This window comes from Lysinibacillus sp. UBA5990 (genome assembly GCF_002429815.1).
Classification (GTDB): domain Bacteria; phylum Bacillota; class Bacilli; order Bacillales_A; family Planococcaceae; genus Lysinibacillus; species Lysinibacillus fusiformis.
On the sequence record NZ_DJAY01000014.1, the window covers coordinates 1 to 57,671 of the forward strand.

A 57,671-nucleotide genomic window follows, 5' to 3' on the forward strand; every position below is an offset into this window, starting at 1 on the left:
CAGGCTCAAACTCTCCATAAAAGAAATTTGATTAGCTCAAACTGTTTTGCTGGCATCTATTTTGATGTCCAAAATTTTTGTTTCGTTCACTAGCGAGGCTAGCTACTAAAAACTTTATTGATTACGTTTTGCTTGTTCAGTTTTCAAGGTTCATTTGCTAGTTACTTTCAAGTAACTTTTTATAATTTAACATATTGTTAACTTGTTGTCAACGTCTATGTTAATATTTTTTAAGTTGTTCGTTTGTTTCGTAACAACGTGTTTAAATATATCATCATAAAATAAAGTTTGCAAGTGTTTCATTAAAGTAAAACTATTCTTATTATTAAAAAGTGAGTTTCTTCTATATAATGGTCAAAACAACATTATATAATTTGTTAAAGTTATGCTTATTTTAAATAGCAAAAGAGACGAATAGAATAACAATAAAAGTATTTAATTATTTACTGCTCCTAAGCCAGGAATAAAAAATCACCCCCATTGTTAAAACTACTCCTTAACAATGGGGGTGATTTTCAAAGTGTTTTTATTTATCGTACCCAGATGAAATAAGCCAGGAAGACAAAGAATAAACCATACATCATAGGGTGAATTTCTTTTTTGCGTCCCGCTAACAACATTGTGATCGGATAGAACACGAAGCCAATTGCAATACCAGTAGCAATGGAATAACCAAGAGGCATCATTAATACGGTAAAGAATGCTGGTACTGCAATCTCAAATTTATCCCAATCAATTAAACGTAATGATGATACCATCAGTACTCCTACAATTACTAGAGCAGGTGCTGTTACTGCTGGCGTTACTACTGCTAATAATGGAGAGAAAAATAAAGCTACTAAGAAAAGTACTGCTGTTACTACTGCTGAGAACCCAGAGCGAGCTCCAGCTGCTACCCCTGAAGTTGATTCTACATAGGCAGTAGTCGTAGATGTACCAAATAAAGAACCAATTGTTGTTGCAAGTGCATCTGCCATTAATGCGCGACCTGCACGTGGTAATTTATTATCTTTTACTAACCCAGCCTGTGTTGCCACAGCCATTAATGTACCTGCTGTATCAAAGAAGTCTACAAACAAGAACGTTAATACAACTACTAAAAATTTCACGTTAAATAATGATTCAATATCTCCAAGTGGTTGTAGTGCCACCATGAATGTAGAATCCACACTTGGAATAGCAGAAACAATTGCCGTTGGAGGTTCAATAATACCTGTCACCATACCAATAATCGCAGTAATAACCATCCCTAAGAAAATACCGACACTGCGTAATTTAATAATCAGAATAACAGATAAAACAATTCCGAATACCGCTAACAATGTAGCACCAGTGAAAGTTCCTAGAGTTACTAAAGTAGCTGGACTATCTACAATAATTCCTGCACCTTGTAAACCTACGAAAGTAATAAACAATCCAATACCTGCCGAAACAGCATATTTAAGTTGTACTGGAATTGCGTTAATAACTGTTTCGCGAATACCTGTTAGAGATAAAATAATAAAGATAATCCCAGAGAAGAATACGCCAGTTAGACCAGTTTGCCATGGAATACCGTAAGCCCCCACTACAGTAAAGGCGAAGAATGCGTTTAATCCCATACCAGGAGCAAGTGAAATTGGGAATTTAGCGAAAATACCCATTATTAAAGAACCAACTGCTGCAGCTAATGCTGTTGCTACGAAAACAGCACCTTTATCCATCCCTGCATTTTCTAGAATACCTGGGTTAACAGCTAGAATATATGCCATCGCAAGGAAGGTTGTAATACCACCTATTATTTCACGGCGGTAATTAGTTCCTAATTCATCAAACATGAAATATTTTTTCATTATAAAAAAATCCTCCGTATGGTCGTCTTCAATATCGAAAACAAAAAAAACACGCGGACTAATCTACTAGTCGCATGTCTACGATATATTTCATCCACATTAATGTGTGAAATAAATTAGGGTTTATACATTCATATATAAACCTCAATCGTAGTCAAGTTATTTACGGTAACTTGGTAGAAACTCACGGGCCTTATTCCCGACATTATACGACGACTTATTTAATTTACATTCGTAATATATCATTTCACTTTTTAGATTTCAACCCTATTTCCGAACAATTTTATAAAATAAAATACGAAAGTTCGTGTAAATTTCTTATTTAATGTTCATATTTTAATAAACAGCTACTAAAAAGTCCAAGTACTGAACATTTCACTGAAAGCAATAATATAAAAAAACCCTTAGAACTCACTCAAGTTCTAAAGGATTTTAAGACAGATTTCCTTGCCGATAATTTTTAATTCATCACTTTACTTTGCAAGACCTGAATTCTTTTTTCTAACTTCTGTTTCCAATCTTCCGCCAATGCATCAACTGCTCGGATATGTTCCATCGCACCCGCATCTTTATTTTTAAAATATACTTCGTTGCAATACAACACAGAAACTTGGGCAGGATGCTTTTCTACTAATTCAATATTCGAGTTCGCACAGATTGTCCCCTCTTCTAGTACGCGCGCAAGGAAGCCAGTATAACCAGTTTCAATCATACGTTTGAGCAATGTGTTTGATTCAGTATATTTGTCGATCGTACTACATGGAACACGCCCTTGTGTAATCTGAATGACAGCATCTCCTATTTTATAAATATCACCAATACAAATATCCTCTTCTAGCATATTTGAAACCGTTAGATTTTCACCGAAAGCAGCAGTTGGCAATGGTTTACCAAGTTCTTGTTCCCATTGTATGTAATGTTCCGCAGGATATAAACAAACTGCACGATCAGGTCCACCATGATGTTTTTTATCAGCAACATCATCACCGTCGAAGCCATGAGCTGACAAATAAACTTCTTGCATTTTTTCCTTTTCAATACCTGTAATCATCGAACGCCCTTTACTATCAATCAATTCTTTTGGCATCCCAACTGCTAATGTATGAATTATTGGTTTATTTTTCTCCATTTAAATCCCCCCAAATCTGAATAGTATAAGTTCTTTTGCATTCATTTAGTTTACTACACACAATACTTTACCAGCAATTTTTCCATGTTGAGATACTTTATTTAGCCATAAATTCAGAAATAATTAAATCAAAAAAGCCCTAAAAACCTCTCAGAGTTTTTAGGGCTTTTGCTACTATTCCCACTCAATCGTTGCTGGTGGCTTAGATGTAATATCATACACTATACTTATAAATCCTTGATACAATTGAGTTTCTATTTGTTTCTCAAAACAGGATATTCCGTTCAATTCATGTAATTCTTGTCCTCAATTGTAGCAGGTGAACCCCTGTTTTACACCGTTATTATTTTGAATAATAGACAAGTCGTTTCGTGTGCTATGTTAATTCATGTGGCTAGTAGAGGACAGTCAAAATAACAAGAGACTCTTTTCTTCAGTTCGGAAATTCCCCTCTACTTCGATTTTTTGTCTTTATTATAAGCAACTAATCCTTTAGCAATAACGAAGTAAAATATCACAGTTTGAACCAATGAACATAACTTCGCTAAAAAAGACATAGGTTCCAATGTTCCTCCACCGAAAGTTAAGCCTCTGCTAAATGAGTAGTAAAGAAAATCAAAAGCAAGTTCATACCATTCTTCATTTTCAACATACATAAATGCATCATTATTGTAATGGTAAATAATAAAATAAGTAACCGAAAACATTTATACTATGTAACTAAGCATCCAAATTAGATAAGTGCGATTTTCTTCTATTAATTCCTTTCCAAACCTCCAAATCATAAAACTAGCAATAGAGCCATCAGCACAAAAGAATGAATGAAAGATATTTTATATAATCGGGATTTTTCAATACATCTTCACTAGGTTTTATAACTTTATGCACTACAAAAAAATATCCATCAATAATGAGTATTGTAAATATAATATTCCTATAATTCTCGTTTAGTTTATATTTTTCATTTAAGACAAGATAAAACATACAATCCCTATTCCAAGTAATAGAATTTCTTCAGCCCCCACTTATTTAAACCTCCTATCCATAGGTATTAGTAAAAATTGCCTGGGTAACAGCCAATCTTTCTTGTTAGTGTCACATGCATATACGCCAACATTTGGAAACGTGTTATACTTTTCTATACAGTCTACTATCAAATTATTGGGAATATTGTAAAGAAAAGGGGAATTAATATGTATAATGAAAAATTTCACAATGGAGGTAATGAAACTTACAGTTATAAAACCTACAATATTTTTGCTTATATTATCGGTTTTTTATTATCACCATTGTTAGGTGTGATTATGGGAATTGTTGGTGTAAAACAGCGTAAAAAAAATGCGTGGAGTATTATTATCATCTCTATTCTCAGTTGGATTCTGAATTTTTTCTTCCTTAGCAGGCTTGTATAAACATTAGGCGAAATTTCTTCATAGATTCAAAAATGATAACTAATTCTTATGTAAACAGGACTTGGGTTTATGATTATTTTCATATATTCAAGTCCTTTTGTGTTGCTCTCACAACAATCACAAGAACGCTTCATAGCACCAACCGTGAGATTAATCAACTTGACGAATCATCCACTTGAACAAACCTCAATGCTTTACAATGCTGTTCTGTAGAGATAGGCAATAGAAAAAGCACACCCATTAATGATGTGCCTTAATAACTAATCCTCGTCACTGGAATCAGATTCGCTATTATGCTCTAACAATGTATCTCTGTATCATTCTGTTTATCCTCTAACACTATTTTTACATACTTGATAGCATTTGATAAGAAAAAACCGAATATCTTGAAGTCCACTAAACTTTCTAAAGCGATTTGATACCATTCTGAACCTTTATCAAATCCAACTAACTTGGCCTTTTTATTATCTTTAAGTACGATTGAAAAAATCTGATTCAAATGTTTAGTAAACCCTGCTACAACATCAAATAACTCAAAAGAAGGTAATTTAACCGAATTTTTATATAATTCGTTACATTCCTCTAGATACTTATATCATTCAATGGAGTGTGTAGGCGACCAATTTCAAGTATACTATCTTGTTCAAGCCCTCTAAGGTACTTAGCCGTTTCCTGAGTGTCGAAGTGACCGAGCAATCCTCCAACTATACACGTCTATCCCATTTCTGAGTTGTTTTTGTTCAAAGTAGTGGCTACAGTCATGAGGTGAGCAACGAACCTCCTCACGCACTCCTACGTTGTCACAATGCTCTTTTAAAATCTTGTTGATGCGTGAGCGTTGTAACTATTGAGCACATTGGCCTAGAAAATAGAAATCCTCTACCTCATGGCTCTCCTTATGCTTGAAGCGCTGTTTCTTGGCTTCCTCAAACTTACGCATATACTTCCTCATAGTCTTGCTAATGTACACTAGACACCGTTTTGAACACTTACCGTGAATAAGAATATGGCGCATTGAAATGTCGACTTCCTTAATGTCACATAGTTCACTAACACGTATACCTGTATCAAAAAGTATAATTAGAATCAGTTTGTCCCGAATGTTAGAATACGTTTCTTCCTTCAAAATCATTGATGATGCGTTTCACTTGTTCGTCATTGAACGTAAAGACAACACGCTTTTCTTCATTCAAACTTTTGATTCTACGCATAGGATTACTCTTATCTTCAAGATATTCTTCATCAATCAAGTAATTAAAGAACACCTTCAAGGTAGCGATATTGTTGTTTAGTGTAATTGGCTTTTCATTACCTAGTTGTTGACGGTACTGAACGTATTTCTTAATGGCATTGGCTCAATTTCTTCCACTTCTTCAACCATGCACCTGTCAACGCTTCAAGCGTCAAACACACATCTGTACATACTTTGGTTTACGACCAATGATTTCTTGATTCATTTTGAAATCGTCAAGCAGTTCAATGATTCTAGTCATAAAAAAAGACCTCCCTTTAATCATGAATTTACATGAATAAAGGAAAGTCCTGTTTTGAAACGCAATTGTTACAGTTGAACAAGTAAATGCTCACTCAGACAACCATCAACCGTTGATACAACTAAGATTGCGAGGTGTTAGGGGTTTTGACCTATTCCCACTCAATCGTTGCTGGTGGCTTAGATGTAATATCATACACTACGCGGTTAACGTGTTTTACTTCGTTTACTAGGCGGACAGAGATTTTTTCTAGTACATCCCATGGGATGCGTGCCCAGTCAGAAGTCATACCGTCGATAGATGTTACCGCACGGATACCGATTGCGTAATCATACGTACGTGCATCGCCCATAACACCAACTGAACGGATATCAGGTAATACCGTGAAGTATTGCCAAATGTCACGATCAAGGCCAGCATTGGCGATCTCCTCACGTAAGATGAAATCAGATTCGCGAACGATTTCTAATTTTTCTTCTGTTACTTCACCAAGTACTCGGATACCTAATCCAGGACCTGGGAACGGTTGACGCCAAACAATTTTTTCATCCAGACCAAGTTCTAAGCCTAATGCTCGTACTTCATCTTTGAATAAAGTTTTTAATGGTTCGATTAATTTGAATTGCATATCTTCTGGAAGTCCACCAACATTATGGTGTGATTTGATTGTTTGTGCAGTTGAAGTACCTGATTCAATAATATCTGTATAAAGAGTACCTTGTGCTAAGAAATCCATACCTTCAAGCTTTGATGCTTCTTCATCAAATACGTAAATAAATTCATTACCGATAATTTTACGTTTTTTCTCTGGATCTGATACACCTGCAAGTTTGTCCATGAAACGTTTGCGAGCATCAATTTTAATAAGATTCATATCAAAATCTTCAGTAAATGTTTTCATCACTTGCTCAACTTCACCTTTACGGTTTAAGTTGTGGTCTACGAACATACAAGTTAATTGGTCACCGATTGCTTTGTGAATAAGAACCGCTACAACTGATGAGTCAACACCACCTGAAAGCGCACATAATACTTTTTTATCGCCTACAATTTCACGAATTTTTGCGATTTCAAGTTCGATGAAGTTGGCCATTGACCAATCACCTTTTGCTTCACAAACATCGAAAACGAATTGACGTAATAAATCATTACCATAAACAGAGTGACGTACCTCTGGGTGGAATTGAACAGCGTATAGTTTACGTTCTACATTTGCCATTGCTGCAATCGGACATGATGCACTCGTTGCGATAACTTCAAATCCAGCAGGAACTTCTGTTACATGGTCACCATGGCTCATCCATACGATTTGCTCAGTTGGTAACTCACCAAATAATTTATTGGAAGCAGTTACTTTGATTTCAGCTTTACCATATTCACGAGTTTCAGCGCCTTCTACTTTACCACCATTTGTATGAGCCATTAATTGCATACCATAGCAAATGCCTAGTATTGGTAGGCCTAATTCAAAAATGGCTGGATCCACATGGAAAGCATTTTCATCATAAACAGAGTTTGGACCACCTGAAAAAATAATACCAGCTGCGTTCATTTCTTTAATTTCTTCTGCAGTTACTGTATGTGGATGTAATTCACTGAATACACCAAACTCACGGATACGACGAGTAATTAATTGGTTAAATTGGCTACCGAAGTCAAGTACAACGATTTTTTCTTGCTCTTTTAATAAAGGGCTAGCTGTCAAAATTTCCACCTCTTCTACTATTTTTAAAGGATATTTCATTTGTTCAAAGAAAAACGCGAAGAAAGTAAAATCTTTCTACGCGTTCAAAAAGCTCATGATGATTTATAAAGGCGAATGCGTAGCAAAGTAAAGTGATTTACTATACTTCTCACCTAGCGAATACATCCGCCTTCATAGAGAAATCATTTATGGTGATTTCGTAGAAACATCCGAACCTTATTATCGAACTTATATGAAAGCAATCCTTGCATTTAATTTTTTTCATTTTACTCTTTGTCTAAGTTAAAATCAACCGATAGTGCGATTGATTAAATATTCCCAACTTTCTTTCAGCTTCATGAAATCCACTTCTTGTTTATCCTTCCCATAAACATGTTGCTCATAAACAGCCGTTAGCTTTTGCATTTTATCTGTCTCTAATGATGCATCCACACGTTCTGCAAACATGTGCAACGTTTCCCCATCTCTCATACGCAATCCAATACGTGATAATTGCTTAAGAAGAATCTGATAGGAGGAATCAAAGGTAGACCAATTGGCAGTCTTTTTACGATATACTCGAACATGCATTTTAGGAAGCCAAGTTTTGCGCTGCAAGTATAAAGCAATCCCACTGATAATCAATAAAACAAAAACGATTATCCAAATATAAGCAAACTTCTTCAACCAAGTCCATAACATATCCAGGCTAAACATTGATTTACTTTGTTCTTTATTAGATACTTGTTCCTGCTTTTGCGGTTGCTCAGTTTTTTGCTCTGGCTGTACTATTTCCTCCTGTTCGGATGTATCTAATGGTATATCATAATCAATGTTAACGTTGCCGCTAAAGCCTATTGTAGGTTCAAACTCCATCCACCCTGTTCCAGGTATATATGCCTCTACCCATGAGTGTGCGTTGTCATTGGTAATTCGATACTCTCTCAGACCATCTGACATGGGTCCTGCAGTTCCAGGCGCAAATCCTTTGACCCAGCGAGCTGGAATGCCTATTGAACGTAAAAGTACTACCATTGAAGTTGAGAAATTATCACAATAACCTACTTTTGTATCAAATAAAAACTGATCAACATAATCTTGATTTTCTGCAGGAATAGCCGCTTGTTTTTTATCATACCTAAAACCGTTTGTCCTAAAATAACCTTCCACTGCCTTAATTTGATCGTAAACCGTAGTTTTATCCTGTGTTATCGATAACGCCAAATCTCTTACTCGCTGTGGCAATTGCGCTGGCAGCTGCATAAAGCGATCAAATGATGAATCTAACGTTTCAAGTGTGGCGGGGAATGATAATTGCAGCTGTTCCATACTATAGACAGGCTCACTATACGATAAAGTATAGCCTGATAAAGATGTAGATGTATCATTCTGCTGCTCTATAGTCATCTTTTCTGTCTGCTCGTCCTGAATAAATAATGTGGAATCTTGAGCCGAAACAGATAACAAGCCATATGTTTGAATTAAAAACGGCATCGAGGTCGCAATGTCCAATTGAATTTGACGTTTGTTTTCAGGTGGGCCTACTTGTAAAGAGGTCATAATCTGCGCATTTGCCTCATATACATTTTTTCCGAAGTTCCCCTCTGACAAAATCCATCCCTTTGATGTATAAGTATCTTTTGTTTCAATACGCCAATAATGACGATCACGTGAAGACGCAGTAAAAATTAATGTATTATCCCCTTGGAAAGGTCCACCTAATTGACTATCATCTTGACTATAGCCGACTGATTTCATGCCTGTTCCATTTCCATCTTGTCCAGTAACACCTTGAATAAACGGCACAGGATCTGCCCATGTCGGCCCTGTCTTTGGTAAAAAGAAGGCGATAGTCCCGACAAGTAATATGGATACAAGCATTGGAATAACAATTTTCCATCTCCCAAACGTATTGCTCGTTGTACCCACTTGAAGCCATAAACGTTTGACAAATAGGACACCTGTCATCATTAATCCTAAAATAACCACTTTAACAATAGCTATTTTCCCATTGTATTCACTAAACGTGTCTAACGTAGCAATAAAGAATACTGTCATGGCAAAAAAGTAAAATATATTTTTCCTTACGGAGACCCAATGGTGGATTAAGTAAACAAGCATCCATATTAATACTAGAAATAGCACTGTTCTAAAGGCATCGGATACTAGACCAAAATCACCTGATAGAATAGCGGCCATATTCCCTTTCCATTCTGCTAATAAGAAGGATATGGACTTTCCAGAAAGCACTGGGCTTTCGCTATAAATAAAGACAATGCACCAAGTAATATAACCAAACTTTACAATCCCTGATAATAAAGGATGTACTCGGAATAAACTTAAGGCTAGGGACAAGCCAATAAAAACTAGGAAGAGATGAAACCCTCCTGTATTAGTTAATTGCATAATTGGTATTAGCCATTCACGCAAAATAAAGAAGACAATAATATAGGCGACCGCTAACTCTAAAAATTCCGCTACTGTTTGTTTCACGGCTTCTTCACCTCCGTGAATACATGATAAAAATCTGTTGGATCTACATAGACAATTTGAATATGTTTATAACGCAATGTAACCTCAGACTGCACAGGTGGCTGTTTTGCCACGACAAAACAAATACAACTTTTCACTATATTCGCAAGAGTATGTAGGAATTCTTCTGATATTTCATTAGTCACATAAAGCAATGTCGCTACTTGCTTAAAGGCTTGCTGGTCATAAAATCGAAATTTTACATTCTCAGTAGATTTTATAGCTGCCAAATGATACATAACCTGATCTAACTGCTTTTCACCTTGTATAACAGGGAATACCTTTGTCACTTCTCCAGCAGAAATAAAGGAAATATCACCAAGTTCCTGCACGATCATCTTGAGCATAGATGCTACTAGCTCAATCTTATCCTCAAATAACGTTGATTTCTTGGCATCAAGCACTAACATTAGCTCAGAAGATTGTCTATCCTCAAATTCCTTAGATTGTAAGGTTTGGGTTTTCGCGAATGACTTCCAATGAATCCATGAAAAACGATCCCCAGGAACATATTCTCGTAACCCAACGGCCATAGTAGTATCCTTTACTATGGAATAAGGAGACATCATTGGCCCAACATCATATTTTGTTTGAAGTGCCGAATATTTCATTTCTCTTAGCCTTGGGTACACTAAAATAGTTTGTTCTTTCTCGGCCACCACCATTTTTTTTGCCCAACCAAAAAAATCATAGAAAGCGACGGTAACACCCAAATAACGGTGTTCGCCACGAGGCATATTTACAAATTCATAATGCCAGTTAAATTTTTTTCTAAAGCCAACAAATTTTATAGCCGTTGAACTTTGTAGCTTCGCCTGAACTAACCCCTCACTATCTACAAGTTCCTCCATCAACATATAAGCAAAAGGAAAACGTGTTTTTCTTTCGATCGAAATCATGACCTTTGCTGATTGACCACGTTCTACATGTGCTGGCTCGATTTTGCGCTCTACTACTAAGATACTTTCTCTAACAACAAAGAAAAATAAGGCATACACTAAAAATGGACTTACCGTAAAAAACACAAACCAACTAACAAATCCACCTTGGAACATCGCATAACAAAACGTTACAATCATTAAGAAAACTACTAATAGGAAATGTTTACTTTTCTCTAAAAAAGCTTTCCATTGCTTCATTGTTCTGCAAACCTTTTTGTTGGTACTGGTGTTTTGGCAATGATACGTTCAATAATTTCACTTGCTGTTACATTATCATAGCGAGCATCTGGTTTTAAAACTAGGCGATGGCTAAAGACAAATGGGACAAGGTATTGGACATCATCAGGTGTTACATAGCTACGCCCTTTCATAAATGCGTAGGCTTGAGAAGCCTTCATTAAGGCTAGTGTCGCCCTGGGACTTACGCCTAAATAAACATAGCTGTTTTCTCTAGTTTGAGTAGCAAGCTCCACCATGTAATTTTTTACTGAATCTTCAACGTACACTCCTTGAACGAGCTCTTGTAACTCAATTAATTGAGCTACCGACAATACTGCATCGATCTTTTCAATCGCTTTGCCATTTTCCGCGCGACGTAAAATTTCCACTTCTTGTCCTCTACTAGGGTAGCCCATTTTTATTTTCAGCAAAAAACGATCAAGCTGTGCTTCAGGCAATGGATAAGTTCCTTCATGTTCTATCGGATTTTGCGTGGCCATTACAAAGAACGGCTGATTAATTGCAAGTGTTTTACCATCAATAGTAACAGAAGCTTCTTCCATTCCCTCCAGTAAAGCTGACTGTGTTTTTGGCGATGTACGATTTATTTCATCGGCTAAAATAACATCCCCCATGATGGGTCCTGGACGAAATTCAAACTCCAATGTCTTCGGATTATAAATAGAGATTCCCACTACATCGGAAGGTAATAAATCCGGCGTAAATTGGATTCGCTTAAACTGAGCATCAAAGGATTTTGCTAATGAACGAACCATCATTGTCTTCCCAACGCCAGGCACATCCTCTAACAATACGTGCCCCCTCGCTAATAAAGCAACCAGACTTAGCTCAGCCACCTCTCTCTTTCCAATCATCACTTTCTCTATATTTTCTAGCACATTTTGTATTTGAGAATTCATAAATTAAAAAACCTCCATTTCATCCAACAATTGTGTGAATTGCACGATAACTTATCATAAGCATATCGAAATATGTCTAGTAAAACAATTATCAGAAACTTCTTCCCTTCGATAACACATACTAAACAAGGCTTGCCTGAACGTAGTCAAACAAGCCTTGTTTAGTATATAACGTCACTATTCATTAGAATGTTACAATTTTAATCTTTTTAACCATATTTCTTCCAAAGATGTAGAATTTTCTTGTGTGAAAATTTCAGTGATTTCACCAGAAATAATAATTTCACCATCATGTAAAACTAATACATCATCTGCTATTTCTTCAGCAAAAGACAGCAAGTGAGTAGAGAATATGACCGTATTTCCTTTGTTCTTTTCCTCTAACATTACATTTTTTAATTGCGCTATCCAAAATGGATCAAGACCATTTGTCGGTTCATCCAAGATCAGCAAAGATCCACTTCCAAGTAAACATTGCGCAAGATTTAATCGCTGAAGCATCCCTTTAGAGAATTGTTTAGCTGGTTGATTACGAACATCCCACAAGGAAACACGCTTTAATATGCACTCTTGTTCATCTTGATCTACTTGCTTTAAAGAAGCTAGTAGATTAAAAATTTCAGCTGCCGTTAGCATGGTTGGAAAATTTACGTCGTCAGGCATATAACGAATGACATCTGGTTTGTGCCATATCATTTCTCCGGACTTTCCCTTCTCTTGACCCGTTAGTAAACGGATCAACGTACTCTTTCCAGCACCATTGCCCCCAACCAACGCTAAAATTTTACCAGAATGTAATGTAAAGGTAGCTTCTTTTAAACCTCTACCATTTTCATAGACATTGGCTATATTTTTGGCTTCTAAAAGAATCATCGCTGTGTGACCTCCTTTGAAAACTTAGTAGCTAGCAAAAGTGGTAGAAGGATCCAAAGAAGCGTCACCACCACATACAACACATGACCTACAGTTGACGAATAAAACCTAGTGATACCATAAAATGCTGGACCAAGCACACTAGCCTGATTGGTGAATATAAAATAACCAAAGCGTAGCCATTCTACGGGATTAATATGTATCGACATAATGGTAAGTTTTTGTAAAACATGACCCGCTACAACTGCACCTAGAGCCATTAACGCATAAGAAATGAGCAGTAAAAAAACGGACCATACAACAAGTGATAAGGCTAGTGCAAATAATCTTGTTTTAGCCATTGCCCCCAGTACAATACCTAATGAGACAAATATAAAGATACATAATAACGTAAGGATCACTAAAATAATCGGTAACTGGACGCCGCCTAATAGACCACCTATTGCTAAGACAACGCCAAATGCCACAAGCACTACTAATAAAAAGGCAAGTGATATAGCCACATATTTCCCTATAATATATTGCCATATTTTCATTGGATATGTTTTTAATAACGAAAACCAGCCAGATTCAATATCGCCGGCTATACTCATACTTCCAATGGTGATAATAAATAAAGGTAATAGAAACAATAACACATTTAAAAATGATGCCGTTTGACGTGTAAAGCCCTCCACATCAGGTAATGCCATTCGCTGAATGACAATAATGGCTACAAATACAAAAGTAAAAAGAAAAGCTACTAGTTGCATCCAATGGCTTCTTAAAATTTGCTTCAACTCTATTTTCACAAACATCATTCATGAATCCCCCATTTAAACGTCAGCAAATCTTGATAGGCTAATAATTGCCCCTCTCCTTCATTGATCATCCATTCCTGCGCCTCATCCTTCGTCGCAAATGCAAGTACTCCATAGTTCATCGGAGTCCAATAACCTTTATTGTATACATAGGTGGCTTTATAAACGTCAATCCATTCATTATTTGCATTATTTTTAATATAGGCTGCGCCTATTTCACCCTCACCATTTAGCGCCAGATAATCCATCAAACAGCCAATATCATCAAAAATCTTATAATCTCCATTTGTGAGCACAATTTGTCCAGCATATTCATGATGAACGATACTCATATTACAAATTTCACAAATATCTGTTTCACTGATAATATCACGTGGGTTATACGTCTTTTCGCCGCAACCGCCCAATATTGTACTGCATATAACTAGAATGGCTATCCACCTCGTCATACTTACACCCCTCTTTTCCACAGCCAAAATCCACTCATAGATACAACTAAACCAATAATAAATTGTAAGATGTTGATTGAAAACGACTTCTCTTTCGTATGGCTAATTAATCTTGGTTCGTTATCTACAAGCAAATTTTGTTCTGTTTTATTCACTTCCTGATCAAGTGACGTCAGAATCATAACACTCGGTGATGCCACAAAAAATTGATAAACTGGTTGTCTCACCATCCATTGACCAAAGCTCGACACAGCCACGTATGGAACATCTCCGAAACCATCTCCCGCAACATCTATCCCTCGGTAATCATCATAAAAATTGCGAACTAATCGTAAGCCTTGTTGGTCTGATCTTGCCGTTAATATATTTCCAGTAAACTGATTATCATTGATGATAGAGTGATTATCTACCTTTGTTCCTTCTAAGGCAGTCTGATTCATCTGAAACCCATTTTCTTGTATTTGTATGACTGAACATTTTTGCATTGCTACACCTACCCGATTATTTCGAATACTATTTTTTCTCACCTTCGCCTGTTGTGTGTCATACATTAAAAGGCCATAGCTATTGAAATCATTATGGTTACTAATTGTATTGCTCGCTATTTCTAAGTCCGTAGTCATCATTACCATAAGACCTGTCACATTATGTAAATATGAATTAAAAAGCACCTTCACATCACTTGAATACATAAAATGCGTTCCATAACGACTGTTTGTCACTTCGTTTTGTCGCACATTGATATGTCTCACTTCTTCTACATATATCCCATCTTGCACTAAATCAATTGCATTGTGTTCAATAGCAATGTCCTCACTTTTAAACACAGCAATCCCATTGCCTTTTTCAGCATAATGTAACTGATTACCAACAACCTTATTTTCTAATAGTTGAATATGCTTAGAACGTTGAATATGGATACCCACTTGTACATCCTTTATTTCAATAGCTTTCAGTTTTAAATTCTCCACTTCATTAACAACAATCCCTTTGTTTTTGGCAGAAATCATTATATCTTCAACAGAGACATTAGCCGTATCGTCTATTTTTAATGCAGGTTCAGTATTTTGGGAATAAAGTTCAACCCCTTTTTCTCCTTGGAGTTTAATCGATTTCTTTACGGTAAAATTTCCTTGGTAACGACCGGCAGGAATATGAACAATCTCTCCAGGTTTCGCTTGATCAATAGCAAATTGAAGATCAAACTCCGCATTTGCTGTTTGACATGTCCATAGAAAAAACAATACGAACCATCCTATTCGTTTCATTACTGTCCCCCCTTATTCAGCATGAAAAGACTAGAGGAAAGTTCCCCTAGTCTAAGCTTTTAATGACCATGCCCCTCTTGCCCATGATTCATATCACTTGAATGCATAGAACTAGAATCTCCATTCTCTCCCTCAGCCTTTTTTTTCATCATTTTCTTACGTCGTTCCAATGCGTCATCTTTAATTTTTTGTAGTTTCTCAATATAAGCATTCGAATTTTCTTGGATGTATGTATCTGCTTCCGCTTTGTTCACGAAGTAAATATATCCCCAGTTCATCGGAGATTTCAGCTCTGTTTTCACAATTGTTACATCTTCGACCTTCGCCCACTCCTTCGTCACAAAATCACGGACAAATTTTGCATTGTTCTCTTCATTAGCAACCTCTGCATTCAATAAACAGCCAATATCGTCATAAAAAGCAATAGTCCCATCTTCTTTTATCGCTTGCGCTGAAAATATGCCCATTTCATGATCCTTCATGTAAACCTTCATATTACACATTTCACAAACTGTATCCTCCTCCGGCTCTTGTAACCGCGGATCTACAAGTGAAGCAACATGTACAGAATCATCCATTACCTCCGTTTCTATTTCAGTAGCGCCTTGCTCTGATTCCTTCTCCTTTACCTGAGGTTTTTCGCTAGTACATGCTGCTAGTACAAATAATAATATTAATGCTGGTAACCATAATTTTTTCACAACTATTCCCTCCAAATTTAGTTTTCTGTTGCCATATTCAACAATACAGATTAGTTGTGAAATTAGTAAAAAATCGCGGTGAAGAATTGGAAAAATTATCTTGAACAATCAATGAACATCTTTATTTCAAATAATTTGAATTCAGCACTTCTTTTTCACTCAAATACAAAAAAACTCCCCACATGTTTGGCTGTGGAGAGTCTGGTCTTTATATGGAAGAACGGTAACTATTAAGTCGCTTCTTTTGTCTGCTTAAACGACTAAGCTTTACCGCAGTTTCATTTAATTCACGACGTATTTGCAAATCATTCGTACTATCCATATGGATAGGCACTGTATGTTGATGCTGTTGCTGCTGATTTGGCGCATTTATTGAACTGCGCTTCTTCTCTTTATTTCTTTGCAAACTATTTTTAAATAGATTTTGTGGATTTTGCCCAAAATTATGGCTAATATCACCTGCATGTAAATATTGATTTTCCTGACGAAAAACACTACTTGTCGTTGCATTTACTCTAGAAGTCCTCATATTTAGTTACCCTCCCTTACATTTTAAAATCCTTATAGGTAATTATATCGACATTATATGATGATATTTAACAACATAGAACCAAATTGCATAAAAAAAGAGAGAAAAGAGCTATTTTCAAAAGTGAGATTCACTTTTATAACTCTTTTCCCTTATTTTACTTCCAAAAAACATCAAATATTGTAATAGGCATATGGCGTTTATGTTGCGAACGTAAATAATATCCTTCCAGTAGTTGGCGAGGTTCTTCTCGGATTTCCTTCCCCTCTAAATAATCATCAATTTGATCATAGGACACCCCAAGAGCCACTTCATCTGGCAAAGATGGGCGATTTTCCTCCAAATCTGCTGTTGGCACCTTCATATAAAGATGTTCAGGACATTTGAGCTCTGCCAATAACTGCTTCCCTTGTCGTTTATTCAAACGAAAGATTGGCATTAAGTCCGCTCCTCCATCACCAAATTTAGTATAAAAACCTGTGATTGCCTCGGCTGCATGATCCGTTCCTAATACGACTGCTCCATTCATTGCAGCAATCGAATATTGCACTTTCATACGCTCCCGTGCTTTTTCGTTCCCTTTGACAAAATCATTAAGCTGAACACCTGCATTTGCTAGGGCCCTCACACTCGCATCGACAGCATCTTTTATATTCACTGTATAAGATCCCGTCGGCTTAATATAGTCGATAGCGTCCTGACAATCTTGCTCATCTGCTTGCACTCCATATGGTAAGCGAATCGCCCAAAATGAATACTTCATTTCCCCAGCTTCTTTATTTAGCTCGTCAACAGCTAGTTGCGCTAGCTTTCCTGTTAATGTTGAATCTTGACCACCAGAGATACCAAGAACAAATCCTTTTACAAAACTATAATGTTTCGCATATTCCTTTAAGAAATCAATGGATTTACGTATTTCCTCGTGCACATCGATAGTTGGTTGTACACGTAATTCTTTAATGATTTGTTGTTGTAAAGTCATTGTTTCCATCACTCCCTTTTTACATTTGCTTAACCATGTTATGAACTTCCTCAATATTGCGCATTTTATTATCCCAGCATTTTTGACTTAAATCGACTGGATACTCTTCAGGATTCATCGCACGTTTGTATTCATCCCATAGCAGCTCTAAATTTCCGGCTGCATAATCACGCATTTCCTCAAGCGTTGGGTTATGATAGTTAATTTCTCCATTATGAATTACATGCTGATGTAAATTTTTCGCTTCGAAATTCGTGACAAACTTAGAGACAAACGTGTGAATTGGGTGGAACATTTTAATACGTTCCTCCTCCTGAGGGTTTTCATCTTGCATCGCAATGTAATCTCCCTCTGCCTTGCCATTCTTTTTATCGATAATACGATATACATTTTTGAGACCTGGCGTTGATACTTTTTCAGCATTCGCTGATATTTTAATGGTATCCTCCATTTGACCATCGCTGTTTTCAATGGCAACCATTTTGTAAACAGCACCTAATGCAGGCTGATCATACGCTGTAATAAGCTTCGTACCTATTCCCCACACATCTACTTTTGCCCCTTGAGCTTTTAAATTTAAGATCGTGTATTCATCCAAATCATTTGAAACAATGATTTTTGTATCATGGAAACCTGCAGCATCTAGCATGCGACGAGCCTCTTTTGATAAAAACGCAATGTCTCCACTATCTAATCGAATACCAATAAAATTAATTTTGTCTCCTAATTCTTTAGCTACTTTTATAGCCGTTGGAACTCCTGATTTCAAAGTATTATACGTATCTACAAGAAAAACACAATCGCTATGACGTTTTGCATAAGAATGGAAAGCATCATAATCATTTTTATAGGCCTGTACCAACGCATGTGCATGTGTACCAGACACTGGGATGTTAAACAGTTTACCTGCTCTTACATTACTAGTGGAAGCAAAACCACCTATAAATGCTGCACGTGTACCCCAAATAGCTGCATCCATTTCTTGTGCGCGTCGTGTACCAAATTCCATAGCCACTTCATTTTTAATGATTTGTTTAATACGACTAGCCTTCGTCGCTATTAATGTTTGATAATTAACAATGTTCAATAATGCTGTTTCTATAAGCTGAGCCTCCACTAATGGAGCTTCTATTCGAACAATCGGTTCATTGGCAAAAACAAGCTCTCCCTCTACCATCGAATACATATCCCCTGTGAATCGAATATCTTTTAAATACTCAATAAAATCCTCTTTATAACCAACTTCATCACGTAAATACGCAATATCAGAATCACTAAAACGGAAATTCCGTAAATAATCCAGCATCCGCTCTAGGCCCGCAAATATTGCGTAACCATTGCCAAATGGTAATTTTCTAAAATACAACTCAAAAACTGCTTTTTTATTATGTATCCCATCAGCCCAATAGGATTCGGCCATATTGATTTGATATAAGTCTGTGTGTAGCGCTAAGCTATCATCTGCATAGTTTGATCTCACAAGAAACCCCTTCTTCCGCTTTGATAATTAGTCCTAGTATACACTATATACCCAAATTCTTGCGTATGACATTCACACTCTCTAATGTAAGGTTTTTTAACATTAATAGTCAGAAAATTTAGAACTGTTCATATTTTAGACACAAATTTTAGTACCGCTTTCATTCCCATTCTAAAACCTTTTTTCAGCAACTATTTCGAGAATAAAAATAATCTGTGTAATAAAACATAACACGGATTTCAAAAAAGTAATTGCACTACTGTTTCAGGCGATTTAACATGTAAATTAAAATTACGCAAGGAGCTGGTACAGATGAAAAAAATCGAGGTCATCATTCGTCCTGAGGTTTTTGGAGCCGTTCGGGACGGTCTGGCACAACAAGGGATTGCAGGACTAAGCGTATCTGAAATCGCAGGTTGTGGCCGTCAATTAGGGAGGACTGGTTTATTTCGTGGTAATACGTATGAAATTGAGTTTTTACCTAAATTGAAATTAGAAATGATTGTAGATGATAGTAAAGTGGATGGCATTGTAGAAATACTATTGCGCGAAGCAGCAACTGGCAAGGTTGGTGATGGGAAAATTTTCATTTATCCAGTAGAACAAGCGATTCGTATCCGAACAAAAGAAGTCGGATCGATTGCAGTAGAATAAAGGGGCGATATAGATGGATGAACTATTGTTATCTGTTAATTTAATTTGGGTGATGTTAGGCACAATTTTAGTATTTTTTATGCATGCTGGATTTGCTATGGTAGAGGCAGGATTTACGCGTTCAAAAAATGCTGTTAACATCATCATGAAAAATTTTCTAACTATTTCCCTAGGGGGAATTGTCTATTTTTTATGTGGCTACGCAATTATGTTTGGTGACAGTGTAGGTGGTATTTTCGGCATAAGTGGCTTCGCTTTAAACGGAGTCGATGATCTCTCATTCTTTATCTTTCAAACAATGTTTGCTGCAACAGGAGCAACTATTTTATCTGGTGCTGTGGCAGAGCGTACTAATATTTTTGCTTATATCGGAGTCATTATACTTATGTCATTAGTCGTTTATCCTGTTGTAGGCCATTGGGTTTGGAGTGGTCAAGGTTGGTTGACTGATTTAGGCTTTGTGGATTTTGCTGGCTCAACAGTCGTTCATTTAACGGGAGCTGTAGCCGCCTTTATCGCCGCAGTTATGGTTGGACCACGACTAGGTAAATATGAAAATGGTCGAGTAAATGTTATTACAGGTCATAGTATTCCATTAGGAGCATTAGGCGTATTTTTACTTTGGTTTGGTTGGTTTGGCTTTAATGGCGCATCCACTTTAGCTGCAGATCCTGAACTTGTTCCAAATGTCATCGCAAATACATTTTTTGCAGCGGCCGCTGGTGTCGTAGCAACCTCCTTCTATACGAAGTTCCGTTATGGACATATTGACGGCTCCCTCACATTAAATGGCGCACTAGCAGGACTAGTAGGAATTACAGCGGGTGCAGCGAATGTCAGCATTATCGGCTCTATTATAATCGGCCTTATCGCCGCTCCATTACTTGTTGAAGGTGTACGATTCATTGAATGGAAGCTAAAAGTAGATGATCCAGTTGGTGCAATTGCTGTACACGGTATTTGCGGTGTATGGGGCACACTAGCCGTTGGATTATTTGATAGTAACGGGCAAGGCTTATTTTATGGTGGAGGCTTGAGTTTGCTAGGCATTCAAGCGATCGGTGTTATTGCTACAATAGCCTGGGTTAGTGTATCTGTAGCAGCTGGAATATTTATCATTAAAGCTTTTGTACCTTTACGTGTAACGGCGGAAGAAGAAATTGCTGGTTTAGATGTCATGGAACATGGAGCTCCCGCCTACGAATTCCAAGATATTTTTAAGAGTTCTGCGGTTCGAGGAGAAACCTTTGCCCATCGTTTAACACACTTCGGTAAAACCCAAAATAATGTCCAACAAGAAGAACAACACATATAGACAAAAGAAAAATCTGCCCTGCTATTAATAAAATAGCAGGCAGATTTCATTTTGTTGAACTAATGGTTAATGAAAGTATTAAGCTTTCTCTAGTTCTAATAAAAATTGTTTTACATCAAGTCCACTACGAAAACCTGTTAATTGACCATTTTTGCCAATGACACGATGGCATGGAATAATAGCTAATATTGGATTTGCACCAATAGCACTACCTACAGCCCTGACTGCTTTGGGGTTCCCAATACGTTCTGCGATGCTTCCATACGATGTTGTTGAACCATAGGGTAATTCTTTTAGGGCGTCCCACACAGCTAATTGAAAAGGTGTCCCCTTTACATGGATAGGTATATCAAATTCTGTCCGTTCCTTGTTAAAGTAGGCTGTTAATTGTTCCTTATATGGTTGCAATTTTTCTTTATTTTCTTCAAAGCTATAACCTTTAAAAGGCTTTTTTGCCCACTCCTTAACCTCATCAAATGATGCATTAGGTGTTCCAATATAGGCGAGTCCATCATTTGTGGCTACAATGTACATAGCACCTTGTGCAAACGTTAACGTATCAAAATACAATATCTCCATTCCCTATTCCCCCTTCATTTCTAAAAGCTTATATTTAAACTGCATCTTTCCTTCATTTCATGCTACAGTTATTTTACTGACTATAGCAAAGGAGTTTCACGACATGAATACGCTATACGAGCCTGCCATTCACTTTCAACAAGTTCAATTCTCAGTAAATGACAAAATGATATTAAAGTCAATTACTGGATCGTTTCCGAAAGGTCAAATTACCACTCTCGTCGGCCCTTCTGGTGCAGGTAAAACAACCCTGCTTAAATTATGTAATGGCCTTCTTTCACCGACAAATGGACATATACTTATTGATAATGAGCCCATCTCAAATTATGAGCCCTCAGCATTACGAAGACATGTTGGTATCGCCCTACAAGCTGCTCCTATGATTGCTGGCACTGTAAAGGAAAACCTCGCACTTCCACTGACATTGCAGGGGAAAAAACTTTCTCAACAGGAGGCCATTCAATATTTAGAGGATGTTGGCTTAGATGAAAGCTTCTTACACCAATCCACAAATGAATTATCAGGAGGACAGCGTCAAAAGGTTTCGATAGCAAGAACTCTTATTAATCAATCCTCTATCTTATTATTAGATGAAATAACTTCTGCACTGGATCGCCAATCTGTTAAGGAAATTGAAAAGCTCATCGCCACTATTAATAAAAAATATAATGTGACGATGATTTGGATTACTCATAATTTGCAACAAGCATTAACGATCGGACACTATACATGGGTCATGATGAATGGGGAGCTAATTGAAACTGGCAAGAGTGCTTTACTTAAAGCACCGACTAACCCACGCGTAGCAGAATTTGTACAGGGGGCTAACATATGACTTATACGTCTTTATCACTAACATTAATTTTCGTGTGCATCCCTCTACTGCTATCCAAAACATTAAAATTAGGACTTGAAAAAGATACGCTTATTGCAACCCTTCGGTCTATCGTTCAATTGCTCGCTGTTGGCTATATATTAAAATTTGTCTTTGATGCAAATAGTTATGTATACATTTTTCTTATGGTTGCGTTAATGATACTAGTCGCTACGTTTAATGCTCGAAAAAAAGGAGAAGGCATTAAAGGGATCACCTGGAAAATAGCACTGACACTTGTGATGATAGAAATCATTACACAAGGTGTCTTGCTTGGCTTTAACATTGTGCCAGCGACCGCTCAGTATATTATTCCCATTAGTGGTATGCTAATTGGCAATTCAATGGTGTTATCCATTTTATTTTTAAACCGATTTACGGCTGAAATTACTAGCCATAAAGATCAAATGGAATTAATTTTGTCTCTTGGAGGCACACCCAAACAAGCTGTTCATCGACAACTTATCAATGCCGTAAAGGCGAGTATGATCCCCACTATTGAAAGCCAAAAAACAATTGGCTTAGTACAGCTACCAGGTATGATGAGCGGCCAAATTATTGGTGGTGCCGACCCCATTCAGGCTGTACAATTTCAACTTTTGATCATCTTCGCTCTCCTAACAACGGCGACATTATCAAGTATCATGATTGGTTTTTTAAGTTACCCTGCACTTTTTAATGAGCGTATGCAAATACTTGAAATGAAATAATTGTTAAGCAGATTTAATATAGATTTAATAATTTATGATATACTAAAAAGAAAATGCAGTTAGGAGAATGACCATGTTATTACGCGATTTTTTCATCCAGCTTTCCGAAAACCAACTATTGAATAGTGCTGCAAAGAAATATGGCCTAAAATTAGGAGCACAAAGTGTAGTAGCTGGTACAAATATTGAAGAAACAATTGCAAGCATCAAAGAACTGAATGCACATAATATCTCATGTACAGTAGATAACCTTGGTGAATTTGTTTCAAGTAAAGAAGAAGCAACTGCTGCAAAAGATAAAATTCTCTCTGTGGTAGAAGCTATTCATGAAAATGATGTAAAAGCACATATCTCATTAAAGCCTTCTCAATTAGGCTTAGATATTGATGTAGATTTCTGCTATGACAATCTGTATGAAATTGTTGAAAAAGCGGCTGCTTATGATATATTTGTTAACTTCGATATGGAGGATTTTGGGCGTCTTCAAACATCTTTTGATATGGTAGAAGAATTGTCTAAAACATTTAATAATGTTGGAACTGTGATTCAATCTTACTTTTACCGTGCAAAAGATGATATCGAAAAATTCAAGGACTATCGTTTACGTATCGTAAAAGGAGCTTATAAAGAGCCTGTTGAAGTTGCTTATCAAGATAAATTGGATATCGATTTAAACTTTATTGAGTTAATTGAATATCATTTACTACATGGTAAATTTACGTCCATTGCTACACATGACCATAATATTATTGCTCATGTTAAACGCTTTGTAGCTGATCATAATATTCCACTTGATAAATTCGAATTCCAAATGCTTTATGGATTCCGTACAGATATGCAAAAAGAGCTAGCTAAAGAAGGCTATAACTTCTGTGTATATGTTCCATTCGGCGAAGATTGGTACGGTTACTTTATGCGTCGCCTAGCTGAACGCCCTCAAAACCTTAACCTTGTCACAAAACAAGTGTTTACGAAAAAGACGAATACAGTTCTTGCTGTAGCTGCAGGTGCATTCGTTCTTGGACGCTTAACAAAACGCAATAAGTAAAACAGAAAAGAACCTTGCCGCTTCATGCGATAAGGTTCTTTTCTTATTTATTCCATCCTTTTTCTTTAAAGCGTGCAATGGCTTCGATACGATTACCTACGTTTAATTTTTCTAAAATCGTTGAAATATAATTACGAACAGTTCCAGCAGATAAAAATAGCTCTGCGGCAATTTCCTTCGTTGTTTTGCCCTCTGCCACAAGAGTCAGCACCTGACTTTCTCGCTCAGTTAGAGGATTTTCACTATCATCCTCATACACAAAATCAACGAGCTCAGGGGCATAAATTCGTTTACCATCCATAATAGTCCTGATGGCAGAAACCAATTCCTCAATAGGGCTATCCTTTAATAAATATCCCCTTACACTAGCTTTTCTAGCACGCTCGAAATAACCTGGTCTGGCAAATGTAGTTAAAATAATGACTTTACAATCCGAGCCAGAGCCATGCATTTCTTCTGCTGCATCAAGGCCAGTTTTAACCGGCATTTCAATATCCATAATACAAATATCAGGCTGGTGCTCTTCAACAAGCATCAATGCTTCCTCACCATTTTTTGCTAAGCCAACAACCTCCATATCCTCCTCCATACTAAGTAAAGAGCGAAGAGCGCCTAATAGCATCCCCTGATCTTCAGCAATCACAATTCGTATCATGTCACAAGCCTCTTTTCTATATGTTCTTCAGATTTTCTTTCACACTTTGATGCGTAATAGCCACTGGAACAGTTACTGATAATGTCGTACCGTCCACACTTTCAATTTTGAAGGAACCATTGATGAACTCTAATCGCTCTCGCATTCCTTTTAACCCGTTCCCAGTTTTCCACGCTTGTTTTTTCGTAATTCCTTGTCCATTATCACGAACTACTAAGTAAACTTCTTTAAAATTTTGATGGAAAGCTATTTCGCATTTTGTCGCACCACTATGTCTTACAACATTATTAACAGCCTCTTTTAAGCACATAGACAAAACATTTTCTACAAGCGGCGGCACTTGCAAGGCATTTTTATCGCCCTCAAAGACAAATTCCATTTCTGCTGCCTTTAATATTTGAGAAATACGCATAAGCTCATCTTCAAATTTTGCTGTACGCATGTCTGAAACCAATTCACGAACCTCTTTTAAGGCAATACTGGCAGTTTGACGTATATCCTTAATCTCAACTAAAGCTTGCTGTGGATCACGCTCAATCAACCTTGATGCTAAATCACTTTTCAAACCGATCATAGACAATTTTTGCCCCAATGTATCATGTAAATCACGTGCAATACGTTGTCGTTCTTCAAAAACAATTAACTCTGCAATACGCTCATTGGCCGTTTCTAACTGTCCTTCTAAGTTCTCACGTTTATTCTTGGAATAAATCGTAAGCGGTAAAAGAACAACAGCTAAAATAGTTAACACGACAAAAGGTAATTGTGATAAAAATAAGTGAAGCTCAACAAAAAAGCCAGCACCTGTGGATATGACTGTAAAGCCAATATGTAGACCGTACATAATATAGAAACCAACTGGTCTTCGTATGTTTCCAATAAAAAATGCTGTGAAAATGGAAAGATAAACATAACCGTATAAAATCGTCATGACAATATTAATCACCATTTCAAAGCTGATCCACATATATACTAGTCCGCTTTTCGAATTCATGGAAAATCGATAGAAAATAAAATATAGCATTAAAAACGTAATGCCTATAGAGATTTCTATATAGGATGATTTTCTAAAAATGAAGAAAAACGGTAGAAAGCAAAAAATAATCCATAAATATATACTGAGCATTGGACTATTCGGAATAATACTATGCCATTTCCTCAACATAATCTCACGCTCTTTCCTACTTTTCCCTTATTATAACAAGAAAATTATTTTTTTGCCCATAATGCTTATTTTCTCGACTATATTTAAAACAGCCATCTCTCTAATTGAGATGGCTGTTTTTAACTAGGCAGCAATGCTACCTTTTGCTTTACGTTTTATAATTAATTCGACTTCTTTAAACGTTACAAATTTACCTTGTTCTTCATCATAAAGCTTATAACGCAATGATTCTAAACTTGTACGTAAAGTAATCGTTGTCGCCGTGTGTAATGGCGGCGTTTCATTGTGAGCCTTTTCCAGATTATAGTTAGGTACACGAGGAGACAAGTGATGGACATGATGGAAACCGATATTTCCAGTAACCCATTGTAAGATTTTCGGCAATTTGTAATACGAGCTACCTTCTACTGCAGCTTTCACATAATCCCACTCAGAATCATGTTCAAAGTAAGAATCTTCATATGTGTGCTGAATATAAAACAACCAAATTCCTAAAGCACCCGCAATAAATAGTGTTACACCTTGGACTAATAAAAACGCTTGCCAGCCCATGAAGAAGATTAAAGCGGCACAAACTCCGGCAATGACAATATTCGTTAACATTGTGTTGGTACGTTCCTTTTGCTTTGCATCCTTACGATTAAAACGATTTAAAACAAGTACCATATATAAAGGTCCTAAACCAAACATTACAAACGGATTACGATAGAAGCGATACCATAATCGTTGACCTTTTGAAGCTTGCATATATTCTTCCACAGTCATCATATCAATATCACCGATACCACGCTTGTCTAAGTTTGAGCTCGTTGCATGGTGAATTGTATGCTCACGTTTCCATTTTTCATATGGGAATGAAGTTAACACCCCAGTAAAAAATCCAACCCAGTCGTTTGCCTTTTTACTTTTGAAAAATGACCCGTGTGTACAATCATGAAAGATAATAAAAGTTCTTACGACAAAACCAGCTGAAATAACACTTAAACCAACTGTTAGCCAAGGTGAAACATCAACTAACAAGTAACCTGCCACCCACAAAGCAATTAACGGTACAATGGTATTGATCATTTGAAAAACACTTTTACGCGTATCTGATTTAGCAAAAGGCGCTACATCCTGGCGTAATTTTTTTGTTTTTTCTTTAATTGTTGCCATCTTTTACTCCCTCGTTTCCTTTTCCTTTTCCTTATGACCTCATCATAAAACAAGAGTATAAGTCAGCAACAGACGCAAACATCACAAAAAGGATATGACATTTGTCATATCCTTTTATGAATTAGGTCCAGTCAGATGCAGTTGGTAGAACACAAGATCTAGCCATTGTTCAAATTTATAGCCTGCATTTTTAATGGTTCCTGCATATTCAAAGCCTAGTTTCTCATGTGCTTTAATACTACCAATATTTTCTCCATCTATACCAGCAACCAATGTCTTGACCCCTTGTTCTTTTGCTTTCTCTATTAGCTTAAGCATAAGATTCGTTGCAATACCCTTTTGATAGTGGTCCTTATGTACATAAACGGAGTGCTCCATTGTATATTTATAACCTGGATAAGGACGGAATTGACTATATGTTGCAAAGCCAGATATCATCCCATTATCGTCATAAACAAGCAACGGATTTCCTAATACTTGCTGTTCCCTAAACCATTTCTTTTTTTCAGCTAATGATTGAACTTCATATCGATAGACTGCTTTGCTCGTTAAAATAATATCATTATAAATTTCTAAAACCTCAGGTATATCTTTTTCTTCCATCGATCGAATCATTTTCCTCACGTCCTTCCGAAATTATCTTATCTTCATTAGCAAGAAAAGAAGATATAGATAGGCAATTAATCCACTATCTATATCCACATATTTTATGCCTTATACATTGAAGTATCGAGCATCAGGATGAGCAAAAACAATCGCCGATACAGATGCTTCTGGCTCCATCATAAAGCCTTCCGTTAAATGAACACCAATATCCTCAGGCTTTAGTAAGCCAAATAATTTTTCTTGATCCTCTAAGTTTGGGCATGCTGGATAACCAAATGAAAAACGTTGTCCCTGGTACTTAGCCGCAAAACGATCGCGCATCGTGAAGTCTGTTACGTCTGGGAAGCCCCATTGATCCCGAATTTCTTGATGCATACGTTCAGCAAAACCCTCTGCTAATTCTAGTGCCGTCGACTGTAAGGCATGACTTTCAAGGAATTTACCTTCTTCTTTTAGTTGACGAGCTTTTGCCATAACTCCTTGCCCTGCTGTCACAACCATAAGTGCAACATAATCCATTTCTCCACTTTCTACCGTTCTTAAGAAATCAGCCAGGCATAAAAAAGGTTCAACCTGCTGACGCGGGAAAGTAAAACGTTCAATTTCTGTCTTGCTATCCGCTGGATCATAAATGATTACATCATCTCCATCTGCTTGGGCAGGGAAAAATTGATATAAACCTGAAGGCTTTAATAGATCACTTTTTAAATAATCATCCACTAAATCTTTAAGCTCTGTTGCTCTTGGATCGCCAGCATCTAATAATGGTTGAACTTGCCCTTTTAACCCTAAATGATGCCCCAGTAATGTCCGCATATTCACATATGGATATAAATGTGAGACAGCGTATTCTTTCTTTACATGACGGCGCAAATCAGCTGGTAAAAATACTGCTGCTTCCTTTACTGTACGAGCAGGCTTTATTGTAACTTCTTTGACAGGACGTGCCGCTCGTTTTTCATCTGCCTCTAAACGTTTTTGGCGAGATTCCGCTATTTCTGCTAAGAAGTTTGCACGTGTCCCCTCACCCATTAATAAATTTGCCTGCTCTAATCCCTGCATCGCATCCTTTGCGTAAATAACAGGACCACCATATTCATCTGCAATTTTTGTTTCTGTAAAACGTCGAGAAAGTGCAGCTCCACCTACTAAAATTGGTACATCAATTCCTGCCTCTTTGAAATCTTGGGCGGTAGTGACCATTTGCTGTGCTGATTTAACTAATAGACCCGATAACCCAATGAAATCTGGCTTTTCCTTGCGAATAGCTTCTATCAATTGAGCAGGAGTCACCTTAATACCTAAATCTACAACCTTATAGCCATTGTTACTTAAAATAATATCAACAAGGTTTTTTCCAATATCGTGCACATCACCTTTTACAGTAGCAAGCACCATTTTCCCCTTACCCGCACTCTCCTCGTTCTTCTCCATGTATTGCTCTAAATGTGCAACTGCAGCCTTCATCACCCCAGCAGATTGTAAAACCTCTGCTACGATCAATTGGTTATCATTAAATAAACGACCAACCTCAGCCATCCCATTCATTAAAGGTCCATTTATAATATCAAGAGGTGACTCAAATATTTCCCGAGCAGCCTCTAAATCAGCAATAAGTCCTTCTTTGGTCCCTTCCAATATATAGTAGGCTAAGCGACCTTCTACAGTTTTCGGAATATCCGCTTCGGTCTTTTCCTTCTTTTTATCACGATAAAAATCCGTAAATACAGCTAATGTTTCATCATTTGTATTAAATAACAAGTCATTGGCTAGTTTAATTTCCGCTTCTGGAATCGATGCATACCGTTCTAGCTTTTCAGTATTGACAATGGCATAATCTAAACCAGCCTGTGTACAATGATAAAGATATACAGCATTGAGAACTTCGCGTCCAACCGGTGGTAAGCCAAACGAAATATTACTAACTCCAAGCACCGTTAATGCACAGGGCATTTTTTCTTTAATGAGACGAATTCCTTCAATTGTTTCAAGTGCTGAACCAATATATTGCTCATCCCCCGTTCCTACTGGGAACATTAATGGGTCAAAAATGATATCTTCAGGTTGCATTCCCCATTTTTCTGTTAGTAATTGATAGGAACGTTCGGCAATTTCAAGCTTCCGATGACGATCGACTGCCATCCCTGTTTCATCGATTGTTCCCACAACTAACGAGGCACCGTACTTTTTCACTAATGGCAATACTGCATCAAACCGTTCTTCGCCATCTTCTAGATTAATAGAGTTAATGATGGCCTTCCCTTGCGAAAACTTGAGTGCCTCTTCAATAACCTTTTCGTCTGTGGAATCAATAACAAGTGGAACCTTAACTTTTTTCACGACCTCCTGCATAAAGCCACGGATATCTGCTAACTCATCACGATCTGGGTTCGCCAAGCAAATATCTATAACATGTGCACCATTTTTTACTTGCGCCCTTGCGATCTCAGCCGCTTCCTCAAATTTCCCATCAATAATTAAGTTTTTGAATTTACGAGAACCAATAACATTTGTTCTTTCCCCAATAAATAAAGGACGCATAGTATCATCGTATAAAAGTGGCTCGATACCTGATACTGCGTGACCATGCGTTTTTTTTGGTAGCTGACGAGGCTTTTCATCTTTTAAAACTTCACGAATAGCCGTAATATGAGCTGGAGTTGTACCACAGCATCCACCCACAATATTGAGCCAACCCTTTTCCGCAAATCCCTTTAATTTTTGCGATAAAGATTCTGGAGACTCATGATAACATCCTTCTTCATCAGGTAGGCCTGCATTCGGATAACAGCTAATATACCCCGTTGACAGGTCTGCTAATGAACGGATATGATCCGTCATAAATTCAGGTCCCGTCGCACAGTTTAAGCCCACTGACAATGGTTGAATATGCTCGATGGAAATATAAAAAGCATCAATAGTTTGTCCTGCAAGAGTAGTACCCATGGGCTCAATTGTTCCAGAAATCATAACTGGTAGCTCTTTACCAGTGACCTCGAAAGCACGAGTTACCCCAAGGGTACCTGCTTTTACATTTAACATATCCTGACTTGTCTCTAGCAATAGCACATCAGCCCCTGCTTCAATCAATGCCTTTGCCTGCACAAAGAAATTCTCTTCTAATTCATCAAATGTAATACCGCCTGTTACTGACAACGTCTTAGTTGTTGGGCCCATTGCGCCTGCAACAAAGCGGGGCCAATCTGAAGTCGTATAATTATCAACCGCTTGGCGAGCAATTTCGACTGCACGTTTATTAATTTCTTCCGCTTTTGCACCTAGATTATATTCATTTAATACAAGAGGTGTTCCACCAAATGTATTTGTACAAATAATATCTGCCCCTGCCTCTAAATACTTATGATGAATTTTCTCAATGACATCAGGTCTAGTAAGCACTAGATTTTCATTACAACCATCTAGGTCCTCCCCTCCAAAATCATCTGCTGATAAATTTTCATTTTGCAGCATTGTTCCCATTGCGCCATCAAGAATTAGTATTCGTTTATCAAGTTGTTCTTCAATTAAGTGCTTAGCCATTTATACTTACCCCTTTTTTCTGTTCATCCAATTGCTCTATATATTTCATTAATTCTAATGTCACATCGTAGCGTAAAAATGGTGTAATAAGGTAAATGCCGTTGAAATATTGCGCAGCCACTTCTACTAATTCCTTGGCAATTGCAATGCCCTCAAGTGTGGCGCGTTCCTTATCTTCACCACATGCTTTCATCCTTGATAAAGCGTCTTCAGATAATTTTATGCCTGGCACCTCATGATGTAAAAACTCTGCACTTTTATAACTCGTAACGGGCATAATACCAAGATAAATCGGTGCTTGTAAATGCTTCGTTGCTTCATATATTTCTATAATTTTTTCCTTTGTATAAACAGGCTGTGAAATGAAATAGTCTGCCCCATGCTCAATCTTTTTTTCTAAGCGTGCCACAGCACGATCTAAAACACGAACATTTGGGTTAAATGCAGCAGCCACAGAGAAATTTGCCTTTTTCCGTAGTGGTTTCCCTGAGAAAGAGATCCCTTCATTTAATTGCTTAATTAGTTGGATAAGCTCCATAGAGGAGACATCGTATACGCTAGTGGCACCAGGAAAATCTCCAACTTTCGTTGGGTCACCCGTAACAGCTAGCACATCATGAATTCCTAAGGCATTTAACCCCATTAAATGCGATTGCAGACCAATTAAATTACGATCTCGACAGGTAATATGTGTCAAGGGGCGTACGCCATTATTACTCTTCAATAAGGCCCCCATTGCAATATTGCTAATACGTGGAGATGCCAATGAATTGTCTGCCATCATAACTACATCGGCACCTGCCTCATATAGTTGTTTGGCCCCTTCAAGAAATCCTTCTATTTCTAAGTGTCTAGGTGTATCCAACTCTACGATGACCGAGCGTTCACGCTTTACTTTTTCATGAAGTGGTTCAAATTTAGCTGGCTCGGCATCACGAACAATCTCAATCTTTGCAGGCTTCGCATGCTTTTCACTAACTGGTGATAGCTCTTCTAAATACTTCTTTGCAGCTGCAATATGCTTTGGTGTCGTACCACAACAACCCCCAATTAGGCGAACACCCTGATCACGCAGTTCAACAGCAGCGCGACCAAAATAATCAGCCTCCGACTCATAAACAACACGCCCGTCCTCTAAATCTAATAGCGAAGCATTTGGATAGGCTGACATAAATGCCTTTTCCGGAAGTTCTACACCCTCAAACGCTTGAATCGTATGATATGGACCTAGACGGCAATTGACACCAACAATATCTGCACCAAGAATCTCTAACTCATGTAGCGCATGATTTAAAGACATACCATTTTGTAGAACACCAGGCTCATGCATAGATACTTGAGCAATTATCGGTATATTAGTTTTGGTGCGTAGCATTTTTAAAGTCGCTGTTAATTCTTCAAAATCATAATAAGTTTCGAGTAAAAGGCCATCAGGATTTCCTGCAAGTAACACACTCGCCTGTTCTTCAACGGTCGCTAATATGTCATCTAAAGTTGCATCGCTTTTACGAATGCCACGAATTCCACCAATTGTTCCTAAAACAAATTGACTGCCATCTGCTGCAGCTCGCTTGGCAATAGTAATAGCTGCTTCATTAAATTGTTGGACACTTGATTCTAATCCATAGCGAGCTAATTTAATGGCATTGGCACCGTACGTATTCGTTTGAATAATATCAGCACCAGCTGCGATATATTCTCTATGAATCTTTTCAATTAATTCAGGTCTCTGAACATTCATTTCCTCATGACAATACTCCAATCCATAGCCATACAACACTGTGCCTATTGCACCGTCTGCCGTCAATACATGTGTTTTTAATCTTTCAAGCAATCCCATAAAACTAGCCTCTCTTCCTCTATTTCTGTATAATAAAAAGCCTTCTTTTATATAAAAAGAAGGCTTTAACGACTCATCATTATTGTTCCTTCTCATCTTCGACTCAACGGTCTTCTGGATTTAGCACCTGACAAAAAGTTGGTTGCTGAAGCTTCAATGGGCCAGTCCCTCTGCTTCTCTTGATAAGAATTATTAAGTATGAATTTTTTAAATAATTAAAAGAATCATATCGTTTACAGACGAATGAGTCAAGACTATTTCACATAACAAAGAAATTTTTCGTTTAAAAACTTAGAAGTTGGATAGTTCTTCCGCAAGCTCTTCACCAATTTTTTTCCCATTTTGAATGCAAGCGCCGATACCTACTCCAAAATAAGAGCAACCCGCTATCGATAAATTCGGATAGTTTTCATTCAGCTCTAATAGTAAGCCTTGCAGCGCTTCCCGGTGAGCTAAGTCATATTTAGGCATTTGATCAATCCACTTTGTGACATTCACAACGGTTGGCTTTTCATCAATTCCTAGGCTTTTGCGAACATCTTCTAATGCGACGGCTGCCAATTCGTCGTCATTCATTTTACGTAACTGCTCATACGCCGGATTAATACTCTTATAGAATAGGCGAACAAGTAGCTGATTGTTTTTCGATGTATGCTTCCACTTGCGACTCGTCCAAGTTGCTGCATTACAAGTGACATCAGAATTATGCGATACAATATAGCCTGTTCCATCCGCAGGTAAGTTTGCATCAGGCACATCAAAGCCTAGATAAATAGTAATGGCTGATGCTGTAGTAAACTGATCAAAATAATGTGTTAAGGAGTCATCCTGCAATATACTTTGAACCGCTTCATTCGGTAGCGCTAGAACAACATAATCTGCCTCAATGTTTTGTCCATTTGCTAGGGAAAGCAAATATTGGTTCCCCATTTTTTGGACATGATTTGTGGCTACCCCTTTAATGATATCTACCTCTGTTAATGTCTGTTCTAATCGCTCAATTAAAGAGGATAATCCATTTTGAAATGAAATAAATTTTTTATTAGCAGCTTTAACAAATTGCTCACGATTCGCATCAAAACCTTTTATGATACTTCCATAGTCATTTTTATAGTCAATTAAATACGGTAAAGTGGAGGCAATAGAAAGTTGATGTAAATCACCAGAATAGACACCTGCTAGAACAGGTGCAATTTGATTTTCTACTAGCTCTTCGCCAAGATAATAAGTTAAAAATTCCCCTATCGAGCTTTCTTTTGTAAAACCTGCATTGGGTAACGTTAAATCTTTTAAAGCTTCTTGTTTGGCCTGATCAGAGATAAGTGTGCTTTCCTCAAGAGATGCCACACTCATAGGTATACCGAAAGTAGAATCCGCTGGAATGGCGTGCAACTCGTTATTTGTATAAATATAGGATATACCTGTTTCGTTGTAAACGAGATGATCTTCAAAGTCTAGCTCTTGCACTAGCTCCATTACACCTTTATGGCGAGCTACAATAGAGTCAGCACCAGTTTCCATAATAAAACCTTGTTCATAGGCTGAGCATAATTTGCCACCTAAATATGTATTTTTTTCTACGAGCACTAGCTGAACATCTAAATTTTTTTCCTTCACTTGACGCTGTAGATAATGCATTGTGCATAACCCAGTAATACCGCCACCTAATACAACAACTGTTTTCATAGTAAACCGCCCCTATTTTTAGTTCTGTCTACAGTATAAACTTATTTTCATTGAAAATTACGTTAAACCCTTTACAAATTTAGCAAAAATAGAGCTATCTCGACCGTGAGATAACTCTAACTCTAAAAATTATGCTTACTAAACACACATTATAATGAGTACTATAGTGTTTAATATAGCTACTAGTGATCTAGCTTTTTAAATTTTGGGCAAAGCTAGCTAATTTTTCTGCTGAGTTCGTTACTTCAGTAAAAGAAGTACCCAGCCCACTTAATATACCTGCGATTGCTTGTATTTTCGTCGCCATGCAATCATTTTGATCTTTTGCTTCTGTCATTGCCCCTACTATATTTGTAAATTGTCCTTCCGTGTGTAACATATTATCCTCACCAGATGCCACCTCATCTTGGATATGAATGAGAGATTGCTCTAATTTTCCTGTGCGTTCACTCGTTTTTTGCAACAATAATGCAACAGCGGTGACAGATTCCTTTGTTTGAATGGATAATTTACGTACTTCATCAGCTACTACACTAAATCCCTTCCCTGCTTCTCCGGCACGGGCTGCTTCTATAGCGGCATTTAAGGCCAACAAATTGGTCTGATTGGCAATATTGGTAACGACACTCATAATCGTTTCCATTTCCTTCGACATATCAGATAATTGTTCAATATTCTCTTCTATATCATGAAGAGATTGAATAATATTATGCATATTTTGTGATTGTCTCTTTAAACATTCACGTCCATCCAATGCTTGGTTTTCAGCCAGAGTAGACACTTCTAGTGATCTCTTTGCCAATTGTTCAATTTCCCCAGACTGCTCGCTTAGTCTGCAAAATGAACTATTGGTTTCCTGTGAAATGGTTGCAAGCAATTCCGAGGATTGTACAATTTGTCGTTCAATTGCTTCCTTTTCTTGTTCCATGTTTTCATTATGCTGTTCAACTGTATTTTCATATGCCTCTAAAACAAGTTGCTGCTCGAAATTGCAAATTTTAGAAATGGCTCTTATTGTATTAAACTGATCTCGTGGATGATCGATATGCTGTTCAACCAAGTCTATAAATGAGAGAGATAAATCTTGAAACGCGCAAATATACCATTGTGTTCTAAGCCCAATATGAACGTGCACCTTTGCAATTTTCACACGCCTTTGGTAAAACACCTCATCAATCGTTCCGTTAAACATTTCAATAATATGCTGCCGTAACGTTACTTTAAGCTTTTCTACAGAACTATGATGACTAATAATATTTACCAAATGTTGTTCGGTACCGATCATATTGTAAAAACGGTTTACGATGTGATCAACATTGTCCATAACATACGGTTGGAATGCTTTTAAATATTGTAAGTCCTCCTTCGTTACATTCAGCATTTCAATTTGTTTCACCATTAATTGGCGATTAGACAGGTCCATTTTCACCGTATATTGCTGTAAATCCAACGCCTTCATCTTACTCTGTTTTTGAAAAATCACTTATCTTCCCTCTTTCGTTCCGTTTACTTTATCAGGCTGAGAAACAACAAATACCTTTTAGCATATTGATTGATACAACAAAAAATACCGATTAATAGGCTTACCACATTACTATGATCCCATTTGCTTCAGCTATTTCATTTGTCACACTTCTTCCTCCAAAAGCAGTCACAATGTTCTATCATGAATAAAAGGTGAATTGCACTCAACGAACAGATCTTCTTTATACATTGACTACAGTCGATTTATTTATGTATGATTCATTTCAAAATTACTCATTTACCTTAAACATTTTAAAAATTACTGTCAATTTTATTAATACCATATTTTAACATAATATGTATATAAAGTCCTTACTGTTACATTGTCTGAATATCATTTAAAAAAAGCTACCACAATATTATTGGTAGCCTTTTGTTTCCTTTGTTTGTTTAATTATGCTTATTTTTTTATCTTTTTTCTATTTTTCCATCGATCATCATTAAATTTCACTATATTAATATTTTATACCCTTATTCCGAATAATCATAAATACTCATAAATAAACCCTAACACAATACAAAAGGATCATTAAGCGAGATCATATAAATAATCTTAATGATCTACAAAATTTTAATATAAAATTTACAATCCCTTAAGTTCCTCTACTATTTTTGCGGCTTCTTCTATGCCAGCATCTGCTGCAAGTCCATACCACTTAATAGCTTCCTTCAGATTTCTGGCGACTCCCTCACCTTTATTATATATATGACCAAGTTGTAGCTTCGCATCTGCATCCCCTTGCAGAGCAGCCTGTTTAAACCAATGAATACCCTTTTCAATATTTCGAATGCCTGTTAAGCCTTTACTCCAAATAAAACCTAAATCATAAAAGGCATCGATATGAAATTGCTCTGCTGCTCTTTCATACCAAAATAAACCTCGATTTATATCTTTTGCTTGATCAAGACGCCCCTCTAGATAAATACCCCCTAGACGATATTGCGCTTCCACATATCCTGCTTCGGCAGACTTTTTATACCTATTAAAAGCTGCATTTGTATCTTTTTCGACTCCTAATCCTTGCTCAAAAATAATTCCTAGCGTAAACATAGCCTCTGCCACATTCTTACTAGCTGCAAAATCAAACCATTTTCTTGCTAGAGTAAAATCCAGTGGCACACCCTCTCCATTAAAATACATATCCGCTAAATTATTGGCAGCATCGGCATGCCCTTGTAACGCAGCCTTTTCATATAAAGAAAAAGCCTGCGTGTAATTCTCCTCAACACCGACTCCCTCAAAATAAAAATTACCTAGCACATATTGAGCATCTGCATTTCCTTGGGCTGCGGCTAATTCGAACCATTTTAATGATTTTTCAGGTTGAAAACAATTTCCTTCCTTAGCATTGTAATACTCCCCTAGCTGATATTGTGCATCCGTGTCCTGATCCTCAACCGCCTCTTTATATAAATCAATCATTACCTCATGATCTAAGTCTTCTTCATCTAAAATCTTGACTTGATTATCCTGATGGCAGAAATACCATTCAACTACATCAAGTACATCATCTACCACTGCTACTCTGCAGGTTAACCTTTCGAGGGATGAAATTTGCCAAATGAGTATATAGATTGGTTGTGGAATAGCATCACGCAACACATCATCATACTCTGCTAACAGCGTTAATACATTGTCCTGCACAGATTGAGTTTGATCTGAATGGACAATTTGCAAATGTCGCTGTTGCTGATCTTTTAATAACCCTCGCACTACTTGATACAGTATTTTTTGCAAGGCTGTTAAGTTAACTTCCGTGAATGTTAGCAATTTTATATTTTGAGCAAACCATGTATTTTTTGTTTGTATAATTTCTTGTAGGGAATGAATGCGTTCCTTATTGCGCTTAGCTAAAATTTGCTCGTACATTGTTTTCCTCCCTTGCACATTATGTAAAAAACTGCCTTGCCATTATTATATGGAAGACAGTTGGATTTTGGTTACACATATGCTCGCAACAGTAAGCCTATGAATAGCGTAATAATTAAAAAAACTGTAATATGGGCCCATTTATACATTTCTAATAAGCCTATAAATTCTCTTGTAAATGCATTAGGAACATAGTAAAAGGCAGTTTTTGAGCCAACCCCTTCTGCATCTAGTTTTGCTTTTTTTGCATAGAGACTTGCGCGAAATACGTGAAAATTATTTGTCACAAATATGGAACGATATTTTTCTCCTTGAGCATGTTGATCCATTATGCTTTTCGTAAAAATCATATTTTCTTCTGTGTTGGTCGACTGATCTTCCATTAGAATTTTATTAGCGGGAATATCATGGACATCTAATAAATATGTTTTCATAGCCTTGGCCTCTGATACCTTTTCATTAGTCCCTTGACCACCTGAGACAAGGATAAACGATCTTTCCCCGTACTTTTTGTATTGCTTTACCGCTTCATTTAAGCGACTTGCTAAAAGTGGTGGAACTCTATCGCCAATTAATCCTGATCCTAAGGCTATTATATAATTTGGTTCATAGCGTATAGGTGTGAAATGATACAATACAGCGTATGCTAGGACACTTGTGTATAAAAACATTGTATAGCCAAAAATTAAAAACGCATAGAAGTAAAGAATATGCCAAAGCACATTTTCAATCTGAATAAAAATGACGAATACATACCATATCATCATAATAACAAAACTAAGCCCCATAATAGCTAACATTAAATTCCTTACTTTACGTCCTTCCTTCTCTAACAAAACCTTACTATTGAAAAACATGGCTATAGATAAAATAAACATGATACTAGGAAAGCTTCCTAGCATAATAAAAATCCCCATTTCTGAAATGATTCCCTGATCATTTGGCAGTAATAATGGATAATGTATAATGAACACTCTGATTAAATATACCCCTATCAAACCAAGAGCTACGGCGTTGAGGAAACGCCTTTTTTCTGTCAGATACAGCAATAAAAATATGGAGATGAAGATTATTAATGTGACTAGCATCGTTTCACCCCTTTCTATTGTATAATTTTCTCAAATACTTCATCTGTCACTATTTGTTCAAATTTTTTGATATTGCTCATTTATAGAAGGTATTGGTTTTATTTTTTAATAAAGTTCATGTAATATTACTATATAAGAACTAGTTTATGACCAAACCAAAAATTATATTGGAGGAATGTAAGTAATGAAAAAAATTCTTGCCGCTCTATTTGCAGCGACACTGATATTTTCCACAGTTGGTGCAACATTATTCATCTCTGATACACCAACAGCAGAGGCTAAGTCCTATAAATCAGGTAAAAAGGGCTTCTCAAATAATAACAATAGCTCAAATATCCAGAAGTCTCAGGACACTTCTAAAGATCAAAAAAATGCTACAACAAATAAAAACAACACAAACTCAACAAATAAAGCTGATACAACTAAAAAAGGTGGTTTTTTCTCGGGTGGCCTTATGAAAGGGTTAATGCTTGGGGGACTTGCAGGTTTATTATTCGGTAGCTTATTTAGCGGTATGGGTTTACTTGGAAATATTTTAGGATTGCTCATTAACGTAGCTGCAATTGCCGTTATTGTGATGCTAGTCGTAAAAATTATGAATATCTTTAAAGATAAAAAACGCAAAGAGGAAGCCCAATGGCACAAATAATTAACGAACAAGATATTATTAACGCTATTTGTTTATCTCAAGCGTATTATAAAAGCATTCGCCCAGAGGATGTTATCGTAGAATTAACATATGATGATGACACAGGCTTCGGTGCGGAGGTTGAAGTAAATGGTCAAATCGAAATACTAAATACAGGAGCCATGATTGGTGCCTTGCGTGTTTGGATAAAAGATGTTCTACATGGTGATCCTTTTTCAACAGGTATTGAACTTGTTTTAGACGATGAAGAAGGCATTATAGCAAAACTTTCATAAAATATAGCCGTACAATGAATCTTTCATCAGATTCATTGTACGGCTATTTTACTTTTTCAAACGTTTCTTAACCGCAACCTCTTCCTCCTCACTTAAGGAAAAGTCTACGATAGAGCGACCAAGCGTGAGCAACATAATAAACATGACGCCCGTACCTACAATAAGATAGATCATTGTAAAAATCTTGGAGAATGAAGTTGCTGGATATAGCCCTGTTTCTACGCCTGTTGGAATCAAACTGACTACAGCAAAATACATAGCATCTAGCCAATACCAACCCTCTGTCCCCTTGTAAAACAAAGTACCGGATAGAATGATGAGGAATAGTGTTGTAAATAATGATAGAAACTGTGGTCGTTTAAATGACCGCCACAATCCTTTAACTAATCTTTTGGCGGATAAAATAAATGATAACATCCTCATTTTCCTCTCTTTTTACTATATTCAGCCTAGTAAGACTATACTTTGTTTATAGACATAACGTCAAAAGGTAGAGATGTTGTTTCTTTTATTTACTGAATAATTGATTCAGGTTCACCATCATTTTAGCTGCTTGCCCTCTTGTGGTTGAAGCTGCCGGTGAGTACTTCTGTCCATCTCCCGACACAATTCCTAGCTCAAATAACATCGTAATGGCATGTTTTGTCTCTGCATTATAAGATGCAATATCTGTAAATGGTGAGCTTCCTTGGACTATATAAGGCTGTTTAAATTGTTGCTCATACGCACGCTCAATCATCACTGCTAATTCAGCGCGTGTTACAGGTCTTGCAGGGTTGAACTTCCCATCCACTCCCTTAATAATGCCATGTGCAAACGCTGCCGCAATTTCCGACTGTGTTTTCGCATCAAAATTAGCGATATCTGTAAATGGCGCCTTTTCCTGCGTGGATATCCCCAAACTTCTCACTAGTAGAGAGGCTACTTGTGCGCGTGTCACATTTTGATTAGGTTTAAATGTGCCGTCTGGATAGCCATTCATCATCCCTGCTTCTGCTGCTTGTTGAATATAATCTTTTGCCCAATGATTTGCTGTATCTGTAAAACGAATCATTTCTCCTGTAGTGAAAGTCGCTGTTGGATTTTGAACACTTTCATTACCAGCGGCATCAATTGCTTTTACTATAATAGTGTAGGCTGTATGGTCCGTCAGATCTGTAAGCGTCGTCACGGCTGTATCAGCAGGTAATGTTGAAGTTAATTTGCCATTTACATATATTTTGTATTTTTCCACGCCAACATTATCCGTCGCTTCTTGCCAGCTTACATCCACGGTTTTATGATCTTTTACATGGACTTGAATAGCTTTCGTTACATCCCATAAGGTACTAGTTTTTATGATTGGTAAAAATGCCTCATTTGCTACTGCAAAATAACCTGCTTCACTTAAATGAATATTTTCTGGATTTGGAAGATAGCTTGGAACATCCTTTGCCACAACATCAGATGTAGGTACAAAAAATGCTCCAGCCTTTTCAACTGTCGTTTTAATAGTTGTATTCATTGTAGCCAAAAGTATTTTAAATTGATTTTGTAAACTCTCACTATAATATGGGAACGAATTGTAATAGCCCATCACATATACTTCTGCTTGTGGATTTAATTTTTTAATTTCAGTTAAAATTGCTGCAATATTAGTTACAGCCTCTTTTGTAGCCTTTACGATGGCTAGTGTATCAATTCCAGCTGTCTGTGATTCTTTTAATATTGGCAGTAAATCATTAGCGCCAACAGTTAACGTAATAATCTCTGCCTCTTTAATAGATGCTTTTAATTTAACCTGTTCAATGGGATAGCCAAACCCAGTCACTGTTTTTGCAACATCATTTTGTATATCTGCTAACACATTTTTTGTTGTATAGCCTGACATTGCAAAGCCTTTATTATAAGAAGTAATGAAACCCTCTTTTTGTAAAGTTTGTGCAACAAAATCTGTGTAGCCTAATCCGATTGCACCGACCTCATTCATCCCATGTGCAATTGAATCACCTAGAGCTACATAATCTGCCTGAGTAGTCCAACTTGGTGCTATGTAATCTCCTGTTTCTTCAGCATTCGCAACGACAGGTATTGTTAACTGTAATGCAAGCATGCTTGTGGCTAAAAAACGGAATTTCTTTGAAAATTTCATACATTCTCTCCCCTACCTAAAAATAGTAATTGTTTTAACTATTTTACTAGAAGAGAGTTAAAAATAGGTTAAAAACCCAATAATCTTTTTAAATCATTTTTCTATTCAATGTGTACCTTCCCATAAATTCCACCACCACCAACTTCAATATTTAAATGACCGGTTCTCGCAGCATCCATTAATTTGGCCATTTTTTGTGGAACAATTTGTTCGAGCTGTTCAATGGTAACTCGATGTAAAATATTCATCTCTGTTCCAAAAGCATGTAGTAATCGTTCCATCATTTTGGGGCCAAGACCAGGAATAAAATCGAGCGGTACTTGATGGATATACGGCGGTCTATTTTTTTTATGTGAAAAATCCTCTGATAATTCCTGAATACGTGAAGCAACACCCTTTATGATTTGCGTACTTCCACAGTTCGAACAAATTATAGCTTCGTTACTAAGTTGTTCTCCGCACTTACCACAAACTGTTTGATGATATTTACCAAGTAATGGATTTAATCCATAATTGGCGATGATTGCTCGTCCCTGTTGTTCACGGAGAGCCATTTGTAATTCTACAAAATTTGCGTCTGCTAATCGTAATTTTTGATACTCACGTGCGAGTTTCCCAAGAGAATGTGCGTCAGAATTACTCACGAATGGATATGCTTGAAGCTCTTTAATATGGCGTACCATATTTGTATCTGAGCTTAACCCTAATTCAATTGCATCTATTAACTGGGGATCAAAAACTTCTGTTAAACTATGCTGTACACCTTTGCCATATAAACTTTTAAAGGGGGTAAATACATGCGCAGGGATAAATAGTCCTCCTAGCTCGTGGACTTTTTGTTGCAATGTTCTTCCATCACAGTAAATTCGTTGTGAGCTTAAATGAATATTTTTCATATGCTGAGACATCCAATCCGAAAATTGCTCCATGAGCAATAATGTTGGAAAGTAAGCAAGCACATGAATGGGGCCATGGCAATGTTGATCATAGATTTCCATTTCTGAACCTGGAATCAGTGTCGTTTCTTGAAAACGTAGTCCACCCTCTGCCAGTTCTACGAGTTCACCTTGGTCAATCATCTCTTTCATTTCTTCTATAACCTCAGGTGAATGACAATCAATAATACCAATGATGTCCAGTCCTTTTCTTGCACTAGCAGTCTCTAATATGCGCGCTAATGTCAACGTTTTACTACCAGTAATTTTCACAGCACGCCCTTTAGCTGTGCGGCCAATATGAATATGTAAATCAGCATAGAACTCTTTCATGTACATTCACTCCTTAAACACTACTTAAAATGAAAATACCTTACATGACTGCAAGGCATTTCATATTTAGTATGATGGATGATTATTGGTTGTGCCATTATTTTCTTCATAAGCTCCAGAGTTATTTGGTGGCATAGATGATAAATCGTAGGCAATTAATGTGACACCCATTTTTTTCTCTAGTTCATTAATTTTTGCAAGTTGCTGTGAATCTAATTGTGCAAATTTAAAATCTTCCATTGTCATCAATCCTTTCAAACATAAAGTTCCCTGAAGTTAAAACAACTATACTTACCAAAAATGACTGACTATCAGTCATTTTCATTGACATTCATTTTTCTCTCCTGTAACATACTAATAAGTAAGGCAAAAGTGAGGGATATCATGTCAAAGGAAGAAAAAATTATTCAAGCAGCCATTGAAGTATTTCGTGAAAAAGGTATTGAAAAAACAAAGGTTTCAGATATCGTAAAGGCAGCTGGTATTGCACAAGGAACATTTTATCTTTATTTCCCATCGCGCCTTTCGGTTATGCCTGCTATTGCAAAAAATATGGTAGAGCGCATTATGGCTACTGTCGAAGAAGGTGTTTCAGATCATAAACCCTTTGAACAGCAGCTTGAAGAAGTGGTTGAGATGATTTTCTTAATTACGAAAGAATATGGAGATATCGTTGCACTCATTTATGCGGGTATTGCACAAACTGAGCATTTGAAAGAATGGGAAAATATCTATTCACCCTACTATGCTTGGATGAGTAATTTTTTATTAACGGCTCAACAACAAGGGGTCATTCGAGATTCCATCAACCCATCACGATCAGCCAAGCTTATCATTGGTCTAATCGAATCTGCTGCCGAACAAATTTATTTGTTTGACGATAGCAAGGATGAAACCATGCAACAGCTTAAGCTTGAGCTTCTAGACTTTTTATATCATGCACTTGGCCTACGTCACGCATAAGTGGCGTTCTCTTTTACTCCAAAAATGACTGAATGTCAGTCATAATACTCTACTACGGAAGGAATTTATTTATGCAAAAAGAATGGATGTATGTTGGACTAACAAGTTTATTTGAATTGTTTTGGATATTCGGCTTTAATGTAGCAAATTCATGGTGGCATTGGATCATTATTGTATCTATAATCGCTGTTGATTTTCACTTCTTATCGAAGGCTTGTGAAAAACTTCCTACGGGTACTGTCTACGCAATTTTCGCTGGAGCAGGTGCAATCGGAACGACATTAATGGATATCTTTATTTTCAATGGTGACTTTAATGCGATTAAGGGGATATTTATGGTTATTTTAGTGTTGGGCGTTATTGGCCTAAAATTGGCGGATAATCCATCGAAGAATCCTAGTACAACAAAAGGAGTGGATGCATAATGGGCTGGTTATTTGTTCTATTAGCAGCATTGGCAGAAATAGTCGGTGTCATTGGTTTACGCTTTTATAGTCAACATAAAACCGTACGAAATTTATTATTATACGTCGGAGGCTTTGGTTTATCTTTTGCACTTTTATATGCTTCCTTCGACTATTTACAACTAAGCATCGCCTATGTTGTTTGGGTTGGTATTGGAACTGTAGGTGCCGTGCTTGTCAATATTATATTCTTCGGGGAATCTAAAAACCTCGCACGAATCATCAGTATTATTGCGATTATCATTGGAGTTGCAGGTTTAAAAGCAGTATCTTAATAGTAGATGACAAAGGGCGCCCTCTTAAATGAAGTGGCGCCCTTTTTTATTAGATGAAGTTGAATGATCGAGGCAAACTAAATAGGGTGGACCCCTCTTGCGAATTGTTCAGGGACATATGTAAGATACGGTTTACCTGTCAGTGAATGTGTTTGAATATCTGCAAATACTCCAAATACTTCTCGCAGCAATGATGGTGTAAGTACTTCTTCTGGTGTACCATGGCAAACAATGCGTCCGCGCTGTAAAACATAAATTTGGTCACAGTACATGGCGGCGATATTCAAGTCGTGTAGAGCGGCTACTACTGTTAGATGTAAAGTTTGAATTAAGTCCATCAGCTGAAGTTGATGTTGAATATCTAAATGATTTGTTGGTTCATCTAATATAAGTACCTGTGCTTGCTGAGCGAGTGCTCTTGCCACCATGACACGCTTCTTTTCCCCACCAGAAAGTGAGCTAAAGCTTCGTTTCGCTAGATGCAGTATACCTGTTTGCTTCAATGCATCTTTAACAATTTGAAAATCTTGTTCCTGATCAAACTCTAATAGCTTTTTATGTGGAGTCCTTCCCATACTGACTAAATCGTTAACAGTAAAATCAAATAATACAGGTGTTTCTTGACTAACAACGGCTAAATTTTTAGCAATAGCTTTACTAGACTGCTTTAAAATATCTTGTTCATTTAACAAAACTGTCCCACTTTCAGGTTTTAAAAGTCGATACATATTTTTAAGCAAAGTCGACTTCCCACTACCATTAGGGCCGATTAACCCGACAAATTGCTTTTCCCTTATTTTTACACTCACCTCATGAAGTATGCGTTGATCGTAAATGGAGAATGATACTTGTTTTGCTTCTAATGTCATGGAAGTTAATCTCCTTCACCGAAAGAATAATTGTTACGACGGAGTAACCAAATGAAAAACGGTCCCCCACAGAAAGCTGTAATAATACCGATTGGCATTTCCTGTGGAGCAATAATAATTCGAGCTAATGCATCTGCCCAAACTAAGAAGATCCCTCCTAATAAAGCACTGACCGGTATTACATATTTATAGTTAGAGCCGACAATTAACCGTACTATATGCGGAATGATTAATCCCACAAATCCGATAGAACCGCTAACTGCTACAAGTACCCCCGTTAAAAGTGAGACAAGTAAAATGAGCTGTATGCGAAATTGTTGAAGATTGACTCCTAATGTTACAGCAGCCTCTTCCCCAAGTAATAGCAAATTTAAATTTCGATAGAATAGCCATAAAAGCCCGAACACAATGAAAAATATGGAGGCCGGAATAATAATATTATTCCATTTTGCTCCCGCTAAGCTGCCTAGCATCCAAAACATAACCGCCTTTAAAGCCCCCTCTTGCTTTGACATCATTAATATAAAATTAGAAATGGCTGTTAATATAAAGGAAACTGCCATCCCTGCCAATAACAAGCGGAAAATCGAGACCCTGCCACCTACGCGCGATAAGAAAAATACTAACCCAATCGCGAGCAAAGACCCTATAAAGGCTGACACAGAGAGTGCGTAAATACCTAAAAATGAAAAAGCACCTAAAATAATTACAGAAGTTGCTCCAACGGCTGCTCCCGAAGAAATTCCTAAAATATATGGGTCTGCAATGGAATTTCTTACAAGTGCCTGAATCGCTGCCCCTGCAATGGCTAAACCCGCTCCTACAATAGCCGCAAGGATGACACGGGGTACTCTTATTTGCCAAATAATAATTTCCTGTGAGCGACTCCAATCTTGCTCTATCGTGTGTTGTATAAAGGGTAATTTCGACAGAATTACTTTCCATACATACAATGGCGTCACAGAAACAGATCCAACCATTACAGCAAATGTCATAGATACAATTAATACTAAAAGAAGCACTAAAGAAAATAACATAAATTTTTTATTCATTCATTAAACTCCTACTAAGATGATGAATGAAGCAATTAAATATACTTTCGCATAATGTAGGTCAGATGATCTTACTTCAGTTGGCACTCAATAAAAAAAGGGCATTTCATGCAAAAATACGCACAAAAATACCCTCGAATAAACAAAGTCAGAAAATCCAGCTATTGTCCGTAATTGCTTGCATCCTCGTGGGCATTACAGGTATTACTTATTGGCAGGTCTCCTGGCTTCGTTTCATCATCCTATAAATAGCCTTCCCATTTTTAACAGTGGCAAATAAACATAATAGGACTCCTCGTTACAGTTGCGGGACAGCGTCGGACTTCCACCGACTTCCCTTTTAAGCGACATTGTTTAAAATGTCACACCAATAGTATGTAAAGTTATAAAATTATGACGATTCTATCATACATTTTTATAGATAGTTAGTCTACAAGGAATTCCCAGCATACTTTAGTTAACCTAAAACAAAAATAAAGTTGACACAAATAATTTAGTTTTTTACACTAACGATAAGTACTTCGAAATTAGAGGTGAAATCATGTCAACAGTAACTGAACAAAGTCATCAAAAATTAAAGACTGTAGATATTGCATATATTGGATTATTTTCTACCCTCATGATGATCGGTGCCAATATAACTTCCTTTGTGCCCTTTATGATAGTGGGAGGAGTGCCGATTACTCTACAAACCTTTTTTGCCATTTTAGCAGGACTTATTTTAGGTAGTAGGAAGGGGGCGCTTGCCTGCACAGTCTATATGTGTATTGGTTTAGCAGGAGCACCTGTCTTTGCTCGCTTTGGTGGAGGGTTCAGTCATCTATTAAGTCCCACATTTGGATTCATTATCACCTTTATTTTAGCAGCATTTGTTGCTGGATTAATGGTAGAGCGAAGTGGTACGAAGAAAAGCTATATTCTAGCCGCATTCATTGCAACTGCTATCAATTATTTAGTAGGTACAAACTGGATGTTTATTGCGTACAAACTATGGGCCAGTGCGCCAGAGGATTTTTCCTATAGATTAGCTTGGCTTTGGATGATCCCCCCACTTCCAAAAGATATTATTTTAGCTATTTTCGCTGGTATTTTAGCATACCGATTACAAAAAACATTGAATATCATGCCCATTCAATAACGCTTCCATCAACTTCTTTAGTCAATAGACTAAAGAAGTTTTTTGTAAAAGTTAATGTCCATCATTTCTGCATATTTGTTTGTTACAGTAAGGGCAAATAGAAAGGAGGATCTCATATGACATTCAAACGAAGATGGTCAAGTGGACTATTATCAGCAGTTGCTTTACTTACTTTATCAGCTTGTTCTGAAGATAAAACAGAGCCTTCATCAACTTCAGAAAATACTCCTGAGACTGAGCAACAAACAGAAATGGATCACTCCACAATGAACCATTCTAGCTCAGCGGAAGTACCAGCTACATTAAGAAAAGCTGAAGATCCAGCATTTCCGGTCGGAAGTACCGCTTTGATTACAGACGGGCATATGGAAGGGATGAAGGGTGCCGAAGCAACGATTGTTGGTGCATATAAAACTACAGCCTATATAATTTCTTATGATCCAACATCAGGTAGCGAACGTGTAGAGAATCATAAATGGATTATCCATGAAGAATTAATTGATGTAGGGGAAGCGCCACTGTCCCCTGGTACAGAGGTAAAAACGATTGCTACTCATATGGAAGGCATGAAAAACGCAACCGTCCGTATTGAAGAAGCTGTACCAACCACTGTTTATATGGTTGATTACATCTCTACCACAAATGGTGAAGCAGTGAAAAATCATAAATGGGTAATAGAAGATGAGTTAACAGCGCAATAATCCGAACAACCTCTCCCAGTATATTTGGCAGAGGTTGTTTTCTAGTTTTTATGTTCTAAAGGCTTTCGATCTGCAAACTTATGCCATTTATAGCCTATTCCCCAAACGGTTTGCAAGTAATCATCAGCAGGAAAACCGCTTTTTCTTAATTTTTCACGTAAATTACGGACATGGGAATCGATAGTACGATCCTCAATGGTTACATGATATCCCCAAACTGTGTTAATAAGATGTTCTCTTGAAAACACTTTATTTTGATAATCTAGAAATAAGGACATCATGGAAAATTCTTTTGGTGTTAATGGGATTGCCTCTTGTTGAAAATATAATTCAAAGGATTCTTTATCTAAGCGTAATCCCTCAAAGACAACCACCTTGTCTTCTACCTTGGTTCTCCTTAATACAGCATGTATACGTGCTAATAGCTCTTCCTCATCAAAAGGTTTTAATATATAATCATCTGCCCCAATATTTAAACCTTTTACAATATCCGAATGCTCTCCTTTAGCCGTAAGCATGATGATAGGTACATTCCAAAACTTCCTGATTTCTTCACACACTTGGTATCCATCCATCTCTGGCATCATAATATCCAAAAGAACTAAATCCACATGCTCTTCTTCTAGATAAATGAACGCATCTTGAATGGAGGATATTGCGCTACATCGAAAACCGGGCTCTAAGTAAAGAGTCAATAAATCTAACATTCTTGGTTCATCGTCTATGCATAAAATGGTTTTCATCCGCTCCTACTCCTTTAAACGATAATTCAAAAACAGTCCCTTTATTTAGTTCACTTTTAACCGTCACTTCTCCTCCATGGGCCTGAACGAGTTCCTTGACAATTGCAAGTCCTAGTCCAGAACCACCTAACGCACGACTTCTAGATTTTTCTACACGGTAAAAGCGCTCAAAAATAAACGGTAAATCCTTGTTGGGAATCCCTCTTCCTGTATCTCGAATAATGATCGTTAACACACCATTGACCTTCTTCACATTTACCGTGGTAGTATCTCCCTGTCCGCAATAGGTCAATGCGTTATTTAATAGATTGATTATTATTTGCTCTAATCTTGCCTCATCTGCCCATAACGTTAATCCCTTTTCACAGCACACATCAAAGTGGATATCTTTTTCTTGAAAAGCAGGACTTAATTTCCCCTTAATACCAGTAAAAAAAGCCTGTAAATCTAGATTTTGTTTTTCAATAACAAATGAGTTTTCATCCATTTTAGCTAAATCAAATAAATCCTTTATTAAACGTGAAAGTCTATTCGTCTCTTCCAATATAATAGCTAAGTATTTTTGACGATCTTGCACTGATAAATCACGTTTATAAAGAATATCGGTATAACCTTTAATAAAGGTTATTGGTGTACGAAGCTCATGGGCAATGCTAGATAAAAACTCTTTGCGCTCCTGCCTTAAATGATTTAACTCATTTGATAATAGCTGGATGGCATTCGATAAATCTCCAAGCTCATCTTTGCCATTTGTAGAAAGAGCGACCGTAAAATCCCCTTTACTCATTTTCAAAGTGGCCTCTTTCATCTGAATTAATGGTTCAGCAAGCTTTCTAGATAACACAATGATGACAGCAATGGTTACTAAGCCAGAGACAATGCCCACGATGAGGAAATGTTTATTTAAGCGTTTCATTAAAGCATGGATCGAATCTGTATTTTGAAACATAAATACATAGCCAATCGTTGTCTGCCCTTTTTGCATTGGACTAATAGTAGCTATAGCTTTTGCCTGTTGCCAGTTATTTTGTAGAATCTTTCCCTCGTATGGTATAGTTCCATCTAATTTCTTTATCAGATTCTTAATTTCAGGATGCAGTTGCGAGGAGGCTAAAATGGTTCCCTCAGCATCTGTCACTACTACATCTGTAGATTCTTCCGATTCCATCAAGACGACATGTGCCAATGTTTCCTTATTAAAGTTCTGTTCTAATATTGTGCGATGTGAGTTTCCCCTCGCTTGCAAACTTGCTAATTCTTCTTCAACTCTAGAATTAGTCAATGAGGCGTGTAAAAAAAACATCATAAATGTTTCAATACAAAATAATGTAATGAAAAAGATGATGCCTAGCTTTAGTGATAATTTTCTCATCTGTAACCACCATTTTAGAGTTTCTTATTAGTATATCGGCAAAATATGAAGATTTCATGCAGAAAAAATCTCTATCCAAACAGAAAAAGACCCATAAGTATAGTATATACTCATGGGTTAGCTTTTAATTTAAATGTATTTTTTTGCCCAGTTTAAGAAGTTATCGATGACTACATCCAAGAATTTCACTGTACCTTCATCCGTCAAATTACCTTCTGCATCAAATTTAGTATGCACAGCACCAATATAAACATCATTGCCGCTTAGTAATGGTGAGTTAATGCCAGGAGAGAATAAAATATCACGTAGATGCAATTGTGCTTTTACAGTACCTAGGTTACCCATTGATGCACCCATTATAATAGATGGCTTGCCAATCATTACTTTATCTACACGAGATAACCAATCAATTGCATTGACCATTACACCTGGAACAGTTCCATTATATTCTGGTGTTACCCATAACACTGCGTCTGCAGCCTTTACTTTTGCTTTAAAATCAAGAACTGCTTGTGGTGCTTCATTTTCGATATCTTGATTGTACATTGGTAAATCCTTCAAACTTAACACTTCTAGATCCAATTTCTCTGTATAACGTTTTTCAATAAATTGAGCTAATTGCATATTATAAGATTCTTTACGGATACTCCCTACGATGGCTACTACTTTCACGATGTTTCCTCCTAAATGTACATAATTCTTAGTATTTAAATAACTATTGTATTTTATACAACTTTAATAATAAGTGGCAAATTCTTCAACTGGCTTACGATAACCGCGTAAACGACGACTGCTTTCTTTTTCTTTCCCAATAGTAATCATGAGTGCTATTTCTTGCTCTTCTGATACATTGAAAAGGTCACGCATTTTTTGATTATCGAAGCCAATCATTGGACAAGTGTCCCAGCCACGATTTTTCGCAGCTAGCATAAATAACATGGCAGACAAAGATGCATTTCGAATCGCTTCATCTTTCATAAATGCCTCGCCACGGTCTTCATAAAAGTGAGTATTCTCAGCAACTATTTCTTCAAGCTCATACGTTGTGATAATCCCTAAATCCACCATACCTTGACTTAGTTCTGCCGTATTTTTATAAGCTTTTTTATCACCTAATACAAGAATGACCCCAGAAGCTGAATGCACTTTATATTGACCATATGCAGCCTCTCTTACTTTTTCCTTCATAACTTCATCCAACACAACGATGTAATTGGCATGCTGTAAGTTAAAGGCCGATGGAGCGAGCTTGACATCCTCTAAAATTGGACGTATATCTTCCTCAGTCATTTTAATGTCCGTTAAAAAGTTGTTCGCCGAGCGACGCTTATCAATCAATTTGGAAAATTCCATTCATTAAACCTCCAATTCAATATGTAACCATTCAGTAGAGAAAAAATTTCTCTACTGAATTAAAAATATTACTCATATTCTTTATCGAACGAAATGGAACTTCTTACAGTTTCTATAGGACGAATAAGTCCTTCAATTTGTGTACGTTTTGGTTCTAGGAATGGTGGTAATGAAAGTTTTTCTCCTAAAGTTTCGTACGGTTCATCTCCCATAAATCCTGGCCCATCTGTTGCTAACTCAAATAAAATTTGTGGCGCTACACGTGCATATAAGGATTCAAAGAAATGACGATTTACATAGCCAGATGTGTGGAAACCAAAGCTTTCAAAACGTGCAGTCCATTCATCTAATACTGCACGATCCTCTACACGAAAGGCCGCATGGTGAACCGTACCAAAACCTTGGCGAGCTACTGGTAACACAGTATTGTGTTCTACAATCACTTGCGCTCCATTGCCGCCCTCACCTACTTCAAATAGATGGAAATCTCCGTCCTCGCGAATCTTTGTAAACAGCATTACTTTTTCTAACACATCTTTAAAGTAATTAAAATCAGCTACTCGAACAAATACTGGCCCTAAACCTGTAATAGCATATTCAAGTGGGATAGGTCCATCCTGCCATGGCGTACCTGATTCGATACCTGTATCATGCTCATCAGAAATAAGCTGGTACTGCTGATCATCAAAATCCACGAATGATAATGTTTTTTTACCAAACTGTTCTTTAATACCAGTATGTTTTACATGCAATCGATCGAAGCGCTTTTCCCAATATTCTAAAGAAGCATCCGTTGGCACACGGAAGGAAGTCTTTGAAATTTCGTTTGTACCGTGTACACCTTTTGAAATGTTAGGGAAATCAAAAAACGTCATATCTGTACCAGCACTACCTTTATCATCTGCAAAGAATAAATGATATGTTTGAATATCATCCTGATTTACTGTTTTCTTCACTAAGCGCATTCCTAATACATAGGTAAAGAATTTATAATTTTCTTCAGCACTGCTTGTAATAGCTGTTACATGGTGTACACCTTTTAAATGATTCATACAATGCTCCTCCTACTTATCTCGAAATCGAGATATTTATTTAAATTTTTTTAATGTCCATTAGCATTTTTGCCAACCTTTTTAAGGGACAAAATCATTGCATCCAGCTCATGAGGCCCCAATACTTCAAATATCTCATTTATTTTTTGTTCATGCTTAGGGAAAATCTCTTCCATTAGAGTCTGTCCCTCATTCGTAAGCAATACATAAGTGACACGTCGATCTCTAGGGCATGATTTGCGATATACATAGCCTTTTTGTTCAAGCTTATCAATTACATACGTAATACTACTGCTTGCAATTAATATTCTTTTACCGATCACTTGAATGGGCTGCTCGCCACGATGATACAGAAATTCAAGGACCGAAAATTCGGTTTGATTTAAGTCAAATTGAAGTAAATCCCTTTTTGTTGCTTCCTGAATCGTTTGATATGCTCGGAACAAGACCGTAAATGCTTTTAAGTTACGATTGTCTTCCTTCATACGACTCCCTCACTTATTTCGAATTTGATTATCTTTAATTCGAGATAATAATAACATATCCATTTTTAATCAGCAATCATTTTGTTTCGTATTTTACGCGTTAGCTGAAAATGTTTGTGAACATCCTCTGCGGGTAGAAGGTAGTTGTAACTTATAAAGGAGGATTCTATATATGAAAAAAGAAATCAATCAAAAACAACAACAATTAGAAGCATTCCGAGTAAGTGATAAAAATCAACCACTCACAACCAATCAAGGACTAAAAATATCAGAGGATGAACATTCTTTAAAAGCTGGCGATCGAGGTCCTACTTTACTAGAGGATTTTCATTTTCGTGAAAAAATGACGCACTTCGATCATGAACGTATTCCAGAAAGAGTAGTACATGCACGTGGATCGGCAGCACATGGGATTTTTGAAACCTATGAATGTGCAAGTGATATTACAAAAGCACAATTTTTAAATGGTAAAGGAACAAAAACACCAGTCTTTGTTCGTTTCTCTACCGTTGCAGGCTCAAGAGGCTCAGCCGACACCGTCCGTGACGCACGTGGCTTCGCTACAAAATTTTATACACAGGAAGGTAATTATGATTTGGTCGGAAATAATATTCCTGTATTTTTTATACAAGACGCTATTAAATTCCCCGATTTCGTACACGCAGTAAAGCCCGAACCAAATAACGAAATTCCTCAAGCGCAAAGTGCCCATGATACATTTTGGGATTTTATTGCGAACAATCAGGAAACTGCCCATATGGTTATGTGGCATATGTCGGATAGATCGATTCCACGAAGCTACCGAATGATGGAAGGTTTCGGTGTGAATACTTATCGTTTCATCAATGCCGAAGGAAAATCCCACTTTGTTAAGTTTCATTGGAAGCCAGTTCTTGGTGTTAAATCGTTAGTATGGGAGGAGGCACAGATCATAGCTGGTAAAGATCCTGATTTTCACCGCAGAGATTTATGGGATTCCATCGAACGTGGTGATTATCCAGAATGGGAGCTTGGCGTGCAACTTATTCCGCTTGAAGATGAATTTAAATTTAGTTTTGACATTCTCGATGCTACCAAAATATGGCCAGAAGAAGAAGTTCCTGTCCGTATCCTTGGCAAAATGACGCTTAATAAAAATGTGGACAACTTCTTTGCTGAAACAGAACAAGCTGCATTTCATGTAGGACATGTTGTACCTGGCATTGACTTCTCAAATGACCCTTTATTACAAGGTCGCTTATTTTCTTATACAGATACACAGTTAATAAGACTCGGAGGCCCAAACTTTCATGAGATCCCTATTAATAAGCCTATCTGTCCTTTCCATAATAATCAGCGAGACGGCTATGGTCGACAAACGATTAATGTTGGGCAAGTTAGCTACCATAAAAATTCCTTAGCTGACAACACACCATCCCCCGTCCCTGAGGCAGAAGGTGGTTATACACATTTTGAGGAAAAAGTAGAGGGTCATAAAGTACGCGCACGCAGTGAAAGTTTCAAAGACCATTTTACACAAGCTAGGTTATTTTGGTTGAGTATGACCGATATTGAAAAGGAACATATTATCAATGCCTTTAGCTTCGAACTTGGTAAAGTAAAAAACAAAGGCATACGAAAACAAATTGTCGATATGTTTGCCCATGTCAGCCACACACTTGCAACAGCAATTGCTGATAATATCGGTATCGTGCCACCCGTACAAGTAGAGGTACCGAACATTCTGCAAACTTCCCCTGCTGTTAGCCAAATCTTGAATGCTGTAGAAAGTGTCAAAACTTTTAAAGTAGCCGTGATCGTAGCAGATAATACGGAGGAAAACCTAAATGACCTGATTGCTACACTCTTGAGCAAAAATATAGTTGTAGAATTAGTTAGTACAAAACAGGGCTTACTAAATGGCTTTGAGATTCATGAAACATTCGCCACTGCTTCTTCCGTACTTTACGATGGAGTTTATGTAACTGGTTCCTACCATGATTCACATCAACAAATTAAAGCAGAACAATTTATTGAAGAAGCCTACCAGCACTTTAAAACAATTGGCCTTGCTAAAAATATATCGTTTTCACAGCATATCGCCAATAAAAATGGGGTTGCTAATAACTTACCTTCTTTTATTCAGCTCCTTTCAAAGCATCGACATTGGGAACGTTAATGTTCATACATGTGAAAGCCAGCTAACGTTTTTCGTTTAGCTGGCTTGTCTCATTTTTAAGGTAGTCGTTTAAATTCCTTTTCATTTCCGTCCATAAACTCTACTTCGACTTCAATGGACTGATAGTTATCTTCAATATTAAAAACTTTAATTACTTGATCAATCACTTCATCATTTGGAGTGGTAGAATCAAAATTTAACTGCTTAAATAACGGCTCTAGTTTTGTATAGGCTTCATCACCTTGTAACTTTACATTTTGTCGATCATCCTGTAATTTCGCTGAGATTCCTGATTTTTTATTTTCATACTCTACCTCGTATGACTCCGTTGCAGAATAATCAACATCCAATGAAAACTCTAAAAAATTGAATGTCACTTGGTCTGAAGGCGTATCACCCGTCTGTTGTGAAGCATTCTGATCTGCTGGTGCATTAGTAGGCACATCCTTTACCTCATCTTTATTACAGCCATAAAGGATAACCATTACGAAAGAAATCGTTAATAATAGTTTTAATTTCATCCAATTGTACACTCCCTTCTTTTCATATTATTTCCCCATTCTGCTATAAACTAACCAAAAAAGGACATCTCCTCAAATGAGGAAATGCCCTTTCGTGACATACAACTTAATAATAGAAATTACGATCAACTTTATTTTCTTGAATAACCTTTGCTAAACGGACTGTTGAGACAGCCAAATCAGCATATGACACACTCTGCGTAGCATTAAAGTTATTTTGCTGTGCGTCAATTAGACCCATACCATTTGCTAATGCAATATAGCCTGTATACGCTGGATCAATTGAAGCTGCATCAGCAAAGTTTAATTTATAAATATCTTTATATTTAGCAACATTGTCTAATTGTAATAGTTTGATCGACCACACTGCGAACTCTTGGCGAGTCAGAGTAGCATCTAATGCAAATTGATTAGCAGGCTGAATGATGCCCATTTTAACAGCTTGTTCTACTACCACATAGAGAGGATGTTTTTTATCAATATTTGTGAAGGTTTGCTTTTCCCCATCTCTGTTACCGTAGTAACCGTATGTTAACGAGTGTAATAAAATTTTCAATGCTTCTCCTTTTGTTATAGCAGCGTCCGCATTAAAGTTGGCTATATCTTTTACATCTAACACATTTTGATTGAATAAATAATTTAGCTCTTT

At 37.0% G+C, this 57,671-nt stretch carries 55 protein-coding genes and 4 riboswitches (1 of these 59 running past the window's edge); of the genes, 14 read left to right on the top strand and 41 right to left on the bottom strand.

Going from position 1 to position 57,671, the window contains the following annotated elements; genetic code table 11:
* Window positions 1–530: 530 nt before the first annotated feature.
* The 3 genes from B3D94_RS12015 to B3D94_RS23025 form a co-directional block, all read right to left on the bottom strand.
* A complete protein-coding gene (locus tag B3D94_RS12015) occupies window positions 531–1,832 on the bottom strand; it encodes an NCS2 family permease (RefSeq protein ID WP_008173678.1) in 1,302 nt (433 codons plus the stop codon).
* 131 nt (window positions 1,833–1,963) lie between these two features.
* Window positions 1,964–2,065, bottom strand: a riboswitch (purine riboswitch).
* A gap of 227 nt (window positions 2,066–2,292) precedes the next feature.
* Window positions 2,293–2,961 (bottom strand): MOSC domain-containing protein, encoded by a 669-nt coding sequence (locus tag B3D94_RS12020; protein ID WP_069482736.1) that lies wholly within the window; start codon window positions 2,959–2,961, stop codon window positions 2,293–2,295.
* Between the two features lie 174 nt (window positions 2,962–3,135).
* Entirely contained in the window at window positions 3,136–3,249 is a 114-nt protein-coding gene (locus B3D94_RS23025; RefSeq protein ID WP_083244747.1) for a hypothetical protein, read from the bottom strand.
* Window positions 3,250–4,154: 905 nt separating this feature from the next.
* Between B3D94_RS23025 and B3D94_RS12025 the strand changes: the two genes are divergently transcribed.
* Window positions 4,155–4,373: a hypothetical protein gene (locus B3D94_RS12025; RefSeq protein ID WP_291757368.1), complete on the top strand. Its 219-nt coding sequence runs from the start codon at window positions 4,155–4,157 to the stop codon at window positions 4,371–4,373.
* Between the two features lie 844 nt (window positions 4,374–5,217).
* Here B3D94_RS12025 and B3D94_RS12030 read toward each other — a convergent pair.
* From B3D94_RS12030 to B3D94_RS12090, 13 genes are all read right to left on the bottom strand, one after another.
* Window positions 5,218–5,505 carry a tyrosine-type recombinase/integrase gene (locus tag B3D94_RS12030; RefSeq protein ID WP_291757370.1) on the bottom strand — a complete coding sequence of 96 codons (288 nt, stop codon included), beginning with the start codon at window positions 5,503–5,505 and terminating at the stop codon, window positions 5,218–5,220.
* A 512-nt stretch (window positions 5,506–6,017) separates the two neighbouring features.
* Complete coding sequence (guaA, locus tag B3D94_RS12035; protein WP_036120786.1) at window positions 6,018–7,571, bottom strand: glutamine-hydrolyzing GMP synthase; 1,554 nt, start codon at window positions 7,569–7,571, stop codon at window positions 6,018–6,020.
* A 154-nt stretch (window positions 7,572–7,725) separates the two neighbouring features.
* Window positions 7,726–7,827, bottom strand: a riboswitch (purine riboswitch).
* 32 nt (window positions 7,828–7,859) lie between these two features.
* Window positions 7,860–10,043 carry a transglutaminase TgpA family protein gene (locus B3D94_RS12040; protein ID WP_291757374.1) on the bottom strand — a complete coding sequence of 728 codons (2,184 nt, stop codon included), beginning with the start codon at window positions 10,041–10,043 and terminating at the stop codon, window positions 7,860–7,862.
* Window positions 10,040–11,221: a DUF58 domain-containing protein gene (locus B3D94_RS12045; RefSeq protein WP_291757376.1), complete on the bottom strand. Its 1,182-nt coding sequence runs from the start codon at window positions 11,219–11,221 to the stop codon at window positions 10,040–10,042. Before B3D94_RS12045 ends, B3D94_RS12040 begins: the two co-directional genes overlap by 4 nt.
* Window positions 11,218–12,162, bottom strand: a complete 945-nt coding sequence (locus B3D94_RS12050; protein WP_193833167.1) for an AAA family ATPase — start codon at window positions 12,160–12,162, stop codon at window positions 11,218–11,220. Before B3D94_RS12050 ends, B3D94_RS12045 begins: the two co-directional genes overlap by 4 nt.
* Before the next feature lie 192 nt (window positions 12,163–12,354).
* A complete protein-coding gene (locus B3D94_RS12055) occupies window positions 12,355–13,035 on the bottom strand; it encodes an ABC transporter ATP-binding protein (protein ID WP_036120799.1) in 681 nt (226 codons plus the stop codon).
* Window positions 13,032–13,835 (bottom strand): ABC transporter permease, encoded by an 804-nt coding sequence (locus tag B3D94_RS12060; RefSeq protein WP_232540700.1) that lies wholly within the window; start codon window positions 13,833–13,835, stop codon window positions 13,032–13,034. The genes B3D94_RS12055 and B3D94_RS12060 overlap by 4 nt, the downstream gene beginning before the upstream one ends.
* Window positions 13,832–14,284, bottom strand: coding sequence for a nitrous oxide reductase accessory protein NosL (locus B3D94_RS12065; RefSeq protein ID WP_069482745.1), 453 nt, complete (start codon window positions 14,282–14,284; stop codon window positions 13,832–13,834). Before B3D94_RS12065 ends, B3D94_RS12060 begins: the two co-directional genes overlap by 4 nt.
* A gap of 2 nt (window positions 14,285–14,286) precedes the next feature.
* Entirely contained in the window at window positions 14,287–15,552 is a 1,266-nt protein-coding gene (locus tag B3D94_RS12070) for a right-handed parallel beta-helix repeat-containing protein (RefSeq protein ID WP_291757381.1), read from the bottom strand.
* Window positions 15,553–15,611: 59 nt separating this feature from the next.
* Window positions 15,612–16,253: a hypothetical protein gene (locus tag B3D94_RS12075; protein WP_291757383.1), complete on the bottom strand. Its 642-nt coding sequence runs from the start codon at window positions 16,251–16,253 to the stop codon at window positions 15,612–15,614.
* A gap of 208 nt (window positions 16,254–16,461) precedes the next feature.
* Window positions 16,462–16,782: an NAD synthetase gene (locus tag B3D94_RS12080; protein ID WP_069482747.1), complete on the bottom strand. Its 321-nt coding sequence runs from the start codon at window positions 16,780–16,782 to the stop codon at window positions 16,462–16,464.
* A 157-nt stretch (window positions 16,783–16,939) separates the two neighbouring features.
* Window positions 16,940–17,764, bottom strand: coding sequence for an ammonia-dependent NAD(+) synthetase (gene nadE, locus B3D94_RS12085; protein WP_069482748.1), 825 nt, complete (start codon window positions 17,762–17,764; stop codon window positions 16,940–16,942).
* 19 nt (window positions 17,765–17,783) lie between these two features.
* Window positions 17,784–19,244: a nicotinate phosphoribosyltransferase gene (locus B3D94_RS12090; RefSeq protein WP_083244748.1), complete on the bottom strand. Its 1,461-nt coding sequence runs from the start codon at window positions 19,242–19,244 to the stop codon at window positions 17,784–17,786.
* Between the two features lie 312 nt (window positions 19,245–19,556).
* Between B3D94_RS12090 and B3D94_RS12095 the strand changes: the two genes are divergently transcribed.
* On the top strand, window positions 19,557–19,898 hold the full coding sequence (locus tag B3D94_RS12095; RefSeq protein ID WP_012291989.1) for a P-II family nitrogen regulator: 342 nt from the start codon (window positions 19,557–19,559) through the stop codon (window positions 19,896–19,898).
* Between the two features lie 13 nt (window positions 19,899–19,911).
* Window positions 19,912–21,213: an ammonium transporter gene (locus B3D94_RS12100; protein ID WP_069482749.1), complete on the top strand. Its 1,302-nt coding sequence runs from the start codon at window positions 19,912–19,914 to the stop codon at window positions 21,211–21,213.
* Window positions 21,214–21,291: 78 nt separating this feature from the next.
* Here the strand turns inward: B3D94_RS12100 and B3D94_RS12105 are convergent, their stop codons facing one another.
* Window positions 21,292–21,792 carry a methylated-DNA--[protein]-cysteine S-methyltransferase gene (locus tag B3D94_RS12105; RefSeq protein ID WP_291757389.1) on the bottom strand — a complete coding sequence of 167 codons (501 nt, stop codon included), beginning with the start codon at window positions 21,790–21,792 and terminating at the stop codon, window positions 21,292–21,294.
* Window positions 21,793–21,895: 103 nt separating this feature from the next.
* Between B3D94_RS12105 and B3D94_RS12110 the strand changes: the two genes are divergently transcribed.
* From B3D94_RS12110 to B3D94_RS12120, 3 genes are all read left to right on the top strand, one after another.
* Window positions 21,896–22,627, top strand: coding sequence for an ABC transporter ATP-binding protein (locus tag B3D94_RS12110; RefSeq protein ID WP_193833172.1), 732 nt, complete (start codon window positions 21,896–21,898; stop codon window positions 22,625–22,627).
* Window positions 22,624–23,376 (top strand): ABC transporter permease, encoded by a 753-nt coding sequence (locus B3D94_RS12115; RefSeq protein ID WP_069482752.1) that lies wholly within the window; start codon window positions 22,624–22,626, stop codon window positions 23,374–23,376. The genes B3D94_RS12110 and B3D94_RS12115 overlap by 4 nt, the downstream gene beginning before the upstream one ends.
* 73 nt (window positions 23,377–23,449) lie before the next feature.
* Entirely contained in the window at window positions 23,450–24,424 is a 975-nt protein-coding gene (locus B3D94_RS12120; protein ID WP_008173705.1) for a proline dehydrogenase family protein, read from the top strand.
* Between the two features lie 43 nt (window positions 24,425–24,467).
* On the opposite strand, the gene B3D94_RS12125 is transcribed toward B3D94_RS12120, so the two are convergent.
* The 10 genes from B3D94_RS12125 to B3D94_RS12170 all read right to left on the bottom strand — a co-directional run bounded on the left by B3D94_RS12125 (window position 24,468) and on the right by B3D94_RS12170 (window position 39,553).
* On the bottom strand, window positions 24,468–25,079 hold the full coding sequence (locus tag B3D94_RS12125; RefSeq protein ID WP_069482753.1) for a response regulator transcription factor: 612 nt from the start codon (window positions 25,077–25,079) through the stop codon (window positions 24,468–24,470).
* A gap of 16 nt (window positions 25,080–25,095) precedes the next feature.
* Window positions 25,096–26,244, bottom strand: coding sequence for a sensor histidine kinase (locus tag B3D94_RS12130; RefSeq protein WP_419182593.1), 1,149 nt, complete (start codon window positions 26,242–26,244; stop codon window positions 25,096–25,098).
* Between the two features lie 123 nt (window positions 26,245–26,367).
* Window positions 26,368–27,399 (bottom strand): fatty acid desaturase, encoded by a 1,032-nt coding sequence (locus tag B3D94_RS12135; RefSeq protein WP_069482756.1) that lies wholly within the window; start codon window positions 27,397–27,399, stop codon window positions 26,368–26,370.
* 114 nt (window positions 27,400–27,513) lie between these two features.
* A complete protein-coding gene (locus B3D94_RS12140; protein WP_291757395.1) occupies window positions 27,514–28,014 on the bottom strand; it encodes a GNAT family N-acetyltransferase in 501 nt (166 codons plus the stop codon).
* Window positions 28,015–28,113: 99 nt separating this feature from the next.
* A complete protein-coding gene (metH, locus tag B3D94_RS12145; RefSeq protein WP_291757397.1) occupies window positions 28,114–31,545 on the bottom strand; it encodes a methionine synthase in 3,432 nt (1,143 codons plus the stop codon).
* On the bottom strand, window positions 31,538–33,385 hold the full coding sequence (locus tag B3D94_RS12150) for a bifunctional homocysteine S-methyltransferase/methylenetetrahydrofolate reductase (protein ID WP_291757399.1): 1,848 nt from the start codon (window positions 33,383–33,385) through the stop codon (window positions 31,538–31,540). Before B3D94_RS12150 ends, metH begins: the two co-directional genes overlap by 8 nt.
* A gap of 89 nt (window positions 33,386–33,474) precedes the next feature.
* Window positions 33,475–33,574, bottom strand: a riboswitch (SAM riboswitch).
* Between the two features lie 102 nt (window positions 33,575–33,676).
* Window positions 33,677–35,071 carry a protoporphyrinogen oxidase gene (locus B3D94_RS12155; RefSeq protein ID WP_291757401.1) on the bottom strand — a complete coding sequence of 465 codons (1,395 nt, stop codon included), beginning with the start codon at window positions 35,069–35,071 and terminating at the stop codon, window positions 33,677–33,679.
* Window positions 35,072–35,261: 190 nt separating this feature from the next.
* On the bottom strand, window positions 35,262–36,554 hold the full coding sequence (locus tag B3D94_RS12160) for a globin-coupled sensor protein (protein WP_291757404.1): 1,293 nt from the start codon (window positions 36,552–36,554) through the stop codon (window positions 35,262–35,264).
* Between the two features lie 624 nt (window positions 36,555–37,178).
* Window positions 37,179–38,465 (bottom strand): SEL1-like repeat protein, encoded by a 1,287-nt coding sequence (locus B3D94_RS12165; RefSeq protein ID WP_069482762.1) that lies wholly within the window; start codon window positions 38,463–38,465, stop codon window positions 37,179–37,181.
* A 71-nt stretch (window positions 38,466–38,536) separates the two neighbouring features.
* Window positions 38,537–39,553, bottom strand: coding sequence for a YdcF family protein (locus tag B3D94_RS12170; protein WP_291757406.1), 1,017 nt, complete (start codon window positions 39,551–39,553; stop codon window positions 38,537–38,539).
* A 184-nt stretch (window positions 39,554–39,737) separates the two neighbouring features.
* On the opposite strand from B3D94_RS12170, the gene B3D94_RS12175 reads away from it, so the two are divergent.
* Window positions 39,738–40,202, top strand: a complete 465-nt coding sequence (locus tag B3D94_RS12175) for a hypothetical protein (protein ID WP_193833182.1) — start codon at window positions 39,738–39,740, stop codon at window positions 40,200–40,202.
* The gene (locus B3D94_RS12180) at window positions 40,190–40,477 is read left to right on the top strand and encodes a DUF2653 family protein (protein WP_008176904.1); all 288 of its coding nucleotides are present in this window, start codon (window positions 40,190–40,192) and stop codon (window positions 40,475–40,477) included. Before B3D94_RS12175 ends, B3D94_RS12180 begins: the two co-directional genes overlap by 13 nt.
* A gap of 48 nt (window positions 40,478–40,525) precedes the next feature.
* Here B3D94_RS12180 and B3D94_RS12185 read toward each other — a convergent pair whose 3' ends face one another.
* The 4 genes from B3D94_RS12185 to B3D94_RS12200 all read right to left on the bottom strand — a co-directional run bounded on the left by B3D94_RS12185 (window position 40,526) and on the right by B3D94_RS12200 (window position 44,116).
* Window positions 40,526–40,894: an ion channel gene (locus tag B3D94_RS12185; protein ID WP_069482765.1), complete on the bottom strand. Its 369-nt coding sequence runs from the start codon at window positions 40,892–40,894 to the stop codon at window positions 40,526–40,528.
* Window positions 40,895–40,985: 91 nt separating this feature from the next.
* Entirely contained in the window at window positions 40,986–42,608 is a 1,623-nt protein-coding gene (locus B3D94_RS12190) for an S-layer homology domain-containing protein (RefSeq protein ID WP_291757410.1), read from the bottom strand.
* A 101-nt stretch (window positions 42,609–42,709) separates the two neighbouring features.
* On the bottom strand, window positions 42,710–43,876 hold the full coding sequence (locus tag B3D94_RS12195; protein WP_069482767.1) for an endonuclease Q family protein: 1,167 nt from the start codon (window positions 43,874–43,876) through the stop codon (window positions 42,710–42,712).
* A 66-nt stretch (window positions 43,877–43,942) separates the two neighbouring features.
* Window positions 43,943–44,116 (bottom strand): hypothetical protein, encoded by a 174-nt coding sequence (locus B3D94_RS12200; protein ID WP_372429966.1) that lies wholly within the window; start codon window positions 44,114–44,116, stop codon window positions 43,943–43,945.
* Window positions 44,117–44,257: 141 nt separating this feature from the next.
* On the opposite strand from B3D94_RS12200, the gene B3D94_RS12205 reads away from it, so the two are divergent.
* The 3 genes from B3D94_RS12205 to B3D94_RS12215 all read left to right on the top strand — a co-directional run bounded on the left by B3D94_RS12205 (window position 44,258) and on the right by B3D94_RS12215 (window position 45,578).
* Window positions 44,258–44,839, top strand: a complete 582-nt coding sequence (locus B3D94_RS12205) for a TetR family transcriptional regulator (protein WP_069483429.1) — start codon at window positions 44,258–44,260, stop codon at window positions 44,837–44,839.
* A gap of 71 nt (window positions 44,840–44,910) precedes the next feature.
* Window positions 44,911–45,264 (top strand): DMT family transporter, encoded by a 354-nt coding sequence (locus B3D94_RS12210; RefSeq protein ID WP_069482769.1) that lies wholly within the window; start codon window positions 44,911–44,913, stop codon window positions 45,262–45,264.
* Entirely contained in the window at window positions 45,264–45,578 is a 315-nt protein-coding gene (locus B3D94_RS12215) for a DMT family transporter (protein ID WP_069482770.1), read from the top strand. Before B3D94_RS12210 ends, B3D94_RS12215 begins: the two co-directional genes overlap by 1 nt.
* A 77-nt stretch (window positions 45,579–45,655) precedes the next feature.
* Here B3D94_RS12215 and B3D94_RS12220 read toward each other — a convergent pair whose 3' ends face one another.
* Together B3D94_RS12220 and B3D94_RS12225 are read right to left on the bottom strand one after the other, a co-directional pair.
* A complete protein-coding gene (locus B3D94_RS12220; RefSeq protein WP_069482771.1) occupies window positions 45,656–46,447 on the bottom strand; it encodes an ABC transporter ATP-binding protein in 792 nt (263 codons plus the stop codon).
* A 5-nt stretch (window positions 46,448–46,452) separates the two neighbouring features.
* On the bottom strand, window positions 46,453–47,499 hold the full coding sequence (locus tag B3D94_RS12225; protein ID WP_069482772.1) for a FecCD family ABC transporter permease: 1,047 nt from the start codon (window positions 47,497–47,499) through the stop codon (window positions 46,453–46,455).
* Window positions 47,500–47,695: 196 nt separating this feature from the next.
* A riboswitch (cobalamin riboswitch) is annotated at window positions 47,696–47,886 on the bottom strand.
* 154 nt (window positions 47,887–48,040) lie between these two features.
* Here B3D94_RS12225 and B3D94_RS12230 point away from each other — a divergent pair.
* Together B3D94_RS12230 and B3D94_RS12235 are read left to right on the top strand one after the other, a co-directional pair.
* Window positions 48,041–48,637, top strand: a complete 597-nt coding sequence (locus B3D94_RS12230; RefSeq protein ID WP_291757415.1) for a biotin transporter BioY — start codon at window positions 48,041–48,043, stop codon at window positions 48,635–48,637.
* Window positions 48,638–48,753: 116 nt separating this feature from the next.
* The gene (locus tag B3D94_RS12235) at window positions 48,754–49,338 is read left to right on the top strand and encodes a YdhK family protein (RefSeq protein WP_291757417.1); all 585 of its coding nucleotides are present in this window, start codon (window positions 48,754–48,756) and stop codon (window positions 49,336–49,338) included.
* Window positions 49,339–49,379: 41 nt separating this feature from the next.
* Here the strand turns inward: B3D94_RS12235 and B3D94_RS12240 are convergent, their stop codons facing one another.
* The 6 genes from B3D94_RS12240 to B3D94_RS12265 all read right to left on the bottom strand — a co-directional run bounded on the left by B3D94_RS12240 (window position 49,380) and on the right by B3D94_RS12265 (window position 54,343).
* The gene (locus B3D94_RS12240; RefSeq protein ID WP_069482775.1) at window positions 49,380–50,081 is read right to left on the bottom strand and encodes a response regulator transcription factor; all 702 of its coding nucleotides are present in this window, start codon (window positions 50,079–50,081) and stop codon (window positions 49,380–49,382) included.
* Complete coding sequence (locus tag B3D94_RS12245) at window positions 50,053–51,453, bottom strand: sensor histidine kinase (protein ID WP_291757419.1); 1,401 nt, start codon at window positions 51,451–51,453, stop codon at window positions 50,053–50,055. Before B3D94_RS12245 ends, B3D94_RS12240 begins: the two co-directional genes overlap by 29 nt.
* A 129-nt stretch (window positions 51,454–51,582) precedes the next feature.
* Window positions 51,583–52,125 carry an NADPH-dependent FMN reductase gene (locus tag B3D94_RS12250; RefSeq protein WP_025117582.1) on the bottom strand — a complete coding sequence of 181 codons (543 nt, stop codon included), beginning with the start codon at window positions 52,123–52,125 and terminating at the stop codon, window positions 51,583–51,585.
* A 63-nt stretch (window positions 52,126–52,188) separates the two neighbouring features.
* Window positions 52,189–52,806 carry a nitroreductase family protein gene (locus B3D94_RS12255; RefSeq protein WP_291757423.1) on the bottom strand — a complete coding sequence of 206 codons (618 nt, stop codon included), beginning with the start codon at window positions 52,804–52,806 and terminating at the stop codon, window positions 52,189–52,191.
* Window positions 52,807–52,874: 68 nt separating this feature from the next.
* Window positions 52,875–53,858: a ring-cleaving dioxygenase gene (locus B3D94_RS12260; protein ID WP_291757425.1), complete on the bottom strand. Its 984-nt coding sequence runs from the start codon at window positions 53,856–53,858 to the stop codon at window positions 52,875–52,877.
* A gap of 50 nt (window positions 53,859–53,908) precedes the next feature.
* Window positions 53,909–54,343, bottom strand: coding sequence for a MarR family winged helix-turn-helix transcriptional regulator (locus B3D94_RS12265; protein ID WP_069482780.1), 435 nt, complete (start codon window positions 54,341–54,343; stop codon window positions 53,909–53,911).
* 172 nt (window positions 54,344–54,515) lie between these two features.
* Between B3D94_RS12265 and B3D94_RS12270 the strand changes: the two genes are divergently transcribed.
* Window positions 54,516–56,501, top strand: a complete 1,986-nt coding sequence (locus tag B3D94_RS12270) for a catalase (RefSeq protein ID WP_291757427.1) — start codon at window positions 54,516–54,518, stop codon at window positions 56,499–56,501.
* A gap of 56 nt (window positions 56,502–56,557) precedes the next feature.
* Here the strand turns inward: B3D94_RS12270 and B3D94_RS12275 are convergent, their stop codons facing one another.
* Together B3D94_RS12275 and B3D94_RS12280 are read right to left on the bottom strand one after the other, a co-directional pair.
* The gene (locus B3D94_RS12275) at window positions 56,558–57,022 is read right to left on the bottom strand and encodes a YusW family protein (RefSeq protein WP_291757430.1); all 465 of its coding nucleotides are present in this window, start codon (window positions 57,020–57,022) and stop codon (window positions 56,558–56,560) included.
* Window positions 57,023–57,128: 106 nt separating this feature from the next.
* Window positions 57,129–57,671: the 3' portion of a YcdB/YcdC domain-containing protein gene (locus tag B3D94_RS12280; RefSeq protein WP_291757432.1), read on the bottom strand. 1,671 nt of this gene lie beyond the right edge of the window; only the last 543 of its 2,214 coding nucleotides appear in the window; its start codon lies off the right edge, out of view — the gene reads right to left on this strand; the stop codon is at window positions 57,129–57,131.

Excerpts from the sequence above, each read along its gene's own strand:
- B3D94_RS12015 (WP_008173678.1), bottom strand. The coding sequence starts at position 1,832 with ATGAAAAAATATTTCATGTTTGATGAATTAGGAACTAATTACCGCCGT.
- B3D94_RS12020 (WP_069482736.1), bottom strand. The coding sequence starts at position 2,961 with ATGGAGAAAAATAAACCAATAATTCATACATTAGCAGTTGGGATGCCA.
- B3D94_RS12025 (WP_291757368.1), top strand. The coding sequence starts at position 4,155 with ATGTATAATGAAAAATTTCACAATGGAGGTAATGAAACTTACAGTTAT.
- B3D94_RS12030 (WP_291757370.1), bottom strand. The coding sequence starts at position 5,505 with ATGATTTTGAAGGAAGAAACGTATTCTAACATTCGGGACAAACTGATT.
- B3D94_RS12045 (WP_291757376.1), bottom strand. The coding sequence starts at position 11,221 with ATGAAGCAATGGAAAGCTTTTTTAGAGAAAAGTAAACATTTCCTATTA.
- B3D94_RS12050 (WP_193833167.1), bottom strand. The coding sequence starts at position 12,162 with ATGAATTCTCAAATACAAAATGTGCTAGAAAATATAGAGAAAGTGATG.
- B3D94_RS12055 (WP_036120799.1), bottom strand. The coding sequence starts at position 13,035 with ATGATTCTTTTAGAAGCCAAAAATATAGCCAATGTCTATGAAAATGGT.
- B3D94_RS12060 (WP_232540700.1), bottom strand. The coding sequence starts at position 13,835 with ATGATGTTTGTGAAAATAGAGTTGAAGCAAATTTTAAGAAGCCATTGG.
- B3D94_RS12065 (WP_069482745.1), bottom strand. The coding sequence starts at position 14,284 with ATGACGAGGTGGATAGCCATTCTAGTTATATGCAGTACAATATTGGGC.
- B3D94_RS12070 (WP_291757381.1), bottom strand. The coding sequence starts at position 15,552 with ATGAAACGAATAGGATGGTTCGTATTGTTTTTTCTATGGACATGTCAA.
- B3D94_RS12080 (WP_069482747.1), bottom strand. The coding sequence starts at position 16,782 with ATGAGGACTTCTAGAGTAAATGCAACGACAAGTAGTGTTTTTCGTCAG.
- nadE (WP_069482748.1), bottom strand. The coding sequence starts at position 17,764 with ATGACTTTACAACAACAAATCATTAAAGAATTACGTGTACAACCAACT.
- B3D94_RS12095 (WP_012291989.1), top strand. The coding sequence starts at position 19,557 with ATGAAAAAAATCGAGGTCATCATTCGTCCTGAGGTTTTTGGAGCCGTT.
- B3D94_RS12100 (WP_069482749.1), top strand. The coding sequence starts at position 19,912 with ATGGATGAACTATTGTTATCTGTTAATTTAATTTGGGTGATGTTAGGC.
- B3D94_RS12105 (WP_291757389.1), bottom strand. The coding sequence starts at position 21,792 with ATGGAGATATTGTATTTTGATACGTTAACGTTTGCACAAGGTGCTATG.
- B3D94_RS12110 (WP_193833172.1), top strand. The coding sequence starts at position 21,896 with ATGAATACGCTATACGAGCCTGCCATTCACTTTCAACAAGTTCAATTC.
- B3D94_RS12115 (WP_069482752.1), top strand. The coding sequence starts at position 22,624 with ATGACTTATACGTCTTTATCACTAACATTAATTTTCGTGTGCATCCCT.
- B3D94_RS12120 (WP_008173705.1), top strand. The coding sequence starts at position 23,450 with ATGTTATTACGCGATTTTTTCATCCAGCTTTCCGAAAACCAACTATTG.
- B3D94_RS12125 (WP_069482753.1), bottom strand. The coding sequence starts at position 25,079 with ATGATACGAATTGTGATTGCTGAAGATCAGGGGATGCTATTAGGCGCT.
- B3D94_RS12130 (WP_419182593.1), bottom strand. The coding sequence starts at position 26,244 with ATGTTGAGGAAATGGCATAGTATTATTCCGAATAGTCCAATGCTCAGT.
- B3D94_RS12135 (WP_069482756.1), bottom strand. The coding sequence starts at position 27,399 with ATGGCAACAATTAAAGAAAAAACAAAAAAATTACGCCAGGATGTAGCG.
- B3D94_RS12140 (WP_291757395.1), bottom strand. The coding sequence starts at position 28,014 with ATGATTCGATCGATGGAAGAAAAAGATATACCTGAGGTTTTAGAAATT.
- metH (WP_291757397.1), bottom strand. The coding sequence starts at position 31,545 with ATGGCTAAGCACTTAATTGAAGAACAACTTGATAAACGAATACTAATT.
- B3D94_RS12150 (WP_291757399.1), bottom strand. The coding sequence starts at position 33,385 with ATGGGATTGCTTGAAAGATTAAAAACACATGTATTGACGGCAGACGGT.
- B3D94_RS12155 (WP_291757401.1), bottom strand. The coding sequence starts at position 35,071 with ATGAAAACAGTTGTTGTATTAGGTGGCGGTATTACTGGGTTATGCACA.
- B3D94_RS12165 (WP_069482762.1), bottom strand. The coding sequence starts at position 38,465 with ATGTACGAGCAAATTTTAGCTAAGCGCAATAAGGAACGCATTCATTCC.
- B3D94_RS12170 (WP_291757406.1), bottom strand. The coding sequence starts at position 39,553 with ATGCTAGTCACATTAATAATCTTCATCTCCATATTTTTATTGCTGTAT.
- B3D94_RS12175 (WP_193833182.1), top strand. The coding sequence starts at position 39,738 with ATGAAAAAAATTCTTGCCGCTCTATTTGCAGCGACACTGATATTTTCC.
- B3D94_RS12180 (WP_008176904.1), top strand. The coding sequence starts at position 40,190 with ATGGCACAAATAATTAACGAACAAGATATTATTAACGCTATTTGTTTA.
- B3D94_RS12185 (WP_069482765.1), bottom strand. The coding sequence starts at position 40,894 with ATGTTATCATTTATTTTATCCGCCAAAAGATTAGTTAAAGGATTGTGG.
- B3D94_RS12190 (WP_291757410.1), bottom strand. The coding sequence starts at position 42,608 with ATGAAATTTTCAAAGAAATTCCGTTTTTTAGCCACAAGCATGCTTGCA.
- B3D94_RS12195 (WP_069482767.1), bottom strand. The coding sequence starts at position 43,876 with ATGAAAGAGTTCTATGCTGATTTACATATTCATATTGGCCGCACAGCT.
- B3D94_RS12200 (WP_372429966.1), bottom strand. The coding sequence starts at position 44,116 with ATGGAAGATTTTAAATTTGCACAATTAGATTCACAGCAACTTGCAAAA.
- B3D94_RS12210 (WP_069482769.1), top strand. The coding sequence starts at position 44,911 with ATGCAAAAAGAATGGATGTATGTTGGACTAACAAGTTTATTTGAATTG.
- B3D94_RS12215 (WP_069482770.1), top strand. The coding sequence starts at position 45,264 with ATGGGCTGGTTATTTGTTCTATTAGCAGCATTGGCAGAAATAGTCGGT.
- B3D94_RS12220 (WP_069482771.1), bottom strand. The coding sequence starts at position 46,447 with ATGACATTAGAAGCAAAACAAGTATCATTCTCCATTTACGATCAACGC.
- B3D94_RS12225 (WP_069482772.1), bottom strand. The coding sequence starts at position 47,499 with ATGAATAAAAAATTTATGTTATTTTCTTTAGTGCTTCTTTTAGTATTA.
- B3D94_RS12230 (WP_291757415.1), top strand. The coding sequence starts at position 48,041 with ATGTCAACAGTAACTGAACAAAGTCATCAAAAATTAAAGACTGTAGAT.
- B3D94_RS12235 (WP_291757417.1), top strand. The coding sequence starts at position 48,754 with ATGACATTCAAACGAAGATGGTCAAGTGGACTATTATCAGCAGTTGCT.
- B3D94_RS12240 (WP_069482775.1), bottom strand. The coding sequence starts at position 50,081 with ATGAAAACCATTTTATGCATAGACGATGAACCAAGAATGTTAGATTTA.
- B3D94_RS12245 (WP_291757419.1), bottom strand. The coding sequence starts at position 51,453 with ATGAGAAAATTATCACTAAAGCTAGGCATCATCTTTTTCATTACATTA.
- B3D94_RS12255 (WP_291757423.1), bottom strand. The coding sequence starts at position 52,806 with ATGGAATTTTCCAAATTGATTGATAAGCGTCGCTCGGCGAACAACTTT.
- B3D94_RS12260 (WP_291757425.1), bottom strand. The coding sequence starts at position 53,858 with ATGAATCATTTAAAAGGTGTACACCATGTAACAGCTATTACAAGCAGT.
- B3D94_RS12265 (WP_069482780.1), bottom strand. The coding sequence starts at position 54,343 with ATGAAGGAAGACAATCGTAACTTAAAAGCATTTACGGTCTTGTTCCGA.
- B3D94_RS12270 (WP_291757427.1), top strand. The coding sequence starts at position 54,516 with ATGAAAAAAGAAATCAATCAAAAACAACAACAATTAGAAGCATTCCGA.
- B3D94_RS12275 (WP_291757430.1), bottom strand. The coding sequence starts at position 57,022 with ATGAAATTAAAACTATTATTAACGATTTCTTTCGTAATGGTTATCCTT.